The 46,164-nt window shown below is 39.3% G+C and carries 39 protein-coding genes and 2 pseudogenes; 17 read left to right on the forward strand and 24 right to left on the reverse strand.

What is annotated here, in order from left to right:
• Window positions 1–31 precede the first annotated feature (31 nt).
• Together MKL51_RS21080 and MKL51_RS21085 are read right to left on the reverse strand one after the other, a co-directional pair.
• Window positions 32–901, reverse strand: a complete 870-nt coding sequence (locus MKL51_RS21080) for an IS3 family transposase (protein ID WP_106405999.1) — start codon at window positions 899–901, stop codon at window positions 32–34.
• A 5-nt stretch (window positions 902–906) separates the two neighbouring features.
• Window positions 907–1,416: a helix-turn-helix domain-containing protein gene (locus tag MKL51_RS21085; protein ID WP_002120495.1), complete on the reverse strand. Its 510-nt coding sequence runs from the start codon at window positions 1,414–1,416 to the stop codon at window positions 907–909.
• A gap of 415 nt (window positions 1,417–1,831) precedes the next feature.
• Here MKL51_RS21085 and MKL51_RS20140 point away from each other — a divergent pair.
• The 4 genes and pseudogenes from MKL51_RS20140 (at window position 1,832) to MKL51_RS20155 (ending at window position 4,302) form a co-directional block, all read left to right on the forward strand.
• A pseudogene (locus MKL51_RS20140) lies at window positions 1,832–2,418 on the forward strand (TetR/AcrR family transcriptional regulator).
• Window positions 2,419–2,567: 149 nt separating this feature from the next.
• Window positions 2,568–3,239, forward strand: a complete 672-nt coding sequence (locus MKL51_RS20145) for a CsgG/HfaB family protein (RefSeq protein WP_002120578.1) — start codon at window positions 2,568–2,570, stop codon at window positions 3,237–3,239.
• 17 nt (window positions 3,240–3,256) lie between these two features.
• Complete coding sequence (locus MKL51_RS20150; protein ID WP_002120559.1) at window positions 3,257–3,625, forward strand: DUF4810 domain-containing protein; 369 nt, start codon at window positions 3,257–3,259, stop codon at window positions 3,623–3,625.
• Window positions 3,622–4,302: a DUF799 domain-containing protein gene (locus MKL51_RS20155; RefSeq protein ID WP_002120567.1), complete on the forward strand. Its 681-nt coding sequence runs from the start codon at window positions 3,622–3,624 to the stop codon at window positions 4,300–4,302. The genes MKL51_RS20150 and MKL51_RS20155 overlap by 4 nt, the downstream gene beginning before the upstream one ends.
• 157 nt (window positions 4,303–4,459) lie before the next feature.
• Here the strand turns inward: MKL51_RS20155 and MKL51_RS20160 are convergent, their stop codons facing one another.
• The 9 genes from MKL51_RS20160 to MKL51_RS20200 all read right to left on the reverse strand — a co-directional run bounded on the left by MKL51_RS20160 (window position 4,460) and on the right by MKL51_RS20200 (window position 14,214).
• A complete protein-coding gene (locus MKL51_RS20160; RefSeq protein ID WP_002120526.1) occupies window positions 4,460–4,819 on the reverse strand; it encodes a hypothetical protein in 360 nt (119 codons plus the stop codon).
• 377 nt (window positions 4,820–5,196) lie between these two features.
• On the reverse strand, window positions 5,197–6,555 hold the full coding sequence (locus MKL51_RS20165) for an amino acid permease (protein WP_005802857.1): 1,359 nt from the start codon (window positions 6,553–6,555) through the stop codon (window positions 5,197–5,199).
• A 148-nt stretch (window positions 6,556–6,703) separates the two neighbouring features.
• The gene (locus tag MKL51_RS20170) at window positions 6,704–8,149 is read right to left on the reverse strand and encodes an NAD(P)/FAD-dependent oxidoreductase (RefSeq protein ID WP_002120500.1); all 1,446 of its coding nucleotides are present in this window, start codon (window positions 8,147–8,149) and stop codon (window positions 6,704–6,706) included.
• Window positions 8,150–8,167: 18 nt separating this feature from the next.
• On the reverse strand, window positions 8,168–9,499 hold the full coding sequence (locus MKL51_RS20175; protein ID WP_002120563.1) for an APC family permease: 1,332 nt from the start codon (window positions 9,497–9,499) through the stop codon (window positions 8,168–8,170).
• A gap of 186 nt (window positions 9,500–9,685) precedes the next feature.
• A complete protein-coding gene (locus MKL51_RS20180; protein ID WP_000191916.1) occupies window positions 9,686–10,393 on the reverse strand; it encodes a cache domain-containing protein in 708 nt (235 codons plus the stop codon).
• Between the two features lie 65 nt (window positions 10,394–10,458).
• Window positions 10,459–11,178 (reverse strand): FadR/GntR family transcriptional regulator, encoded by a 720-nt coding sequence (locus MKL51_RS20185; RefSeq protein WP_002120532.1) that lies wholly within the window; start codon window positions 11,176–11,178, stop codon window positions 10,459–10,461.
• A 55-nt stretch (window positions 11,179–11,233) separates the two neighbouring features.
• A complete protein-coding gene (locus MKL51_RS20190) occupies window positions 11,234–12,004 on the reverse strand; it encodes a nuclear transport factor 2 family protein (protein WP_002120573.1) in 771 nt (256 codons plus the stop codon).
• Between the two features lie 28 nt (window positions 12,005–12,032).
• The gene (locus MKL51_RS20195) at window positions 12,033–13,463 is read right to left on the reverse strand and encodes a gamma-aminobutyraldehyde dehydrogenase (RefSeq protein WP_002120548.1); all 1,431 of its coding nucleotides are present in this window, start codon (window positions 13,461–13,463) and stop codon (window positions 12,033–12,035) included.
• A gap of 328 nt (window positions 13,464–13,791) precedes the next feature.
• Window positions 13,792–14,214, reverse strand: coding sequence for an Lrp/AsnC family transcriptional regulator (locus tag MKL51_RS20200; RefSeq protein WP_002120489.1), 423 nt, complete (start codon window positions 14,212–14,214; stop codon window positions 13,792–13,794).
• 135 nt (window positions 14,215–14,349) lie between these two features.
• On the opposite strand from MKL51_RS20200, the gene MKL51_RS20205 reads away from it, so the two are divergent.
• From MKL51_RS20205 to MKL51_RS20225, 5 genes and pseudogenes are all read left to right on the forward strand, one after another.
• Window positions 14,350–15,585, forward strand: a complete 1,236-nt coding sequence (locus tag MKL51_RS20205; protein ID WP_002120524.1) for an aspartate aminotransferase family protein — start codon at window positions 14,350–14,352, stop codon at window positions 15,583–15,585.
• A complete protein-coding gene (gene astA, locus MKL51_RS20210; protein ID WP_002120521.1) occupies window positions 15,582–16,676 on the forward strand; it encodes an arginine N-succinyltransferase in 1,095 nt (364 codons plus the stop codon). The genes MKL51_RS20205 and astA overlap by 4 nt, the downstream gene beginning before the upstream one ends.
• Window positions 16,677–17,075: 399 nt before the next feature.
• On the forward strand, window positions 17,076–18,539 hold the full coding sequence (locus MKL51_RS20215; RefSeq protein ID WP_017481360.1) for an amino acid permease: 1,464 nt from the start codon (window positions 17,076–17,078) through the stop codon (window positions 18,537–18,539).
• A gap of 123 nt (window positions 18,540–18,662) precedes the next feature.
• Window positions 18,663–18,758 (forward strand): annotated as a pseudogene (locus MKL51_RS20220) (imm11 family protein); the annotation flags it as partial.
• Entirely contained in the window at window positions 18,747–19,283 is a 537-nt protein-coding gene (locus tag MKL51_RS20225; protein WP_225247874.1) for an imm11 family protein, read from the forward strand. The pseudogene MKL51_RS20220 and the gene MKL51_RS20225, both read left to right, overlap by 12 nt.
• Window positions 19,284–19,437: 154 nt before the next feature.
• Here the strand turns inward: MKL51_RS20225 and MKL51_RS20230 are convergent, their stop codons facing one another.
• Entirely contained in the window at window positions 19,438–20,898 is a 1,461-nt protein-coding gene (locus tag MKL51_RS20230; RefSeq protein ID WP_002120537.1) for a coniferyl aldehyde dehydrogenase, read from the reverse strand.
• 129 nt (window positions 20,899–21,027) lie between these two features.
• On the opposite strand from MKL51_RS20230, the gene MKL51_RS20235 reads away from it, so the two are divergent.
• The gene (locus MKL51_RS20235) at window positions 21,028–22,098 is read left to right on the forward strand and encodes an AraC family transcriptional regulator (protein WP_002120545.1); all 1,071 of its coding nucleotides are present in this window, start codon (window positions 21,028–21,030) and stop codon (window positions 22,096–22,098) included.
• A 15-nt stretch (window positions 22,099–22,113) separates the two neighbouring features.
• Here the strand turns inward: MKL51_RS20235 and MKL51_RS20240 are convergent, their stop codons facing one another.
• The 3 genes from MKL51_RS20240 to MKL51_RS20250 form a co-directional block, all read right to left on the reverse strand.
• A complete protein-coding gene (locus MKL51_RS20240; RefSeq protein ID WP_001181015.1) occupies window positions 22,114–23,010 on the reverse strand; it encodes a DMT family transporter in 897 nt (298 codons plus the stop codon).
• A gap of 125 nt (window positions 23,011–23,135) precedes the next feature.
• Complete coding sequence (garD, locus tag MKL51_RS20245; protein WP_002120551.1) at window positions 23,136–24,683, reverse strand: galactarate dehydratase; 1,548 nt, start codon at window positions 24,681–24,683, stop codon at window positions 23,136–23,138.
• A 70-nt stretch (window positions 24,684–24,753) separates the two neighbouring features.
• A complete protein-coding gene (locus MKL51_RS20250) occupies window positions 24,754–26,112 on the reverse strand; it encodes an MFS transporter (RefSeq protein WP_002120540.1) in 1,359 nt (452 codons plus the stop codon).
• A gap of 285 nt (window positions 26,113–26,397) precedes the next feature.
• Here MKL51_RS20250 and gudD point away from each other — a divergent pair, with 285 nt between their 5' ends.
• The 4 genes from gudD to MKL51_RS20270 all read left to right on the forward strand — a co-directional run bounded on the left by gudD (window position 26,398) and on the right by MKL51_RS20270 (window position 31,482).
• Window positions 26,398–27,732 carry a glucarate dehydratase gene (gene gudD / locus MKL51_RS20255; RefSeq protein ID WP_270904392.1) on the forward strand — a complete coding sequence of 445 codons (1,335 nt, stop codon included), beginning with the start codon at window positions 26,398–26,400 and terminating at the stop codon, window positions 27,730–27,732.
• Between the two features lie 266 nt (window positions 27,733–27,998).
• A complete protein-coding gene (kdgD, locus tag MKL51_RS20260; protein WP_002120561.1) occupies window positions 27,999–28,910 on the forward strand; it encodes a 5-dehydro-4-deoxyglucarate dehydratase in 912 nt (303 codons plus the stop codon).
• A 30-nt stretch (window positions 28,911–28,940) separates the two neighbouring features.
• Entirely contained in the window at window positions 28,941–30,527 is a 1,587-nt protein-coding gene (locus tag MKL51_RS20265) for an aldehyde dehydrogenase (NADP(+)) (protein ID WP_002120529.1), read from the forward strand.
• A 241-nt stretch (window positions 30,528–30,768) separates the two neighbouring features.
• Window positions 30,769–31,482: a FadR/GntR family transcriptional regulator gene (locus MKL51_RS20270; protein ID WP_002120549.1), complete on the forward strand. Its 714-nt coding sequence runs from the start codon at window positions 30,769–30,771 to the stop codon at window positions 31,480–31,482.
• Between the two features lie 72 nt (window positions 31,483–31,554).
• On the opposite strand, the gene MKL51_RS20275 is transcribed toward MKL51_RS20270, so the two are convergent.
• The 8 genes from MKL51_RS20275 to MKL51_RS20310 form a co-directional block, all read right to left on the reverse strand.
• Complete coding sequence (locus tag MKL51_RS20275) at window positions 31,555–33,306, reverse strand: tannase/feruloyl esterase family alpha/beta hydrolase (protein WP_002120498.1); 1,752 nt, start codon at window positions 33,304–33,306, stop codon at window positions 31,555–31,557.
• Window positions 33,307–33,339: 33 nt separating this feature from the next.
• A complete protein-coding gene (locus tag MKL51_RS20280) occupies window positions 33,340–33,729 on the reverse strand; it encodes a PaaI family thioesterase (protein ID WP_002120534.1) in 390 nt (129 codons plus the stop codon).
• A gap of 40 nt (window positions 33,730–33,769) precedes the next feature.
• On the reverse strand, window positions 33,770–34,306 hold the full coding sequence (locus MKL51_RS20285) for a DUF3237 domain-containing protein (protein ID WP_002120536.1): 537 nt from the start codon (window positions 34,304–34,306) through the stop codon (window positions 33,770–33,772).
• 57 nt (window positions 34,307–34,363) lie between these two features.
• Window positions 34,364–35,614: an OprD family porin gene (locus MKL51_RS20290; RefSeq protein WP_005802839.1), complete on the reverse strand. Its 1,251-nt coding sequence runs from the start codon at window positions 35,612–35,614 to the stop codon at window positions 34,364–34,366.
• 81 nt (window positions 35,615–35,695) lie between these two features.
• Complete coding sequence (locus MKL51_RS20295; RefSeq protein WP_002120514.1) at window positions 35,696–36,835, reverse strand: acyl-CoA dehydrogenase family protein; 1,140 nt, start codon at window positions 36,833–36,835, stop codon at window positions 35,696–35,698.
• A 73-nt stretch (window positions 36,836–36,908) separates the two neighbouring features.
• Window positions 36,909–38,795 (reverse strand): feruloyl-CoA synthase, encoded by a 1,887-nt coding sequence (locus tag MKL51_RS20300; protein ID WP_170825831.1) that lies wholly within the window; start codon window positions 38,793–38,795, stop codon window positions 36,909–36,911.
• Between the two features lie 81 nt (window positions 38,796–38,876).
• Window positions 38,877–40,328: an aldehyde dehydrogenase gene (locus MKL51_RS20305; RefSeq protein WP_002120481.1), complete on the reverse strand. Its 1,452-nt coding sequence runs from the start codon at window positions 40,326–40,328 to the stop codon at window positions 38,877–38,879.
• A 37-nt stretch (window positions 40,329–40,365) separates the two neighbouring features.
• A complete protein-coding gene (locus MKL51_RS20310; protein ID WP_170825830.1) occupies window positions 40,366–41,205 on the reverse strand; it encodes a p-hydroxycinnamoyl CoA hydratase/lyase in 840 nt (279 codons plus the stop codon).
• Window positions 41,206–41,454: 249 nt separating this feature from the next.
• Here MKL51_RS20310 and mhpT point away from each other — a divergent pair, with 249 nt between their 5' ends.
• Complete coding sequence (gene mhpT, locus MKL51_RS20315) at window positions 41,455–42,687, forward strand: 3-(3-hydroxy-phenyl)propionate transporter MhpT (RefSeq protein WP_002120512.1); 1,233 nt, start codon at window positions 41,455–41,457, stop codon at window positions 42,685–42,687.
• A 69-nt stretch (window positions 42,688–42,756) separates the two neighbouring features.
• A complete protein-coding gene (locus tag MKL51_RS20320) occupies window positions 42,757–43,215 on the forward strand; it encodes a MarR family winged helix-turn-helix transcriptional regulator (protein ID WP_002120484.1) in 459 nt (152 codons plus the stop codon).
• Between the two features lie 95 nt (window positions 43,216–43,310).
• Here the strand turns inward: MKL51_RS20320 and MKL51_RS20325 are convergent, their stop codons facing one another.
• Entirely contained in the window at window positions 43,311–44,882 is a 1,572-nt protein-coding gene (locus tag MKL51_RS20325; RefSeq protein WP_002120570.1) for a carboxypeptidase regulatory-like domain protein, read from the reverse strand.
• A 344-nt stretch (window positions 44,883–45,226) separates the two neighbouring features.
• Here MKL51_RS20325 and MKL51_RS20330 point away from each other — a divergent pair.
• Window positions 45,227–46,164 (forward strand): IS30-like element ISAba125 family transposase (locus tag MKL51_RS20330; RefSeq protein ID WP_079396101.1); only part of this gene is annotated, 938 nt, incomplete at its 3' end.

Genomic DNA, 46,164 nt, shown 5'->3' on the forward strand with positions numbered 1-46,164 from the left:
ATGATCTGACCCCATAAAGTTGGACAGTTAGTTAAGCAGTTTTTAAAAACTGGTTTCTATATTGTACAGGGGATAAACCTTGTAGCTTCACCTTGATTCTCTCATGATTATAATAATGAATGTACTCTCGTATAGTTTTCTCTAACTCATCAGTTGATTGAAATTTTTCACCATGAAAGCACTCCGATTTTAATATTCCAAAGAAGCTTTCTATTACAGCATTATCTAAGCAATTTCCTTTACGAGACATACTTTGAATTAAACCATGTTGCTTTAATTGCTGTTGATAATGAGCCATTTGATATTGCCATCCTTGATCTGAATGGAGAATTGGTTTCTCATGTCGCTTAAGTTTAGCTAAAGCATGAATGAGCATATCTTTCACTAACTCATAATTGAGTTTACGTTGGATCCGGAAGGTAATAATTTCCCCATTAAATAAATCTATAATTGGTGATAGATAAAGTTTTTCACCGTTAACATTAAATTCCGTCACATCAGTTGCCCATTTCTGGTTGGGACGGTTCGCTTTAAATTGCCGTTGCATAATGTTATCGGCCACCATCCCGACACAACCACTTTTATATGAGCGATATTTTAGTGCTCTGATACGTGATTTAAGTCCCATAGTTTTCATAAGACGATATACACATTTATGGTTGATTATTATTCCTGTACTTTTCAGAGCAAGAGTAATTCTACGATAGCCATAGCATCCCTTATGCTTGTGATATATGGACTTGATCTGCTGTTTTAACTCAGTATATTTATCCTTAGAGCGTACAGCTTTCATGTGATAGAAATAAGTACTACGAGCGATCTTGGCAATACTGAGTAAGAGCTTTAATGGATAAATTTGCCTTAATTCTGAAATAACTTGAACACTGTCTGCAGTAGAAATTGAATTTAGGTACGTTGCTTCAGTTTTAAGGCTTTTAGCTTTTTTAAAAAGGCAACCTCTGCTCGTAAAGCGGTCACTTCATCAATGAGCTCCTGCTGAGATTTATCTTTGTCATCTTTTACAGACTTGGTTATTTTAGTTTTATCTTGTTTAAGCATATTGGTATAAATCCTCGTGGTATTAAACCCAGCAATCCCTTCTTTATGATACTGAGCTAGCCACCTTCTTAAAATTGACGTCCCGCTCAGATTTAACCGTCTTCTAACTTCTCTTACCGGTATCTTATCAAGAAGCATTTGTACAGCCTTGATTTTAAATTCGGAAGAGTAGTAGGTTTTTTTAGTTTTAACATTCAGGCCATCTTCACCTTGTGCCTTATAGTTTTCAATCCATAAGCGGATGGTTTGGAGATCTACATTAAATTCTTGTGAAAGGATTTTATATCCTTTACTTCCCTCTAAATAAGCTTGAATGACTTTTAATTTTAACTCTTTTGAATGCTTCGGAATTGGCATAGAGCACACCTCATAAGTTTTAAAAGTCTAACTTATGGGGTGCAGTTCAGAACGGGAGGGGGACACCCACGGGTGTGCTGGATCTATGACCAGTCTGCGAACCCCCTTTCGTTCTGCCACCATAATTTTAATGATTTGGCAGAACTCCCAATAAAAAAAGGAGTTGGCTTTGCACATTCATTATTTCTTGGCAGCCTTTGCCAAAGTCTATATCGACACAACTTAAAAATTTACAGCAGCTTGAACGCCATAAGGTTTTCAGGCTTTAAGTCATTTTTACTTAAAACTTAGTAACTACAAAACTTGAGATGTGCCAAGCACCGTCTTACGGCTTTGCTGTGCCTTTTTTTCTCCCAGAAACGGCACAGGCTTTTTATCTCATTTAGAAACAACAAGAATTTATAACGGTAAAACTATGCCAACTTTAGAAATATCTTCCAAAAAATTACAGGTGGTTCAAACCGCTATCCAACTTTTTACCACGTATGGATTTCATAATGCAGGCGTAGACCTGATTATTAAAAAATCCAAAATTCAAAAAGCGACGTTTTATAACTACTTTCACTCGAAAGAACGGCTTGTTGAAATGTGCCTAATCTTTCAAAACAGCCGACTCAAAGAAGAAGTTCTGGCAATTGTCTATTCACATCGCTACCAAACGTAGCCGATAAACTCAAAGAAATTGCCCGCTTACATGTCGATATAAATAGTCTTTACCATCTTTTGTTTAAAGCCATTTTTGAATTAAAACTGCTTTATCCTCGAGCTTACCGCATGGCGATTGAATATAGAAAATGGCTACTTAAAGAACTTTTTGATTTGATATTTAGTCTAGAAAGTCGTGGCTTAAAAGCTGATGCAAACATGATTTTATTTATGATTGATGGCGCAATCATCCAACTTTTAGATCCAAATAAAGCTAGTGAAAGGGAGCAATTGTTGGATTATTTTTTAAATGCTGTGGACAGCCAGGCATATTGCACTTTAAACAAACTCGAATAACTCCTATCAAAATAGGAACTTTTTATTATTTAAATATCCATAAAATAAAAAATAGTATTTTTTACTCAATGGTTAAATTGTTAGACTATTTGATAGTCTTTTTGTATATAATATGTATTCTTTATATTTTGTAATCATTATAGAGTAACATGAAAAAAATATTAATCATTACTACTTTGAGTTCTTTCGGTTTAATTGCTTGTTCAACTACTGAAACTTCAAGAACGATACAAAGCCCGCAAGTAACTGTAGCTACATCACAAATTAAATATACGGGAGTAAAGGCTCCTGTTTCTATCGGTAAGTTTGATAACCGCTCTAGTTATATGAGAGGTGTTTTCTCTGACAATGTAGACCGTCTAGGCGGACAGGCGAAAACTATTCTTGAGACACATTTACAGCAAACTGGTTATTTTACAGTTTTAAATCGAGACAATTTATCTGAGATTAAACAAGAAGTTGGGTATAGTAATACAAGCCAATCTATTAAAGGTGCTCGTTATGTTCTCACAGGTGACGTATCTGAGTTTGGTCGCAAAGAAGTAGGTGATCAGCAATTATTTGGTATTTTAGGTCGCGGTAAACAGCAAGTTGCTTATGCAAAAGTTAATCTAAATGTCGTTGATGTAAAAACATCTGAAGTCGTGCATTCCGTACAAGGTGCGGGTGAATATGCCTTAGGTGCTCGTGAAGTATTAGGTTTTGGCTCTACAGCTTCTTATGATTCGACTTTAAATGGCAAAGTACTTGATTTAGCTGTTCGTGAAGCAGTTAATAATCTTGTAACAGATATTCAAAATAACCGTTGGTCAATTCAATAATTTTGGATATGTGTTAAATGAAAAAAATTCTTTTAAGCAGTTTTCTTGCTATGGGATTGGTTGGGTGTGCCGCTGGTCCTCAACCTTTATATAATTGGGGAACTTATACTCATCAAACCTATTTGATGTATAACTCACCTGAGAAAGCGACACCAAGTACGCAAATCACAAAATTAGAAGCTGAAATTGAGAAAACTAAAGGCAAGGGCTTAGCCGTTCCGCCAGGTTTATATGCACATTTAGGATTATTGTATTTACAAGAGAATAATTCTCAAAAAGCAATTGAGAATTTCCAGCTTGAACGACAAGTATATCCAGAATCTACAGTTTTAATGGATCGCTTATTGCAAAAAATGAATGCTAATGGTGGGAATGCAAAATCATGATGAAGAAATTTCTAATTGCTGGTTTGGTTATCTCTAGCCTTGCATTTACTGGATGTGCCGTTACTCCACAACCTAATAAAGATATTACAGCTTATAAAGCTCATATGCCAAAATCGATTTTGGTATTGCCTCCAGTCAATGATTCGCCTGATGTAAAAGCGACTTATAGTTATTGGCCTACTGTGGTGGCACCTGTGGCAGAAGCTGGTTATTACGTTTTCCCAATCTCTGTCGTAGACAATATGTTTAAAGAGAATGGGGTTACTAATGGTAGTGATGCTCAGTCTATTGCACCCCAGAAATTACAAGAGATTTTTGGTGCAGACGCAGCTTTATATATTCGAATTAAAGAATATGGTTCTAAATACCAAGTGATTCAGAGTGTCGCGACAGTAAGTGCTGATGCAAAGCTTGTTGATTTAAAAACTGGAGATGTGATTTGGACAGGTGAGAAAAAACTTGTTCAAGCAAGTAATGATGGTAATGCGGGTTTAATCGGAATGGTCGTCGGTGCTTTAGTTGAACAGATTGCTGGCAGCTTTACTGATCGGGCTTATCCATTAGCGAGTATGGTAAATACTCAACTTTTTACCCCGACGACTTATAATCCGGGTATGGGGTTGTTATATGGTCCACGTTCACCAAAATATCAACAAGATGGAGTAGTAGCTAAGTAAATTAAAGTCTTAACTAAAGTTTTACTTTATTAAAAATAGGCTGCTATCTAGATTAATTATATGAAATGCTAGATAAAAATTTATTATTCCAGATAGTTTATAAATTTTTTGATTAGGTAGGAGAGCTAGAGCAACTAGTTCTCCTATTTAATTTAAATTACTTCTTTTGCTTAAAGCGGTATTTACATTTTAAACAGCGATAATCTTGAAAAATATTCTTGTCGATTATTACGCCAGCTTTCTTACCAAAAATATTACCAACTACACCGCCAGTAATTCCTGCACTAATGGCACCAACAAAAGTCCCTACAGTTCCGCCAACAATTACACCTAAAGGACCAGCAACAGTACCAATAGCTGCTCCAACAGTAGCACCGGTCGCAGCGCCACCTACAGTGCCTGCCGTTGTACCGGCAGCTGTGAGTAAAACACCGCCAGTTGTTCTAAGTAATTTGTCATGGTCACGTGCTTCAATTTCTGTAGAACCACACTTAGGACATTGCAGAGCTTTTTCCATAAAATTTCCTGTCTTTCATCATTGAGTGACACAGTTGACGGCTAAATCAGTGCAGTGGGTAAAGAACCTATCTTGCGATGCAGTATCTTTTGCCTATTGAGTGATCGTAACGATAAACTGGTCTGTTTTGATTTTAGCTGAACATTGACACAAATATTTATAGATCATGTAAACACTTGTACTTTAATAATTATCTCATTAAATACCAATGTTTAGAATGACTAAGGCTTACATATCCATGTGTCTAGTAGAGAACAATTTAATAATGATGAATAGAATGTGAATGGTTTTTTGAATAGATTTTCTGAAGTTGCTTAGGGTGACAAGCTGATAAATGATAAAAGGCTTATCCAGTTTGAATAAGCCTTTTTTGAATATTAGAGTGCTTTTTTCCAACTCAGAAATTTATATAATCCAAACATGAATGTAATCCAGATTGGAATTAAAATCACCGATTTTTCAAATCCTTGAGTCCACATGATATATAAAATCATGCCAATGAAAATCAAAACAATATAGTTACTTAAAGGTGAAATTAATGCAGGGAACTTGGCAACTTTATTTTCAAGTTTCATAGCGCGTTTAAACTTTAAATGCGTAAAGCTAATAATTGCCCAGTTTAAAACTAGTGCAGCCACGGCCATGTACATGAGATAGCTTAAAGCTTCTTCTGGGATAAAATAATTCAGTAATACACAACCAAAAATTAGGATAGAAGAAAAGATAACAGCAGGTGTTGGAACCCCTTGTTTACTGACTTTTGTAAAAATTTTGGATGCATGGCCTTGTACTGCTAGGCCATATAACATACGGCTGTTTGCGTACATGCCGCTGTTATAAACAGACAGTGCGGCTGTTAAAATAATAAAGTTAAGCAAATGCGCTGCCCAACCAATACCAAGCTGGCTAAAAATCATCACAAATGGACTTTTATCTAAACCACCGAGGTCAAGCTGATTCCACGGAATGAGTGACATGATGATAGCAAGCGAAGCCACATAGAAAACCAAGATTCGAAAGATGACTTGGTTAATGGCTTGTGGAATGCTTTTTTCTGGATTTTCGGCTTCAGCGGCAGTCATTCCAATCAGTTCAATACCGCCAAAAGCAAACATTAAAAAGGCGAGCATATAAAATAGGCCCGAGAACCCATGCGGGAAAAATCCGCCATGCTGCCATAAGTTTGAGAAGCTAGCGATAGAGTCATTACCCGCGGTAAGCAATAAATATAAGCCAAACACGATCATGGCAATGACCGCCGCAACTTTAATAATAGCTAACCAAAACTCAGATTCGCCATAAAATTTAACGTTGCCTAAGTTCAAACATGTGACCAAAACAAAGAAAAATAAGGCTGATATCCAAGCAGGAATATGGGGCCACCAGTAATGCACATATTTAGCAACTGCTGTCAGTTCGGTCATCGCGACCAGAATATAAACAACCCAATAGTTCCAGCCCGATAAAAAACCGGGGAATTTCCCCCAATATTTTTGTGCAAAGTAACTAAAGGAACCGACCACAGGTTCTTCTACGATCATTTCACCCATTTGGCGCATAATTAAAAATGCGACCAAACCGACAATGGCATAACCTAAAATAATAGAAGGACCAGCAGACTGGATGACTTGTGCAGAGCCTAAAAATAAACCTGTCCCGACAGCACCACCCATAGCGATTAACTGGATATGGCGATTTTTAAGTCCGCGTTTTAATTGGGAAGATGAATTGCTCAAAATATATGCGCTGAATAAAAAAGCTGGCGCTATTGTAATAGATTGGTTAGGGATAACCTAGTTTGAAAAGGATTTTACTCAGCTAAATAAAAAGGATCCGTACAAAGCTATACGAATCCTTTTTTTGAAAATTAGTTATTTTAATAAATTAGAAAGACACCATTTTGCCCGGATTAATCATTGCACCAATACCATACATGCTTTTAGCGAGTGGAATAACAACGGGTGCAAGGGTACGACCAAAGATAATATTTTGATGGTCAATTTTAGATAACATTTCAAAGTCGTTAGATTGCCCAACAAAGTCATTTGCAATGGCTTTACCAATACGTACCGTCTGAGCAACGCCGTGACCGCTCCAGCCGTGAACAGCATAAATTGGGAATTTATTGCCAAATTTACGGCTATCGACTGCACCATTTACGGTTAAATCAGTGGTGCCACTCCAGACAAAATCCATCTCTAGATTTTTAATTTGAGGGAAAACAGTGTGAATTCGATGTTCTAAATAATTTAATGTTTTTTCTGGTCCCCAGCATGTTCCTGTACCTTGACCACCAAATAATAAGCGGTTGTTAAACACGGGACGGTAGTAATCAATTTGGAACTGTGTGTCATATACTGGATGTCCAAATGGTAAAAGTTCTTTTGTATCAAGCTCTAGCGGGGCAGTCGTCGCAACATAAGTGTAAAACGGAATAGTAGTATTGTTTTGCTCTGATAAAAGTTTAAACGAAGCATGGTGCACAGCTAACACTACAGACTTTTTAGCTTTTACAACAGCATTTGCAGTTTGAACATAAATACCATCTGCTTTTTCTTCTATTGAAAGGACTTCTGTTTGCTCATAAACAGTACCGCCATTTTGGCAAAAGCCATAAATTAAGCCACGGTTTAAAGCTAAAGGATGAATTTGTCCACCCAACTCATCAATTAAACCACCTGTGTAATAATCAGACTTAATATAGTCCATGAGTTCATGTTTACCCACAATGCGGGTATGGTCTTCACCTAAATATTTTCGTGCATCGGCGCCTTGTGTTAAACCGACTAAATGCCCTTCATGAACAGCGGCAGTAATGTGGCCGTATTTGCGGTCAAAGTTGAGTTGGTATTTTTCCGAGATGTCATCAATGAGTTGCATCGCTTCTGTAGAGGTAAAATGCCAGAGTTTTTTGGCATCTTCATAACTCAAGCGATCGGCCATTTCTTGAGCTTCCCAGCGAGCTAAACCAGGGGTAAGTTGTCCGCCATTGCGTCCAGAAGCTGCGCTACCAATGCGATTTTTTTCTAATAAAACAGTCTCTACGCCTTGTTCAGCTAAATGTAAGGCTGTAGATGAACCTAATAAACCACCACCAATAACCACGACATCACATTCAATATCAGCTTTTAAACTGTCAAAAGTATGCCAATCAGAAATTGAGCTTTCATAGTAGTTCGCTGGGTTATCTACCGATGTGCCTTCTATAGTGGTAGCCTCAAATTTTGCATGTTTCGGATTTAACCAGCTCCACTCTTTGCCTACCTGTAGAGATTTACTTGGTTTATATTCCACGTCTTTTAAAAGTTGAGGTTTAGAAATAATTTTCATGACAAATTTCCTTAAATATTAATAAGCATTACTAATAGCAATGCTTTGTTTTTTAATCGTTTTATAGATAAATAGGAGAATACCCAAAGCTAACCAGAAACATCCAAAAATCAGTGAAGATGAGTCAAGATTAAGCCAGAGGCAAATAATGCTGATTACAGAGATAAGCGGTAAAAATAGGTTTAGAAATTTGTTTTTAAAACCTGCGCGCTGTTTATCTTTAATATAAAACTTCATAAAAACAGAGAAATTTACGGCTGTAAAAGCGACTAGGGCACCAAAGCTGATGAGGCTTACGACTTGGGCTAAATCTAGAAAAACCGCGGACATTGAAATAAGACCAACAAACAAAACCGAAAAAAATGGTGTACCTAATGAGATATGAATTGTCCCAAAATACTTTTTAGGGAAAATATTATCGGTACCCATTATATACAGTAAACGTGAAGCACTGGCATGAGAGGCAAGGCCAGAGGCGACTGTGTTCATAATTTGTCCGCATAAGAATACGGATTGGAAAAAAGCACCACCCACGTAAAGCACAATTTCAGGTAATGCTTCTGAAGGATGTTGAAAGCGTAGATTATTTGGAAAATATAGCTGAATAAACCAAGCGGCTGTGAAAAAAATAAGCCCGCCAGCGAGAGTTGTTAACATGACTGCACGAGGAATATTTTTGGTGGGTTGTTTGGTTTCATTAGAAAGCGTGGTAACCGCATCAAAGCCCAAAAATGAAAAGCACAAAACTGAGGCACCCGCAACGAGTGGGAGTAAAGATTGGTGCTCATGCCAGAGTGGCGCCAAAGTAAGCACATGCTCATAACCTTGAGTCGAGCCAATACCCTTAATCACTAAATAAACAAAAATGACCATGAGTATGATCGGTGCAAACACAAACAACAGGCTTAAATTGGCGAGTAATCGAATGCGGAAACAATTCACTAAAGTGACTAGGCTTGCCGATACAAGCACCCAGAACCAGTAAGGCAGGCTTGGGATAAGGGCTGTGAGATAAATCGCAGCTAGCAAAACATTAATGAGGGGTAATAACAAATAGTCGAGTAGTGAACACCAACCGACAAAAAAACCACTTTTAGGCCCTAAACTTTCAGCAGTATAGCTATATGCCGAGCCTGATTTTTCTGAATTTTGACTAAATCTTGCATAGCTCCAAGCGGTAAGTAACATGGCACCAAGTGCGAGCAAATATGCCAGTGGCACATGTCCATTGGTAATGCCAGAGACAATACCGAAAGTGTCAAACACCGTCATAGGGGTCATGTAGGCAATACCAATAATCGTGACTTGCCAAAGAGACAGTTTTTTTAAGGAAGACGTTTTATTTTCCATGTCATTTCAACCTCAAATTCGTTGTTTTGCTTTTCATCCGGAAAAGCGATGCTATTTTTGAGCCAAAACTTCCCCTAGACTTGAATAAACACGTCTATTTGGAGAAAGTTTGTACAAAAGTGGGTGGCTGTTTCGCCTTGGTGATGCCCTAAAGCAAGATCAAATACTTATATCTTTGATATAACTCTAGATCACGACCAGTTGAAAAGATTGACACGGTCGTGACAGAAACTGCTCGGGGCTTTGGCCTTTAAATAATGTGCCTGTTCTGATGGTGATATCATTTGAAGTAATCACTCTAGAAGAGTCGTTAATCACAATTGCTTTTTGTTTAATGTTTTTAAGCTTCGGCATAAGAATTTTTTCGAGTGCGGAAACTAAAATATCGGTAGCAATCACACCGATAAATTGATCACGAATCATGACCGGATGGGCAAGGGTGATGGTGTATGCGCCATTGCAAATGTAGTCAACATAAGGCCCATGGATGCACGGACTTTTATTTTGAGCAGGTTTATGGAACCATTCAAAAGAGCGAAAGTCTAGAAATCGCTGAGCATTTTGATAGTTTTCAAGTTTAGCTTGTTGTAACTGATCTTCTTTTTTATACCACCATTCGAGTGTCCAATAATCTTGCTCTTCTTGCGTTGCAGGGCTATAACTTGCAAAACCAATACCTTGACTGTAATGGCTTTCCTGTAAGGCCTTTTTAATTTCCTTTTGCAAAGCTGAACGCTCTGAACCTGAAAGCTTAACGTCTTTGGTTTTTTCAGGTTCATGTTTTGAAAGAATTTTGCTCGCTTTGGTCGCCAGCTTTTCTGTAATGGCTGTCGTTTCCTCAACCACCGTCTTTAACAAATTTTGAAGCTCTTCTATATCTAAATGTTGGGTCATTCCTATAACTCCTAAAATTCCGTATTTCTCACTTGATACTTTATAAGCGCTCTACTTTATTGTTTTTATTCGATAGATAACTTATATCGAAGCATTTGGTCTGTTAGCATCGAAATGATTTTTCGCGCTTGAATAACAGCATCATCTTCATTGCCTTGAACAAAAGATGATAAAAGTTGATGGTATTGAGCGACGACCGATTGATGAAACTGATCATCTTGGTAAAGCACAGCAATGAGCGGTGCCCATTCGGCTTGTATGGTTAACTCTTGATTTGCCAGGCGAGCTGATTGAGCAAAAGAGGTGAGTGTTAATAAGCAACGTAAATCAAGTTGAGCACGTGTGTCTGCTTCAACGGCCTGTTCAAATTGATCAATAAGCTCTTTAATTTTGCCTAATTCATATTCAGTGGTTCTCTGTGCTGCCAAATATGCACCATGGCTTAAAATTGCACTGTGAAATTCGCCTAAATCAGCTAGATATTCATTGGACGCTTGGCGAAGAGGGTGCTTGTTTAAGAGTAAATCGGAAGGTAACTCACAAACAAAGCTTCCGCCGTTTCGCCCGCGTCGTGTATCAATCAGGCCTTTTACGCGTAAAGTATTTAACGCTTCACGGACCGTAATGGGTGACACTCCCATTAAGCGAGCTAGATCCGCCTCGTTAGGAAGCTGTTCATTGCTTTTGAGCAATCCAGAGATAATTGCATTTTCCAAGCGTTCCACAACTTGTTCCGATCGAGTTGCCTGAGCGATAGGTGCAAAAATTATCGTATATGCTGACATGGCGAATTCTCTAAAAGCTAAGTCAGAGACTTAGCTTAATGAAACGGATAAATGATTAAAACACGCCATATTGATGGACGGCCTGTTCATCTTCAGGCACAGCTGGTATTGCATCCCAAAGTTCAACAATTTTGCCATTATCTACACGCCATAATTCAAAATAGGCATGTCGATTTCCGGCAATACTTCCTTCGGAATGTGTCAAGACAAATTGACCATCAGCAATGGAGCGATGCGTTTTGGAGTATACCAAACCTTGTCCTTCATTACGGATATTGTTCAAAAAATCAATGACTGCTTTAACACCATCGCCAATGTCTGGACTATGTTGAATGAACTGATCGTTGTGAGTGTATTCTTTAAATGCTTCGTAATTGCCATCAATTAATGACTTCTTAAAGAAAGAGGTCACAATCTCACGATTTTCCTCTGGGTCATGGTGAGTGACGATTTCAGTCGGACCATCTAGTTGGGTTCTACCACTCACATTGGGTGCAGCTTCTGCTACCAGTCCATCCCAATGTTCCACAATTTTGCCATCTTTCACTCGGTAAATATCAAAGCCAACTAACGGGTTTTCATCTAATCCTTGAAAGCGGCCATGAATTGCAACCAAGTCACCATCTGCTAGTACACGTACAGCTTCGTGTTGCATATCGGGACAATCTTCTACCAATTGACGAAGACCTGAAATACCATTTGCAACGAGTGGTGAGTGCTCTATAAAGTCTTCAGAAAAATAACGGTCTAAAGCAGTGGTGTCGTGCAAATTAAAAAGCTCGTGATGGGCTTTAGTCACCAAGTCTTTCATTTCTTGCTTATTCATTTTGATCTCCTTTCAAAACGCATTGTTATTATTCGTTTGAACTCATCACATGTTTAACACGGGTATATTCTTCAAATCCGTAACCAGATAAATCTTTACCATATCCTGACTTTTTGAAGCCGCCGTGTGGCATTTCTGCGGTTAAAGGAATATGGGTATTAATCCAAACTGTACCGAAATCGAGTTCACGAGAAAGACGAGTGGCGCGGGCATGATCTTTAGTCCAAACACTTGAAGCTAAGCCATATTCAACATCGTTGGCTTTTTCAATCGCATCATTTTCATCGGTAAATTTTTGAACGGTAATCACTGGTCCAAAAATTTCATTTTGAATGGCTTCATCGTGTTGTTTTAAACCACTAATAACAGTTGGTTCAAAATAGAAGCCCGGACGGTCTGCTTGTTTTCCACCTGTTTCAACTTTGGCGTGAGCAGGTAAGTTGTCGATAAAGGCTTTAACATTTTTCAATTGGTTGGCATTGTTAAGTGGGCCATAAAGTGCGTCTTGATCATCGGGTTCACCAAAACGGGTATTTTTTGCAGCTTCAACCAACTTGCTTAAAAATTCATCATGAACAGATTCAGCCACAATGACACGTGTTGCTGCAGTACAGTCTTGGCCTGCGTTGAAATAGCCTGTTAAAGCAATCATTTCAACTGCTTTGTCTAGGTCAGCATCTTCAAAAACCACTACAGGTGCTTTACCACCAAGCTCAAGATGCGCTTTCGCTAGATTTGCTGCGGCAGAAGCTGCAACTTGTAATCCCGCACGAACTGAGCCTGTAATCGAAACAAGTGCAGGGGTTTTATGTGATACAACTTTTGAACCCACCTGAGCTTGACCTAACACTACGTTAAATGCACCTTTAGGGAAAAATGGTGCAGCAATTTCTGCCAGTAAAAGCGTACTTTCAGGCGTAGTATCACTTGGTTTAAGTACTACTGTGTTACCTGCGGCTAAAGCTGGAGCAATTTTCCAAACAGCCATCATGAGTGGATAGTTCCAAGGTGTAACTTGTCCAACTACACCGACAGGTTCGCGGCGAATAGAAGAGGTTAAACCTTCTAAATATTCACCTGAAGCAGTGCCATTGAGTAGGCGAGCAGCACCTGCAAAGAAACGAACCTGATCTGCTGATGCACCTACTTCCTCAGATGCGATTAAATGTTTTAACTGACCCGTATTACGACTTTGCGCTTCAATCAAACGATCAGCATTTGCTTCAATAGCATCTGCTAAATTCAGTAATGCTTTTTGACGAGTCGAAGGTGTACTGCGTCCCCAAATTTTAAATGCTTCTTTTGCAGCGGCATAAGCTGCATCAACTTCTGCCTCGGTTGCATTCGGTGATTGTGCATAAACTTCACCAGTTACTGGGCTTACCAAGTCGAAATAATCATTTCCTTTGCTAGCAACATATTCGCCGTTAATGAAGTGTTGTAGTTGAGTTTTAGCCATTTTTTATACCTTTTCCTTAGGTTTTAACATATAACATATAATACTATATGTATTATGTTTTAAATTTTCTGTCAAATGCTTTGATGAGGGGATTGAGTGAAAAAAGTTGGAATTTAAATCAAATTGGATTTTAAGTTTTTGATTTGATTATTTAAAAAATATTAAAAATTTATTGACGATTTTTAGGAGAAGTTGATTGTCGTACTAGTTCAGTAGATTTGATGAAAGACAATTGAAGAATTTTCTAATCGAGAGCAGCTTGATGAGCCAAACCTTATGCTTAGCCCATCAATTTTTCGTTCTTATTATTTGAAATTAAAGTGAATGATTAGGTCTTATGACTCGCAAGCAGAATGCTGGTTTCACTATTATAAATACCTGAAATGTTTCTGATTCTTTCTAAAACTTTATCGAAGTTTTCTAAAGTATCAGAGCGTAGCTCGACCAAAATGTCCCATTTGCCATTCGTTTTATGTAGACATTCCACGGCACTTTCTAGGCGTAATTCTTTAATCACAGACTGCGCTTTGGTCCCTTCAACCATAATGCTCATCCATGCACGGATGACGTTCCGTTCTGCATTGGGTTTAAACCGTACTGTATATCCGGTAATGATGCCTGAAGACTCTAAATACTCGATTCTCTTTTTTACCGTTGCTCTTGAAACATGAACTTTTTCGGCTAACTCAGTAACAGACATCCGTGCGTTATCTTTAAGCAAACCTAAAATAATTTGATCAATGTTATCCATATTGTAATTGTCAATTATCAGATTGGTAAAAATTAATTCATTTTTGACTGAATTACAAATTTTGTGAATCAATTTGATTTTGAATAATAGGGGCATCGGTTAAGCCTAATAATTCAATTTAATGGACTAGATAAGATGAATAATTTTGCAGTTTCTCGTAATGACTTTAACGACTGGATGGTTCCAGTTTTTGCACCGGCAAATTTCATTCCGGTACGTGGCGAAGGTTCACGTATTTGGGATCAAGAAAATAAAGAATATATCGATTTTGCAGGCGGGATTGCAGTAAATGCATTAGGTCATGCGCATCCAGTGGCAGTCAATGCGTTAACAGAACAAGCAAAAAAACTTTGGCACGTCGGTAATGGTTATACCAATGAACCCGTACTACGCCTTGCAAAACAACTCACTGAAAATACATTTGCAAACAAGGTTTTCTTCTGTAACTCAGGTGCAGAAGCGAATGAAGCAGCTTTAAAACTTGCGCGTAAAGTTGGGCTAGACAGTGGTATAGCTGGTAAAAGCGGTATCGTTGCATTTAACAATGCGTTCCACGGCCGTACCTTATTTACCGTTTCAGCGGGTGGCCAACCTAAATATTCACAAGACTTCGCACCACTTCCAAACGGTATTAGCCATGTTGCTTATAATGATTTAGAAGCGGCTAAAGCAGTCATTAATGAGCAAACTTGTGCAGTTATTGTTGAGCCGATCCAAGGTGAAGGCGGCGTTATTCCTGCTGACATCGAATTTTTAAAAGGCTTAAGAGCACTATGTGATCAGTTCGGTGCCTTACTTATTTTTGATGAAGTGCAAACGGGTGTAGGCCGTACAGGTGCACTTTATGCCTATATGAACTCTGGTGTTATTCCAGATGTGTTAACGACTGCAAAAGCACTAGGTGGCGGTTTCCCAGTCGGTGCAATGTTAACAACCGATAAGTTTGCTCCGCATTTTTCTGTCGGTACACATGGTACGACTTATGGTGGTAACCCGCTAGCAAGTGCGGTTGCTGGTGCAGTATTTGAGTTTATTAATACACCTGAAGTTCTGAAAGGCATTAAAGAGCGTCATGATTATTATAAAAAAGCTTTAAATCAATTAAATGAAAAGTATGAAATCTTTGAGACGATTCGCGGTGAAGGTTTATTGATTGGTTGTGCTTTAAAAGACAAATTTGCTGGTAAAGCAAAAGATATTAATAACCTTGCGGGCGAAGAAGGTTTACTGAGTCTTATTGCTGGTCCAAATGTTGTACGTTTTACGCCATCTTTAATTATTCCATTTGCTGATATTGATGAAGGTCTAAAACGCTTTGAACGTGCGCTTGCTCGCTTTGTAGAAATTCAAAAGGATGAACAAGCAGCATGATGATTATCCGTTACATCGAACCTAAAGATGTTAATGACCTTTACCTGTTGGCTCAAAAAGCGGGTTTTGGTTTGACATCTTTGCAGCCAAATATGGAAAAACTTGCTGCTCGTATTGAACGGGCGTGTAAGACAGTCGCAGGCGAACTTCCAAAGGCAGATCAGGTTTACTTATTTGTTTTAGAAGATACTGAACTCAATAAAATTGTCGGTGTTTGCGGTATTGAAGTCGCACTTGGCTTAAAAGAGCCTTGGTATAACTTCCATGTAGGAACACAAGTTCATGCATCTGAACCCTTAAGTGTTTATAACGCTTTACCTACTTTATATTTGAGTAATGACCATACCAACTGTAGTGAGCTTTGTACTTTATTTTTAGATCCTGACTATCGCTTAAATAAAAATGGCAAATTTTTATCTAAAGTCCGTTTCTTATTTCTCTCAGCATTCCGTCAATATTTTGAAGAAACGATTGTTGCTGAAATGCGTGGATACTCTGATGCAAATGGACAGTCACCATTTTGGAATGCGGTAGGTCACAAGTTTTTTAATATCGAATTTACCAAGGCCGATTATTTAAGTGGTGTAGGGCAGAAGGCTTTTATTGCTGAGCTGATGCCAAGACATCCCCTCTATGTCGATATGTTACCTGACGATGCTAAAGCTGCGATTGGCATTGTGCACCCAAATACTCGACCAGCCTACAACCTCTTGCTTGAAGAGGGGCTACGCTATAAAGGCTATATCGATATTTTTGATGGTGGTGCAACGCTGCAAGCGGATATCGAAAATTTACGGGCGATTAAAGAAAGCCAGTCTGTAACGGTTCAAATCGAACAGCCTCAAAATATCGCTGTAGGGGATGAGTCTTACATTGTGGCCAATGATGATTATGAAAATTATCGCGCCATTCTTGTGTATAGCCAGCCTCATCAGAACATATTGCAGTTAACAAAAGAACAGGCAAAACAATTGAATGTCGAAAATGGCTCTTTAGTTCGCGTGCTAAGTGTTCATGTTAAACAAGTTTCGAGTCCAGAAGTGGTCAATAAACTCAAAGCCACTGAATATTTGCGAATGGCTGTTAATTAAGCGGAAATTACTATACATTTCACCAAATTTAAGAAGGAATAATATATTATCGCTAGCGCAAGATGGGTATATGGATAAATACAATCTTGCTCGCTGAGCTGGAATTAATTAGCCTGTTTTCCTATATAAAAGGTAAATCAATAAAATATTTAATTAGTTTATATATTTTAAAGGTTTATTGAAATTATATTTTGGAGAGCAGGTTAATATAATAATGAAGGAAAGGATTTATGATTAATTTTTATTGTTATAGGTGATAGCTTTTAAAAAGGAATTTATAAGGTCTTAAGTGATTTAATAATATTTTTAGAATGGTTTAATGGACTAAATTAATAATCATATAATTTGTTTATTATTAAAGCATTTACGACGGTTGCTATAAATTGGAGTAAATATTACATGAGTAAGAATAACGGAAAGCAGTTCCTGGAAGGAGATCTTCTTGGTAGTCAACATATGACTGAGCAAGAAGAAGAGAAATTGCAGCGCTCATTGACAAATCGTCATATTCAAATGATCGCAATTGGTGGTGCAATTGGTACTGGGTTATTTATGGGTTCCGGGAAAACATTAAGTGTTTCGGGTACTTCAATTGTTTTAACCTATTTAATTATTGGTTTCTTCTTTTTCTTCGTGATGCGGGCAATGGGTGAATTGTTGCTTGCGAACACTAATTTTAAAACGTTCGCCGATTTTGCAACGGCTTATCTTGGTCCGTGGGCGGGGTTTTTCCTTGGTTGGTCCTACTGGTGTAACTGGATTATTACTGCGATTGCAGATGTGATTGTAATCGGGGGGTACATGCAGTTTTGGTATCCTGATTTACCCGTTTGGATTCCTGCATTTACTTCATTGGCCGTCTTAACCATACTCAACTTTGTGGCCGTTCGATTGTTCGGTGAACTTGAGTTTTGGTTCTCACTCATCAAAATTACTGCAATTATTCTATTTATTCTGGCTGGTATTTATTTAATAGGTACTGGGTTCACTTCTCCAAATGGGGTTAAGGCCTCAATGAGCCATTTGTTTGAAACAGAGTCGATGTTTCCTTATGGCGTAACTGGTTTCTTGGCAGGTTTTCAAATTGCCATATTTGCGTTTGTGGGTATTGAGCTTGTCGGGACGACTGCTGCTGAAACTAAAGATCCGCATAAATCACTTCCGAAAGCAATTAATTCTATTCCTTTACGCATTTTATTATTCTACGTCGGCGCGTTGGTTTGTATTATTGCGGTCACATCTTGGGCAAAGGTTTCACCAGAAAAGAGCCCATTTGTAGAAATGTTTACTTTGGTTGGATTACCAATTGCGGCAGGTTTAATCAACTTTGTTGTTGCGACTTCAGCTTTATCTTCTGCAAATAGTGGGATCTTTGCGACTAGCCGTATGTTATACGGTTTAGCTTTAGACAACGACGCACCTAAAAGCTTTAGTAAACTCTCAAAAAGAAAAGTTCCAATTAGAGGACTCGTATTTTCAATGGCGTGTGTAACGGTTGGAACATCTATTTTATTTATTGTTCCAAATGTCATGACAGCATTTACGATTATCTCAGCGCTGACTTCAATTTTATGTATTTTTACGTTTATGTTGATTGTGCTTTCTTATATTTATTATCGTAAGAAAAGTCCTGAGCTACATATCCAGTCAAAATATAAAATGCCGGGTGGGTTATTTATGGCTTGGATGACCATGTTGTTTTTAGTGTTTACTATCGTAATTTTGGCTTTAGACCATGATACTTTAATTGCACTTGAGTGTTCACCAATCTGGTTTATTGGTTTATTTATTGCCTATAAATATAAAAAGAAAAAGATGTTGCAGCTTGATATCTTGAAAGCTCAAAAGGTTGATTATATTTAATCTAGAAGATGAAATGCTTTTAAAGCTAGGCGTGTGTCTAGCTTTTTTTATGCTCTTAAATATTGAGATATATATTGTGTTTATGTAAAATAATGTGATTATACGTACAATTCTGTATATGAGATGTTAACTAAGAACTTTATAACTTCTTCTATTATTCTTTTTGCGGGTTTCCACCAATATGTCTATGCCATCGAAGACGTTTCTTTGCCCAGTCAGGAGATTGTAGGATTCGATAATCCTAGAGCTCAGATAGATTGGGATGAGTTTTTGTTAGAAAATAGTGTCAATAAGGGAAAGAAATATATTGCTATTATTGATAGTGGAAACCAAGAGGTCGATTTTACTACAACCTTTTATGGTTTTTGTGTCATTAGCCATAGATTCAAGCTTTTATTAGAGGAATATAGGCTTACTGATTGTATGGTTGTTCCATTAGAGTTTAATAAGCAATTATCTCAGCAGTTTTATCTCTTAATAGATCCCTTGCGATATGATTGTGTAGATGAAACTAATTCTGATTTCCAAAAGTTTATTGAAAACGATCCTGTAAGGCCCGATCTTGCGGGGCACTATAGGGCATTCTTTAAGTTAATTATTGATGCCGAAAAAACTGAGAATGCTGATTTTTTTCGAATTGATAAAGAAAATGCTACTATCATTGTAAGTCAGAATATAAAGGATATTTATGAGACAAATCATCTTACAGGGGCATGTTTTACTAAGGTGACTGTAGGCCAGTAATTTTAGATAGTAAATTTTTATTATTTTTTAGAATAAATTAGTTCAATATATGAATGACTTGATATATAAATAGTGTGATAAATATTTATATTAATTGTTGATCAATGAAAATCTACTAAAAAAAGCCTCATTACGAGGCTTTCTTTTATATTCTTTATTTAATACTTGGATCGCCTTTTTTCAAGAAAAAGCGAATCGCTAATTTTTGAAGGAATGTTCCATAAGGAGGGTGGAAAAGCTGAGTCGGGAAAAACCGATGACGAATAAAAACTGTTTTAGCATGTGAAAGTTCGCGGAAACCTTCCTCACCATGATATGACCCCATGCCTGAGTTGCCGATACCACCGAAAGGAGCATCATGGTTAACTACATGCCAACCCCAATCATTGATGGTCACACCACCCGAATGAGTCTCACGCAAAATACGATCACGTTCTATTGAACTATGCGTAAAGCAATAAAGGGCTAAAGGCCGTTCGTCCGATTTCACATAGGTAATCGCATCATCTAAAGAATCATAAGCCACCACAGGTAAAATAGGGCCAAAGAGTTCTTCTTTCATAATCCGCATGTCTGGCGTGCAATTCAGCACAATGTGCACAGGCATCCTGCGACCTTGTTGGTCAAAGCTATAAGTATCGCAAGGAATAATAAGGGCACCTTTTTCTTGCGCATCGGTCAAAATATCTTGAATACGTTTTAAATGGCGGCCGTTCACAATGGATGTGTAATTCTCATTATTTTCAATGTTTTGACCAAACATTTTTATAAAGCTTGATTTCGCAGCTTCAACAAATTCATCAATACTTTCTTTGGGAACCAACGCGTAGTCAGGCGCTACACAGATTTGACCACTATTAGTTGCTTTGCCATGGGTAATACGTTTTGCCGCATCGGCAAGTGGGTAATTACGGCTCACAATGGCCGGTGATTTGCCACCTAACTCAAGTGTAACAGGTGTTAGATTTTCAGCAGCAGCTCGCATGACGACTTTGCCAATGGCAGGAGAACCTGTAAATACAATATGGTTAAATGGCAAAGAGGTAAATCTTGCTGGGTCTGTAATTTCTTCACCAAACACGGCTACTTCATCTTCGTTAAAGACTTCGGCAAGCATGCGTCTTAGCATGGCATTGGTATTTGGTGTAATTTCAGGGAGTTTAATCATGACTCGGTTGCCTGCAGCTAATGCGGCAATGAGTGGGCCAAGTGCTAAATAAACTGGGAAATTCCAAGGTACAATCACACCAACCACGCCTTTAGGTTGGTATTGCACACTTAAACGGTTTGATAAAAATAAAAGCTCGGTACGGCGTTTACTTGGACGCATCCAGCGGCGTAAATGATGAATCGCATGATCAGCCTCTAACACAGAACCAAGCAAATCTAGTAGTTTAGATTCATCTACCGATCTAGAACTAAAATCGGAATTAATCGCAGCAGCTAAAGCATCTTGATAACGGATAATTTGTTTTTTAAGTTGATGCAGTTTTGTGCGGCGTGCTTCAAGACTTGGATAGGGGTCTGCCTCAAAATTGGCATGTTGTTTGGAAAAAATAAGTTCCATATGTTCAGTGGCAGAGCCGCTATATTCTTTTAAAGTGGAGCTTTCCATTATTGTTCCTTCCATACTTTTGCTTATCATACTTTATGCTTGAAGTGTCGTATGGTCGATGTTAAATTGAGACAACAAGAGGTAGTTTAGTGCCATTATGCACGTCACTCTAGGGATGGTGTGATTTAAATGCCTAAAAATCTTTATAAAAATGCGAATAGTGTTATCGAAGGAAATTATGATAATACACTCTTAGGTGCCAATACATATTTGCTGGGTTTAACCAGTTTATTTGATGAAGTGGGGTCGCAAGGCCATTCAATATCCGATGTTTTATCTGGCACAAATATTTCGCCAGATGCTATGAATCAATCCTCTTTATATATTTCCCAAGTCCAAAAAATTCAGCTATTTCAAAATATTCAAAAACTATCTCACGATCCTTTAATTGGACTACGCGCAGGACAAAAGCAGCGGTTGTCAGATTTTGGGGTGTATGGCTACGCACTATATTCTTCGCGTAATTTTAGACAAGCGGTAGAGCTTGGTATTCGACACATTAAGCTTGCAGGGCCTATTTTAAAGAAGTCATTTTATATTCGAGATGATGTTGCCGTTTTTGAAGGGCAGGACATTATTGCACTTGGTAAGCTTTTACCTTTAGTGTGCGAGTTTTGGTTTAGCTCTATGCAAACTTTAATTGAACGAGTGCTTGAAGGACCATTTCAAGCGAAGAAGCTTTTATTACCATACCCAGCGCCTGACTATGCAGAAGAATATGAAAAAGTTTTTCATTGTCCCGTTCAGTTTAATGCTGGGGTGATGCAATGGCACTTTGATTTAAAGTGGCTCGATGTACCTTGCCCAAATGCCAACCCGATTACCGCTGATATGTGTAAATCGTTTTGTGAGCGGATGCTAGGTGCTGCTGAACTTGAGGAGCCTGAGTTGGTGAAAACAATCCGTCTAATATTATTGGATGGAACAGGGCTTTTTCCATCGGCTCAAGAAATGGCCGAACGCTTACATATGTCAAAGAGGACCTTACATCGACGCTTGGCAGGGTTTAATTTGACTTACCAAGAGTTGTTAGATGAGACTCGGCGCCGTCTTGCGGATGAATATTTGCGAGAAACAACTTTAACCGTAGATGAAATTGCCGAAAGAATTGGCTTTTCAGATACTTCTAATTTTAGAAAAGCCTATCGCCATTGGACAGGCATTTCACCAAATGAGTATCGAATACAGTACCTAAATTAGGTTAAAGTTTGTCTGTTATTTAAATCGAGAAAGTAGCTTTTTCTGCAAAAATGGATTACAGAGCAAAATCGCAAATAAAATAATAAATATGCCGATAATACTGAATAGATCCGGTAATTCATGCCAAAAAACAAATCCCCAAATTCCTGCAAAAATAATAGCAATGTAATTCATTGGGCCAATTTGTCCTGCCGGCGCTAAGCTGTAGGCATAAGACATAAACAGTTGACTAATATTAGCTAAAAGTCCTGCGGCAATGAGTAATGCTAATTCATGCCAAGTGAAAATACGCCAATGCCAAAACATCGGAATAGAGGAAATTAAACTACCAAAAACACAGAAGTAAAAAACGATACGTTCAGGTGGCTCTGTACTGGTTAAAGCTCTTACGGTGACAAAGGCCATTGCTGATAAAAAGCATGCACCCAAGCCAATAAAAGATAATGCGTTAAATAGACCTTGATCGGGTTTAGCGACAAATAAAACTCCAATGAGCCCAATCACAGCGGCAAAAATCATAGACTTGGTAATTTTTTCTTTTAAGAAAAGCCATGCAATCAGTGGAATAAAGATAGGAGATGAATAACTAAAAACCATGGCGTTCGATAGTTTTAAGTTCGCAATGGCATAGAAAAAACCATACATAGCGGCTAGCCCGACAATGCTTCGCCAAGTATGCATCCAGAGTTTATCGGTTTTAATAAAATCTAGCCCCTGTTTAAAGAGCATCGGAATAAAAATAAATAAACCTACTGCATTTCTAAAAAACACGACGGTCGCATTGTCCACCGTTTGTGAAGCAAAACGAATGCACACTCCCATAATGGAAAACAATAATGCCGACGTCATAAGACAAAGCAGTGCTTTTCCAAGTTGTGTAGAGGGGAGGTTTGAAGCAGTTTGATTTTGCATAGAGAAATACAGTTCTTAATTTTCGATGTTATTTTAGCAGCGCTGTTAAGTTTTAGTGAAATGTGTCGTAATTAATAGGGGAAATAAGAAAGATGAGGTGATATAACCTCATCTTCTAAACCTTATTAGGTCACTGGTGCAGGGTTAAATACAGCGAGTGAGTTATGAATACCCCAACGGTCCGACCACGTTTGCTGCTCACCACTAGCCACGCGTAAAATCATTTCAAAAAGTTCCCAGCCCACTCCTTCAATAGTTTTCTTCCCAATCGCAATATCGCCAGCACTGATATCAATTAGGTCATACCAACGGTTTGCAATATTGTTTCGGCTTGCCATTTTAATGACAGGTACGGCTGCCAACCCATAGGGTGTACCGCGGCCTGTGGTAAATACTTGAACGGTAATACCCGATGCCATTTGCTGCGTACCACAGATAAAGTCACTTGATGGCGTTGCCGCAAAAATTAATCCTTTTTTAGTTGGTCTTTGACCCGGTGCGAGAACTTCTACAATAGGTGAGCGGCCCGATTTGGCGATCGATCCCATCGCTTTTTCTACAATGTTATTCAGTCCACCTTTTTTATTGCCGGGTGTGGTATTGGCACTTCGGTCCACTTGGCCTGCTGCTAAGTAGTCATCGTACCATTTCATTTCTCGAATTAAATCTTTGGCAACTTGTTCATTTGCTGCACGTGGAGTAAGTAGGTGAATGCCATCGCGGACTTCTGTAACTTCCGAAAACATGACTGTACCGCCACATTGCACAATCAGGTCAGCTGCGAAACCAACGGCAGGGTTAGAGGTAACTCCCGAAAATGCATCACTCCCACCACATTGCATGCCTACAACTAAATGAGAAGCTGGGACTTCTTCTCGAGTACGTTGATTAAGCTTTTCAAGGTGTTGTTCCGCCACGGATAAAATATGGTTGACCATACTTTCAAAACCGTTGTGGCGTTCATCTTGCAATTGAATAATATCTTCGTTTGCTAGGGGAATATATTTGTTTTCTTTAGGAATGTTTAGAAGACGTTCGGGTTGCATTTTTTCACAGCCCAGACTCACAACCATAATTTCTCCACCAAAATTAGGGTTGAGTGCAAGATTATGAATTGTACGAATAGGAACAATTGCAGCGGGTGCATCGATTGCCACGCCACAACCATATAAATGATTTAATCCGACTACACCATCTACATTTGAATATTTAGGAAGTAAATCACGTTCAATAATTTTAATGACATAATCGACAATACCTTCAACACAGTTAACACTGGTTGTAATACCTAAAATATTCTTTGTGCCGACACTGCCATCTTTATTTTTATAACCTTTAAATGTATATCCGCTCAAGGTTGGAAGCTTTGGATCAGGACGAGTTGCTAACTCAAGATCATCTAGCTCAGGTGCCTTAGGCATTTGGGTAACGGCTTCATTTACCCATGAACCTGCGGATAAATCTTTATTTGCATAACCAATAATTTCCCCATAACGAACAATTGCTTCACCTTGCTTTAATGACTTTAATAAAACTTTATGTCCCTGCGGCACATGATCAACCAAGGTGAGTTGGTATTCTTCAATATGTGTAGAAGGTGGTAAACCGCCGTCATTCACTACAATGGCTACATTATCAAGAGGACTAATTCTTATGAGGAGAGGCTTCAGCATGATCATTCCTTGTATACATTTGAAGAGAGGTCATAACGCTTAAGTTAGTTAAGCGTTATGACTTAAAGTTTTAAGAGGTAGGTTTTAACTCGAAGCGCTGGATTTTGCCGACAATAGCGGTATAGCAAATCACTGCTGCAATCGCATGCACACCGACATAAGTCAATGCAAGGTTGAAAGAACCAGTACTTGCTAAGATATAGCCGATCACAATTGGGGTCACGATTCCTGCCGTATTACCAAACGCATTCATCATTCCTCCTGATAAGCCCACCATTTCTTTTGGTGCAACATCAGACATGACTGCCCAACCTAAAGAGCCGATGCCTTTCCCAAAGAAAGATAAGGACATAAAGAATACAATTGCTGCTTGAGAGTCGACGTAATTACACATAATGATTGAGGTTGAAACCAAGAATCCGACTACGATAGGTAGCTTTCTTGAAAAGCTTAAGCTGTAATTCATTCGAATTAACTTATCTGAAATCAAGCCACCTAAAATTCCACCTACAAAGCCGCAGAGTGCAGGTGCAACTGCTGCAAAACCAGCCTCTAAAATGCTGAGATGTCTTTCTTTGACAAGGTAAACAGGGAACCAAGTCAAGAAAAAATAGGTCAGTGTATTTACACAATATTGCCCAATAAAAATACCGAGCATCATACGTGAAGCAAGCAATTGTTTAACTTTACTCCAAGTAATTTTCTCTTTTTTACTATTTTGGCTATTTTCACCCATGTCGAGTAAAGCACCTTCTGAAGCAATATATTTTACTTCTTCGGGATTTACTGTTGGATGATTGGTTGGGCTATAAATGACCTTAAGCCAGATAAAGGAAAGAATGATTCCAAGACCACCCATGACCCAGAAAATAGACTGCCAGTGGACGGTTGCAACAAGCCAACCCATTAGGGGAGCAAAAAGTACGGTTGAGAAATAAGAGGATGAGTTAAAAATGGCAGCGGCAGTTCCACGTTCTTTGGTTGGAAACCATGCGGCAGCAATTTTACTGTTACCCGGAAAAGCAGGCGACTCAGACAAACCAACTAAAAATCTGAGTACAAAGAGTGAAGTAATGATGGTCGCAGTATCACCTAAAATGTCGGTAAAACCGATTAAAACCGTGAATAAAGACCATAAAAACAGACTCCAGAAATATACACGGCGAGCACCAAACTTATCGAGTAGCCAACCACCTGGAATTTGACCAATTACATAGGCCCATGCAAAGGCCGAGAAAATATAACCCATGGTGACTGAGTCGATTCCCAGCTCATGAGACATTGGCGTTGCAGCCATTGAAAGGGTTGCACGATCACCGTAATTAAAAGCCGTGACCAAAAAAATCATCGCAAGAATGTAGTAGCGAGTTTTTGTATGTTTGGCTCTTTGCTGAGTCACTACAGCAATATTTGTTTGCAGATTATCCATATACAAACTCTTTTTAATAATCGACCTATTTGCATATCCGTGAAATAGGTGACGTCATGTCAAATTCATCGATAGAATAGATGAGAAAACGGAATTTTGTATCTACTCTATAGTCCTAGTTCTAAAACCGCGTCTTTAGATGTATGACATCATATGAATAAAAATATTATTTTGGCAAGTAGGGTCGAAAAATAATTTTTATGCGGGTTTATATTGACAAGTTGTCTGATGTCTTATAAGTTTTGGTAATGAAAAAATAGTATCAGAATGCCAAGGAGTATTTTAATGGCGACCTCTACACCTATCGTTAAATCAATTCGAGTAATTCCTGTTGCTGGACATGACAGCATGCTGCTCAATTTGAGTGGTGCTCATGGACCTTATTTCACTCGTAACATACTTATTATCGAAGATAACTCTGGAAATATTGGTGTAGGTGAAATTCCGGGTGGAGAAAAAATTTTAGCGACATTAAATGATGCTAAAGCCTTGGTAGAAGGGCAGCCGATTGGCGAATATAAAAATCTACTTAAAAAAATTCAGCAAACTTTTGCTGATCGTGACAGTGGTGGTCGAGGCAATCAAACCTTTGATTTACGTACCACAATTCATGTTGTAACGGCTTATGAGTCAGCATTACTGGATTTGCTTGGCAAGCATTTAAATGTGAATGTCGCAAGCTTACTAGGTGAAGGCCAGCAACGTAGTGAAGTTGAAGTTTTAGGATATTTATTCTTTATCGGTGACCGAAAACAGACTTCATTAGACTATGCGACTACACCTAAGCATAACCATGACTGGTATAAAGTCCGTCATGAAAAAGCGTTAACACCCGAGGCAGTACAGCGTTTAGCAGAAGCATCTTATGACCGTTATGGTTTTAAAGACATTAAGTTAAAAGGTGGTGTATTACAGGGCGAACAAGAAGCTGAAGCTGTTACAGCAATCGCGCGCCGTTTCCCGGATGCGCGTGTGACACTTGATCCAAACGGAGCATGGTTTTTAGATGAAGCAATTGCTTTAGGTAAACATTTAAAAGGTGTGCTGGCCTATGCGGAAGACCCGTGTGGTGCAGAACAAGGTTATTCAAGCCGTGAAATTATGGCCGAGTTTAAACGTGCAACAGGCTTACCCACTGCGACCAATATGATTGCTACGGACTGGCGAGAAATGTCGCATAGTATTCAATTGCAAGCTGTTGATATTCCTTTGGCTGATCCACATTTTTGGACATTGGAAGGTTCGGTTCGAGTTTCACAGCTCTGCAATATGTATAACTTAACGTGGGGTTCGCATTCTAATAATCACTTTGATATTTCACTTGCCATGTTTACCCATGTTGCTGCCGCTGCGGTAGGTAAGGTAACGGCAATTGATACGCACTGGATTTGGCAAGAAGGTACAGATCAGCTCACTAAAGCACCGCTTGAAATTAAAGACGGTAAAATTCAGGTGCCAACAGCACCGGGACTTGGGGTTGAGCTGGACTGGGATAGAATTAATCAAGCCCATGAACTGTATAAATTAAAAGGTTTAGGGGCTCGTAATGATGCCGATGCGATGCAATTTTTAATACCAAATTGGTCATTTAATAATAAAAAGCCGTGTTTGGTTCGTTAATGTTTTACCGATATCTTTGAAAAATTCGCTTTTTGAGTTTTCTTAATGCTTTGCTGTCCATATGGGCAGCTTTTTTTATGTCTAACGATTAGTCCTAATATTGAGAGTTTTTAAAGATGTTTTATAAAACAATAGGTTAAATTATTTTAGATAATGAACTTTGATCTTTTTAAAAAATTTAATTTTTCAGAGGAAAAATATATTGATTAAAATAAAATTTATGATGTAAGATGTCTGACAACATAAACATGTATGGATATTTTCTAATGGATGCTCTTGAGTTAAAAAACATTGTTTCTGATGGCCTTCTTTCTTTTCCGGTTACTGACTTTGACCAAAATGGGGACTTTAACAAATCTTCTTATGCAAAACGTCTTGAATGGTTAGCGCCTTATGGTGCAAATGCATTATTTGCTGCGGGTGGTACAGGCGAGTTTTTCTCGTTAACTGGAAGTGAATACTCTGACGTGATTAAAACAGCTGTCGATACTTGTAAAGGTAGTGTACCGATTATTGCTGGGGCAGGTGGTCCGACACGTCAGGCGATTGAACAGGCAAAAGAAGCAGAGCGCTTAGGTGCACACGGTATTTTGTTAATGCCGCATTACTTAACTGAAGCAAGCCAGGAAGGTTTGATCGAACATGTCAAACAAGTATGTAACTCAGTAGATTTTGGCGTAATTTTTTATAATCGTAGCGTTTCAAGATTAAATCTCGATTCAATCCAAAAATTAGCCGAGATGTGCCCGAACTTAATCGGATTTAAAGACAGCTCTGGTCAAATCGATATGATGACAGCAGTGACTCAGACTATGGGTGATCGTTTGTCATATTTAGGTGGTTTACCAACAGCAGAAGTTTTTGCAGCGCCATATAAAGCCTTAGGTTGTCCAGTTTATTCATCAGCTGTATTTAACTTTATTCCAAAGACTGCAATGGAGTTTTATAACGCGCTTCGCAGTAATGACTTTGAAACAACTAATCGTTTAATTAAAGATTTCTTCTTGCCATTGATAAAAATTCGCGACCGTAAATCTGGTTATGCTGTAAGCATGATTAAAGCAGGTGCCAAAATTGTTGGGCACGACGCAGGTCCTGTGCGTCCACCATTAAGTGATTTAACTCAAGCAGACTATGAAGATTTGGCTGCTCTCATTGTGACACTTGGTCCGCAATAATTCTAACTGTTTAGGTATTGGAGCTTTAAAATGAGTAAAAATAACGGTCGGCAGTTTATTAATGGCGAACGCGTTGCTGCAAATGCACCAGCTTTAGAAAGTATAGCTGCAAAAGACTATCAGCCAACAGGTTATGTATTTAGTCAGGCAACACTTGAAGAAGTAGATCAGGCTGCTCAAGCTGCGCATAACGCTTTTTTAGTTTATAGCCAAACGACTCAAGAACAACGTGCATCTTTTCTTGAAGAAATTGCTCGCCAAATTGAAGCATTGGGTGCGAACTTGCAAGAGGTTGCTTCACTTGAAACAGGTTTGCCACTTGCTCGTCTTCAAGGGGAGACAGGGCGGGTTACTGGCCAGCTAAGACTATTTGCTGAACTTTTACGCCGCGGCGATTTTTATGGTGCCCGTATTGATGTGGCATTGCCAGAACGTAAGCCTTTACCGCGTGTCGATCTACGTCAGTATAAAGTTGGGGTAGGGCCAGTTGCCGTGTTTGGCGCGAGTAATTTCCCACTTGCATTTTCAACTGCAGGCGGTGATACCGTAGCTGCTTTAGCAGCAGGGTGTCCGGTTGTCTTTAAAGCACACTCTGGCCATATGGCAACTGCTGAGCTTGTTGCAGAAGCCATTGAAAAAGCAATTGAAGTTTGCGATATGCCTAAAGGCACATTCAATATGATTTTTGGTGGCCGTATTGGCGCAAACTTGGTAGAACATCCACTGATTCAGGCAGCTGGTTTTACGGGTTCTCTTGAAGGCGGAATGGCACTTTATAACCTTGCGCAGAGCCGTCCTCAGCCAATTCCTTTCTTTGCTGAAATGTCGAGTGTGAACCCTGTGGTGGTTTTACCTGAAGCACTTCATTCACGTGGTGAACAAATTGCTCAGGATACGGTTGCCTCATTCAATATGGGATGTGGTCAGTTCTGTACAAAGCCAGGTCTAATTTTAGGTGTAAAAGGCCCCGAGTTTGATCGCTTTATTACGGCTTTAGTTGAAAGCACGCAAAAAGCTGTGCCTCAGGTTATGTTGAATGAAGGTACTTTAAAAAGCTATCGAACTGGTATTGATGCATTAATAAATGAAGCTGGTTTTGAAGTTATTGCGACAGGACAAGAGGCCGAGCTAGTTTCTCAAGCAAAAGCACATCTGTTTAAAGCGGACCAATCTGTTTTATTGTCAGGCAATCCGAAGCTTCAACATGAAGTTTTCGGGCCAATGTCGATTGTGATTGCAGTCGAAGATGAAGCCACTCTGTTGAAGGGGATTGAAGCTTTAGGTGGACAGCTTACAGCAACCATTATTGGTGATGAAAACGAGTTGTCTAAGGCAGGCGAGCTTCTTGATTTGTTAACCCGTAAAGCTGGCCGTGTATTGTTTAATGGTTTCCCAACAGGGGTTGAAGTGTCTGATGCGATGGTGCATGGGGGGCCTTTCCCTGCAACAAGTGATGCACGCGGAACTTCGGTAGGTACGGGAGCAATTGAGCGCTTCTTGCGTCCGGTATGTTTCCAAAATACGCCACAAGTTTTATTACCCGATGTATTAAAAGATAGTAATCCACTACAGATTACTCGTCTGGTCAATGGACAGTTAACTCAGGCTCAAATTTAAAAGTTGTGCAGCTCAATTAAAGCTATTGGGCTGCATATTTTTTAACTTATTCAACGTATTATTAAATATCATCAGAAGCATAAGTTGCTTACTTTTTAAATATGTGTGAGGGTTTGATAAGAGAGATAAAATATTTTGATTTTAATAACTTAGAGGTATAAAAACCGAATATGACTATCGTCTAAGTTTATAGTAAAATGAATTTTCTAATTTTTTCAACATTTCATGAGTTCTTCAAATTATGTCTAGTGCAATTAAACCTAGATCAACAAAAAAACTAAGCCAGATTATTGTAGAACAACTGATCGAAAAAATTCAGTCTGGAGACTTCCAAGTCGGAGAGAAAATTCCGACCGAACTTGAATTAATTGAAACTTTTGAAGTAAGCCGTTCTGTTATTCGCGAAGCAATTACTGAGTTGCGTTCATTAGGGTTTGTCGAGACTCATCACGGGATTGGTACTTTTGTAAAAGAACAGACAGTTGAGCAAAATTTTTTGCTGTCTAATGCCAGTTTAGAAACCATTAACGATATTGTTTCTTTACTTGAGCTTAGGATTAGTCTTGAGTCGGAAGCTGTCTTTTTAGCATCTGAGCGCCGTAAGCAAATCCATATTGATAAAATGAAAGCTGCGCTTCAAGACTTTGAGCGTCATATTTCATCAGATGCCAATGATGGTACGGTAAAAGCTGACTATGATTTCCATATTGCCATTGCTGAAGCTTCTGAAAACCAATATTTCGTTGATTTTCTAAAGTATCTTGGCGAAAAAATTATTCCACGTGCACGTTTAAAATCTATTGAGCAAAGTCCTGAAAACCGCGAAGAATATTTAAAAGCGGTTCACCATGATCATGTCAATATTTATAACGCAATTGTCGATCAGGATGGTTTATTGGCCCGACAAATGATGCGAGCTCATTTGTCTAAAAGTATTAAAAAGTTTAAGCAGTGAGCTTGAGCTAAGATTGGGCAGAGTAAGATAAAAAGAGAGCTTAAGTAAGCTCTCTTTTTATCTTATTGGATGTTATTTACAGCTAAAGTTTTCAGCTTTTTCGCTATCACCTTGACCATTGTAACGGGCGATCAGTGGGTAAGGGCAAAGTGGACGGGTGCGGTCTGGCGCCCAGTCTTGTGGAAGCTCAGTATTGATTTGACCACTTGGGTTACCTGCGCCGCGTGCGGTTGCAATGATTTTGTCAGGTGCTTGTCCATATTCCACCCAGTTAACTAAAGCAGTCAATGCATCAAACTGGTCGGTCGCAATACCATCACGGGTATGGTTCATACCCGGAACTCTAAAGAAACGCGCAAATTCAGGCGCTGTACCTTTCGCATCATTTTTATAGTGTTGTAGCAGTTGATCGTACCAATTTTGGGTGTCATCTACAGAGAAAACGCCATCTGCTGTGCCTTGTACCACAATCATTTTTCCACCGTGATTACGGAGTTTATCTAGATTAAGTTCATCAGGTGGCATCATGAAAGACATCGAACTTTCAGTATAAACATCATTGGTTGCCGAGAGTTTTGGATAGTCGGTATCGAAGTTAAAATTAAAGGCAAATTGTCTAGAATTTTGAGTCACAGTTGGGTCTGGTGGAACCTGAAAAAGAATTCCAACTGCAACGGGGTCACGTGCTGTTCCCACAGAAGATTCAAATTTCCAGCTTGCCCAGTTACTACCGACTAAACCGGGGTCGAAAGGTTGGGTTGCATAGAGGGCTTGTCCAGCAGAGTTTACAGGACCACGGTAAATGTTGGCTAATACATCAATTTGTTCGGTGCTTAAACAAGTCCCATCTCTTGTGCTTGAGCAAACGGGTACATGCTTATGAATATCAAAAGCTGTACGGCAAGCTTCGACATCTTGAACCAGCCCATCTGCAACACCGTCTAAGGCATCGCATCGATCTAAAATAGCTTTTGCTAATACTTTGCGCTCTGGAAGAGTTAGAGCAGTACTTAGGTCATTTTCATCTGTTGCGACACGACGAAGCTGTTGTGCTGTGTAGAGTTGAGCCGCGGCTGCACGAGGTAAGTGAAAACCCGGTGTGCTTGCCAAAATTCCATCATATTGATCGCCCAAACGGGTTGCGGCAATCATGGCATGACGTCCGCCGTTCGATGTGCCGCCTGCATAGGAGCGGTCTGGCAATTTACCATATGCGGCTTTAATTAGGTTTTTTGCCATAGGCGTGAGTTTGGTAATCGCACCGTAGCCGTAGTTAATTCTGGCTTGAGGGTCTAAACCGAACATTGGATTTTGTGAGGCATTATGTCCAGCATCGGAAGAAATGACCGCAAAACCATCATGCAGGGCATTGGTCAGCGGGCCACCACTGCCGACCTGACCTGTTGCAGGGACTAAATTACCATCGGTTCCGCCATTGCCTTGATAGAGGAAACGACCATTCCAGTCTATTGGTAAGCGCATTTCAAAACCAATTTGATAAGTTTGTCCATCGATCGGGCTTACACGTTGGTCCATATAACCTTTGATCAAACAATGAGCGCCAATCGGTTTGTTGGCGACAGTCAAGGTGCCTGCTTCTTGAAGGGTAGCTGAGCTAATGACTGTATTGTTGTATTGAAATCCGAATAAGTCCGTACAGCTTCCTGTCATTTTTACGCCCACAGCAGGAGACAACTGCGGTGGTTTGGTTGTTGAGGGAATCGTTGTGTCATCATTATCACTTCCACAGCCTGCCAAAGAACCAAGCATGGCAAGCACTAAAGCGGAGTGGGTTAAAATTCGTTTATTTTTGGTGTAATTCATTTATTCATATCCTTATTGAATGCATGGTTGTAATTAATCTAAAACCAGAAAATTAGCTGTGCTCCGTGCAATCATTTTGTTGTTTTGCCAAGCTTCACTTTCGAGATTTAGTACAGTTTTACCTTGTTTAATGAATCGGCATTTTGTAATGACTTCACCTACAGCACAGGGCTTTAAAAAATCCATTGTTAAGTTGATGGTGGTAGCGGGTTTATGGTTATTGGCGAGATATGCAAAAAGTCCCATCACGTCGTCAAGCATGGCGCAGATCATGCCGCCTTCAACGGTGCCGCGTGGATTGGTAAAGCTTTCTAGGGCTGTGTAGTGGATATTAAGTTCAGTGTTTTGATCATTCCAATGAATATTATGTCCGCCCAAATGGTGATGGATGGGCGGTAAGTGTTCTAAAGTTTTTTGATCCATAATGAGGGCTCCATCCTTTTTGTAGGTGTTATAAAAATTATTATTTCAAGGTGTAGGCATCATAAATAACAGCTTTACCCAAACGCATTGCACTACCTACCGCAACGGTCTGGTTAAGCCATGAATATTTAGGTGAGCTGGTTTCAAACTGCATGGTAATTTTGAAATAGTAATTTTTCGGGTCGACATCTTTGCCTTGGGCAAGCTGTTTTAGTGTTTCTGCCGAGCCATGTCGGTAACCTTTGGTTTGAAGGTAAATAAGCGCACCATCATTGGTTTCTAATAGATATCGCGTATCAATAATGGCTAGCCCTTTACTGTCGACAATTTGCCAATCTGCGCCATTATTTAAAATGCGGCCCTTAAGTGATTTCCCTTCAAATGTCCCACCTGTAATGGGAATAATTCGGCGTTTACCTGCGTCACTGGTTGTGCCTAATTCCCAAACAGGCGCATTTAAATCAACACTGAATTTTGCTAAAGGTTCAAGCTGAATAGGTGGCGGGCTATATTGTGTTTCGGCATGAGTCAGGCTAATGAGACAAATTCCGCAGAGTAGCGTTACAACTTTCTTCATGATGAATTTCCCGAAATAAAAAGAGGTTCTATGTGTGACAGAACCTCTCGTTTTGAATTATTTAAATTTCCATGTGTAGTCAATGTTGATACGGGTTTCATTTACAGGTTTGATGTTGGCTGTAGAGAGCATGTTGTTGTCATAAATGGCGTAGCGCGCACGTAGCCCTAGATTTTTTAACCAGCCACTTTGAACGGTGTAGCCTAAATCAAAGTCGGTTTCGCGTTCTTTTAAATTGGTGCCACCTAAGTTAGGTGCATAAATATTGTGGCCTGTGGTGTAACGAGTCATGAAACGTAAACCCGGCACATAATCTTTAAAGTCATATTCATAGCGGAAGCTATAGGCTTTTTCTCTTGGGTTTAAAAACTCACCCGGCCATGTGTCAATGAGAAGCCCAGTTTCACCTCCAGTCAAATACGGAAAGGCGGTGTCGCCGTGATGCTGGAAAGTTCCAAAAATAAATTTATGGTTTTGATGTTTGAGTTCGAAATGCGCATGATAGAGGTCATTATCGACTAAGCCTGCTTTTGCTTGCCCGTCATCTCGGCTGCGGTAGTAACGTAATTGTGAGCTAAAGTTAGTGGTGTCATTAATTTTGTGTTGATGTAAAGCACCGACCATGGTTTGGTTATAAAGATCATCAACATCCATGTAGAAAGCGGTGAGTTTGAGTGCAGGATTAAACTGATAGTTTCCACCTAAATAATAGAGTCCATCCGTTTCAGCACTTTTAAAGCGTCCATTTACGCCTGAAATTTTAATTTTCTCATAGTTGGTCGAATCACGATGATTCACTTTATCGAGGTAGGCCGCTTGTAAGTCGAAGTCTTTAATATCTTTACTGGTGAGTGAAATTCCTCGATAGGTTTGAGGAAGTAAACGAGCAGGTGAAGCCACTAAAACTGGGTTCATCGGCATTAGCGTACCAATGCGTAGTTCAGTCTGACTCATTTTGGCTTTTGCTGTGACCCCAATTTCGCCATAAGAGTCAGCAGGTTCATTGGTACGCGTGTCTCTAGGTAAGTTTCCTGTACCGCCATGCTCTGCGTCGGCATCGAGTTTAAAACCCGCCGTCGCAAGTACATCCAGCCCAAAACCGACAGTCCCTTCGGTATAACCTGAATTGGCTTTAAGAATAAACCCTTGTGTCCAGTCCTTAGCAGCAGGGTAAGCAGATTGCTCTTGATAGTCGCGGTCAAAATAGAAATTTCGCGTGGTGAGTTCTACTGAGCTGTTGTCAATAAAATTGCCAGCCCACACTGAACCAGAGAGCATAAGGGTAGAGTACATCCATAATTTCGACATAGCATTTCTTCCTGAAATAACATTTTTTTGTTTTAAACAAGGCATAGTTGTTGTGTCTGCCTTGTTTGGTTTTAAATCGAATTATTTTCCGAGCAGTTCTCGGGCCACGATTTCTTTCATAATTTCATTGGTTCCCCCATAAATTTTTTGTACCCGCGCATCGACAAAAAAGCGTGAAATCGGGTATTCCTGCATGTAACCGTAGCCACCAAAAAGCTGAAGTAATTGATCAATCACTTCACATTGGACATCGGTAATAAAGCACTTCAGTGCGGCAACTTGAGTGACGCTTAACTGGTGTTGTTGATACAGCGCTGCACATTGGTCTACAAAAGCTTGAGCGGCTTTGGCTTTGATTTGAGCGTTTGCGAGTACAAAGCGCGTGTTTTGCATTTGGCTTAAAGGTTGTCCGAAAGCTTTACGTTCTAGTACATAGTCTTTGGTGATTTCGATGGCGCCTAAAATTGACCCCAAAGCCATCATGGAAATACTCAAACGTTCACGAGGTAACTCTTGCATTAAATAAGCAAAGCCTTGTCCTTCTTCACCCAAACGCTGAGTTGCAGGCACACAAACATCATCAAAAAATAGTTCGGCTGTATCTTGGGCATGCAGCCCGATTTTTTGTAAAGAGCGACCTTTTTTAACGCCGTCTAAAGCAGCATCAACTAATAATATTGAAATGCCTTTTGCTTTAGCTTGAGGGTCAGTTTTTGCAACCAGAACAATCAGGTCGGCATGCAAACCATTTGAAATAAACGTTTTTGAACCATTCACGCGGTAGTGGTCATTTTCTAAAATGGCTTGAGTGCGTATAGCCTGTAAGTCTGAACCAGCATTGGCCTCTGTCATAGCAATTGCAGTGACGACTTCACCTGTCACCATTTTCGGTAGCCAATAATGTTTTTGCTCTTCGGAACCGATATTTTGTAGATAAGGAGAAACCAGCTCACTTTGCCCACCAATGGCAACTGCCAAAGATGCAAAGCCCGCTTGAGCAGTTTCTTGAACCAGCATGAGCGAGTAATGAACTGGAGCGCCATAACCGCCATATTCCTCAGGCACATCAACACACAAAAAACCATTTTCCCCAAGACGAAGCCATAGATCACGTGGGATAAGACCATCGTGTTCCCATTGTTCGTAGTAGGGAGCAACCTGTTCTTTTAAGAACCTGCGATAGCTATCCCGAAATAGTTCAAATTCTGTATCATGTGGCATGTTGAACCTTTTTTGGCAAAAGTGAGGCTAAGGCCCAAACCGAAGTTTGAGCTTCCTTTTTTATTTCAATTGCTTATTGTTTTAAGGTGGGCACCCGAATAATCAGCGGGTTATCAGTCTGCTTTTGATAAAGCTCATCAATTAAAGCGGCACGACGTTTCGTAATACTGCTTTGATTGAGGTTGCCTTTATCGGTCACTTCGCCGGCATCGAGTTGAGGTGGCTCGGTCATTAAATAAAGCATGGAGACTGTATTTGAACTGCCAGTCGCATCTTTATTAAAGGTCGTTAAAAATTGGCGGAACCATTGTTGGACTTTAGGATGCTGTAATATCTCTGCTGCAGAATGTTCACCCAGCTTAAGACCTGCATATTGAGCACAAGCATCTAGTTTTGGAAAAATCAAAAAGCCAACCGCATTTAGGTTTGAACCTGTAATGCAGACATCTTGAATCAGTAAATTACCTTGAATCAGCACTTTGTTGCGTAATGTGCCCACATTCACAAAAGTACCCGTATTGAGTTTAAAGTCTTCGGCAATTCGTCCGTCGTACATTAGGCCTTTAGTTGGATCATTGACATCGACTAAACGAACAGCATCGCCCGTATGGAAAAAGCCTTCATCATCAAACACAGTGCTTTGCTGGTCTGCCTTTAAACGCCAATAGCCTTTCATGACATGTTTGCCACGAACGCAAAACTCAAGTTTGTCACCACATGGCACTAGCTTAATTTCGCATCCCGGAGCAGGGTAACCAATAAAACCAGCCATTACGCGTGGGCCAGTTGTAAAAGCACAAGAGGGAGCAGTTTCGGTCATGCCCAATCCGCTCATAATGCGGATTTTTTCTCCGCAATGTTGCTGGGCAATTTTATCGAGTCTGTTCCAGCCCGCTTCTGAAAGTGCAGCACCTGCAAAGAATAGAATTTTAACTTTGGCAAAAAAGCGATCTCTTAATTCTTCATCTTTTTCTAACGCTTCGGTGAGTTCTTCCCAACCTTTTGGCACATTTAAATAAACAGTTGGAGAAATTTCTTTGAGGTTACGAATGGTTTCGTCAAATTTTCCTGCAACGGGTTTGCCATCATCAATGTAAATCGTACCGCCGTTATAGAGTGCGATGCCGACATTATGACTGCCGCCAAATGTGTGGTGCCAAGATAGCCAGTCGAGTAGGACAGGCGGTGTTTCTTCAAACTCAGGGAAAGTTTGTAATAACATTTGCTGATTAACACACAACATTAAATGCGTGGTCGGCACAGCTTTAGGCAATTTGGTTGAACCTGACGTAAATAAGAATTTGGCAATCTGGTTTTCATCAAGGGTTTGGTAAAACTCTTGAACATTTGAAACTGGTGTATCTAATAGCGACTGAAAAGATGTGCAAATTTGATCGCCCACTATTCCTTTATTGGTCACCACTTCAATGTCAGGTGTAATACATGCTTGAATGGCTTTGGCAAAGGCTTGTCCATCGCTGGCATAGACCATACCAGGTGTGAGCACTTCAAACACATGTTTGAGTTTGCCAAAGTCTTGAGAAATCAGAGAGTAGGCAGGTGAAATAGCCGAAAAAGGCACACCTGCCAGCATAGCACCCATAGAGAGTGTTAAATGTTCGAGATCATTGCCACTTAAAATAACGAGTGGTCGTTCTTGGCTTAAATTACGGTTATGTAAGGCTTGAGCAATGTGCCATGCACGTTGTAAAACTTCTGCATAACTCAGTTTGACCCATTCGCCTTGAGCATTGCGTTTTGCTGCAAAAATATGGTCTGGTTTGGTTTGTGCAAAATGAATTAACCGATCTGTCAGTTTTTGTGGATACGGTTTTAATTGCTCTTTTGGGCTGATATAGAGCGTGTCATCTTTGTGGTGATAATGAATATCATGTTGCCCTAATTTTACGAACCGTTCGCGGTCTTGTGATTGAGTGGCATTCATTTGCATTTCTTTCACTCCATGGAAAGCGCATCACTGCGCTTTATTTTTTGCATCATGCAATTTTTATTTAATATGTTATTGTCCGCATTAGCCTGACTAAATCGGGTAATGACGTGATTGGGTTTGAATGGTAATCCAGCGTAGTTCGGTAAATTCGGCAACAGAGACTTTACTACCAAAACGACCGTAACCACTCGATTTTGTTCCGCCAAATGGCATTTGCGCTTCGTCATGTACGGTTGCGCCGTTAATATGACAAATACCCGAATCAATCTGTTGAGCGACTTCTAATGCCTGCGAAATATTTTGGCTAAACACTGCCGAAGAAAGACCGAACTCGCTGTCATTTGCCAGTGCTACGCCTTCTTCAATGCTTGAAAAGCGTTGAACTGTGCATACAGGTCCAAATGATTCTTCGCGGTAAAGCAGCATGTCAGGTTTAATATTGAGTACTAGCGTCGGTTGCATGGTGGTGTCTTCAATATGAATGCCTAAAGGTAAGTCAGCACCTTTGTTTTGAGCATCTTCCAGCAAATGCTGAATACGGTTTGCAGCACGTCGACTTTCTAAAACACCGAGTACATTGTCTTTTGAGGTTGGATTACCTGCCCGAATAGAACGGGTTTTCTCAATCAACTTTTCAATAAATTGATCGGCAATATTGTCTTGAACCAAAACACGTTCGGTCGACATACAAATTTGCCCCTGATTAAAGAATGCTCCAAAAGCAACTGCATTTACGGCTTCATTAATGTCAGCTTCATTTAAAACCACGACAGGCGCCTTACCACCCAATTCAAGTAAAACAGGTTTTAAAAATTTGGCAGCAGTCTCAGCAATAATTTTGCCGACCTTAGTTGAACCGGTAAAATTAATGCGTTTCACAGCTGGATGAGACACTAAGCGCTCCACGATTTGTGGTGCATCTTCGGCGGCATGCGTAATCACATTCACGACACCTTCACCCAGACCCGCTTCATGTAACACTTCACCAATTAAACGATGTGTTGCTGGGCAGGCTTCCGATGCTTTTAACACAACCGTGTTACCACAAGCCAAAGGCATAGCAAGCGCACGCGTTGCCAAGATGACAGGTGCATTCCAAGGTGCAATTCCTACAATCACACCGCAAGGAACTCGTACACCCATCGCAAGATTGCCTGGCACATCTGATGGAATCAGACTTCCGTCAATTTGTGTAGTCATGGCTGCTGCTTCACGTAACATGTTGGCAGCAAGGTGAACGTTAAACCCATACCATGTTGCAGTTGAACCTGTTTCTTGCATTCCAGTTTGAATGAATTGCTCGGTTTTTTGGTCCATTAAATCGGCTGCTTTTAATAAACGTAAGCGACGTTCGGTAGGCGAGAGTTTCGACCATACTTTAAAAGCTTGTTGTGCCGATTCGATTGCACGGTCAACATCTTCCAGTGTTGCAGCAGCAGCTTTACTGGCTACTGATCCATCAATTGGGCTAATACGCTCAAAAGTTGCCTGATTTGATGCATCAACAGATCGACCGTGAATAAGTAACTGTACATTTTGCATGGGTTGCGTCCTTACATTGCCATTAAAGTATCAAAAGTTAACCAGTACGTTTATAACTCTGTAAACCCGGTTTAATTGATTTTTCATCTAAGAATTGTTTCAAACCTTCTTGGCGGCCATTTTCTGTATCGCGGTGGATACATTGATCAAGTTTGGCATATAAGTAGTCTTCGTTTTGGTCCCATGTCAGTTCACGGCAACGCTTAAAGCCATTTTTTGCGGTACGAAGAACTACTGGATTTTTCTCAAGTAGGCAATTTGCAAGTTCAGTCACTTCTGCTTTTAATTGGGCAAGCGGTACGCTTTTATTCACAAGGCCCATGGTTTCAGCTTCTTTACCACTAAAGGTTTTACCCGTCATGATGTAGTACAAAGATGCACGGTGACCTACGGTATCTGCCATTGCTTTGCTTACAAGGTTACCCGGTGGGATCCCCCAGTTAATTTCAGATAAACCGAAAGTTGCTTCATCTGCTGCAATTGCTAGGTCACAAGCCACTAAAGGTGAGAAACCGCCTCCAAAGCACCAGCCGTTGACCATAGCAATGGTTGGTTTTGAATACATACGAAGAAGTTGCCACTGCCAGCGACAAGAGTCACGGCGAATACGTTCTTGGAAAATTTCAGGTTGAGTGTCGACTTCACGGAAATATTCCTTCAAATCCATACCCGCTGTCCAAGAGTCACCAGCACCCGTCAAAACTAAAACACGCGCATCTTGATCAAGCTCAAGAGTTTCGAGCACATCAATCATTTCGCGATTGAGTGTTGGGCTCATGGCATTTTTCTTTTCAGGGCGGTTTAGGGTGACCCATGCAATTCCTTCTTCAACTTTAACATCTACTGTTTCCCAGCGGTTTTCATAACTCATCTTCATACTCCTTGAATGATTTTTTTGCTGTTCTGGGATTTAATCTAATATCAGTTAAACTTACATTCAAGTCTTTTTTATAAAATTTCATAAATATTTTTTAATTCATTGTATTTTAAGTGTTAATTATTTTCTATATTAATTTAATATAAAAATATGTTGATTTTTTAGTAAGTTTAACTGATATTTTTGGTGTGTTTAAACAACAATACACAAAGGGCTAAATGGAACGACTAGACAATAAAGGACAACACAATGGAAAAAATATCAGGACAGCCTTCAAGGGCAAAAATCACGTTGCTACTGTGCTTTGCCATAGCAATTTTTGAAGGGTTTGATCTTCAATCAATGGGGGTAGCCGCTCCACGAATGCGGGCTGAGTTTATGTTAGACAATGCCCAGATGGCGTGGGCGTTTAGTGCTGCAATTTTAGGGACGTTACCAGGTGCGATATTAGGTGGTCGGTTTGCTGATATTGTCGGGCGTAAGAAAATTCTGATTTTTAGTATTTTACTTTTTGGAATTATGTCTTTGCTAACGGCTTATGCTGCTAATTTCAGTTTGCTATTACTCATTCGTTTTTGTACAGGTTTAGGAATGGGTGGGGCACTTCCGATGATGATTACACTTGCCTCTGAAGCTGTACCTGACCAGCACAAAGGCACCGCAGTGAGCATTATGTATAGCGGCATTCCTTTTGGTGGATTACTCACTTCTGTGGTTGCGATGTCGTTGGCAGGCGATGCAGAGTGGCGTCATATTTTTTATATTGGTGGGATTGCACCTATTTTACTAATCCCACTGATTATGCGCTTTTTACCAGAGTCAAATGACTACCTGCAACGTAAAGTTCAAGCACAGCAAACCACGCCATTCTTTGAAGTTTTATTTGCCAAAGAGCGTCGTATGTCGACCATTCAGCTTTGGATAAGTTTTTTCTGCACATTGGTGGTGTTGTACTTCTTGTTAAACTGGCTGCCGTTGCTGATGGGCGCGCAAGGCCTATCAAAACTACAGGCAAACTATGTACAGATGGGCTACAACGTTGGCGGAATTTTAGGTTCAATCCTCATGGGTGTATTGCTTGATAAATTACGCATGAGCTTTGTGATTAAGCTGATTTATCTCGGCATTTTATTCTCACTGTGCTGTTTAGCAATTTCTCCGACAGTGGCTTTACTTGCACTTTCGGCAGTGGGTTGTGGCCTATTCATTGTGGGAGGGCAATCAGCGCTGTATGGTCTGGCTGCCATGTATTATCCAACCGAAATGCGTGGAACAGGTGTAGGTTCAGCGGTTGCGATCGGGCGTATTGGTTCTTTTGCAGGGCCTTTAATGGCTGGTTTTTTACTCTCGCTTGGACAAAGCTCGACCATCGTGATTGGTTCAAGTATTCCTGTGATTTTAATTGCAGCGATCTCTGCATTACTTCTTGTCAAAAAACCTAAACAGCCTGTACATTTAGTACAAAGCTCAGGTGCTCGCTAAGTTTTAACGAAAGTATGGGGTAGATCCTCGTACTTTCACTACAGATTTTCTTATGATGATTGAAAGGTTATGGTACGTTCGAATTTAGTTCCAAAAAAAGTAGAAGATGAGCCTAAGTTAAGTTACATGATTGCTCGTGTTGACCGAATTATTAGTAAACATTTAACAGAACATTTAAAAGAGCTTGAAATTACCTTGCCGCAATTTACTGCACTTTCTGTTTTAGCTTCAAAAAGTAATTTATCCAATGCCAAGCTTGCTGAGCGCTCTTTCATTAAGCCGCAATCAGCCAACAAAATTTTGCAAGATTTACTGGTCAATGGCTGGATTGAGAAAAAACCAGACCCAACACATGGCCGCCGTATTCTAATTACGCTGACCGACAGTGGTATTGATAAGCTAAATAAATGTAATGAAGTGGTTTTAAAAGTTGAAGAAAAAATGCTTGAAGGCATTGATATTAACTTGGCTTATTTAATTCGTAATAATCTCGATATTATGGTCAATAATCTTAAGAATTTTAAATAATTTAGATTAAGATTTTCTAAAATTAGTAAATTATAGTAATAATTTAAGGAACAGCGATCTAAAGATTATTTAAATCGCTGTATATAATACTAAATTTATTTAGAGCAATATTTTATTGCAGATGGAGAGACTGTTGGTTCTGAATTTAGCCATTGTTTTGTTGGGGTCACTGTAATATCACAATTTTCAGCAACTTTAATTTTAAATGCGCTCCAATAGAAGCTTTCTCCAGTATTTGAAGTAGGGGTAAAAATTTGAGTACCTTTCATTGTATTTAATTCAACTTTTATTGGTGAGCCAAAAATACCGGGATTCGATGTGCCTGAATAGTTGTGAACAAAATAATGGTAATCACCTACCATCAATTTACTTAATGTGATCACTTCAGGGCCATAGCTGGTCGTATCATCAACATCTAAATTTATAAAAGGATGTTGCAGTAATGCTCCTTGGGCACTGTATGAAACATGACTGCCATCCGGGGCTAGCATATGCGAGTCAATATCATCGGGGTTTTGGCCCCAAGTCAACCTAACCGTAATATTTTGGCTTGGCTCTGTTAAAACTAAGCAATCATTTAAAGTGCTATTTGATGCTAATACAGTATGTTCAACGGTATTACTGCGTAAACTATTTGCTTGACCATTAATTAATACAATAGAGTCTTGTTTTGCTGCGGCTGAGAACTCACCATTATTGTTGGTATTGGTAATGGTGTAGCCAGAGTAGTCTTTACCCTCAAGCAAAATTTGAGCATTAGCAATTCGTTTTCCACTTGAATCTGCTAAGCAGCCAGCAACATTTGTTGTCTGATAAGGAATATCTGCATTTACAACATTTAATGTACTTGAGTTACCTGTGTAGAAACGATTTCCGTTATTATCCATCTGTAAGGTGAGTGTTTGGTTACCATCCTGAAGCCAATAACCACGAGTAGGGTCAAAATAATAAAGTGGAATGGTAGCAGGGGCAATTCCTCTCGCCATTAAAGGAATACGAATATTAGCCAATTGGTTAGCTATCAGTTCAACTTTTGCACCAGTGCTATCTCTCAAATCAACAACCATGGCTCCAAAACTTTCTAACGGCGCTCTTGTATTGTTCACTTGGGTTGCTAGGTCGCCTGGCATATTGCGCACTTCTTGTGCAGTGTTAATGAGGGCAAAACTCACATTTACATTACCTTGAATAGGCTGTCCATCTACACGTTTTAGACTATTTGGAGCAATAATAACTTGAGCTGTACTGTTTGCTAAGTTTACCGTTCCACCAGTGATGGCAGAAACAGACCCTCCTAAATTTAAAGGTATGAGTTGAACAATAATACCTGAGAGTTCTTGCTTATCCACTAAATCGACAGTAACAAATTGATCTGCATAACCAGTTTTACTAATTTTAATGACAGATCGACCAACAGCAATTTTTTGTAGTTGTGCTTTACCTTCTATATCAGTATTTAATGATACTGTTTTATTTACTATGCTAACTTGAGCATTATTAATTTGACTACCTGTAGTATTATCAAACACTTGTAAGGCAACACTTGCGGAAGGAGTCGTAACAGGTGAAGTTTCATTTGGATCATTATCGCTATCATTACAAGCCATTAAGCCCATACTTAATGCAATAATTAGTGGTAATTTTTTAAAAAATAATAAATTTCTCATTGATAAATCTCTAATCTGATAAGTATAAATAATTTTTAAAATTATCGTTTTAAAGCTGTGTTATTAATTTTAAAACGAGAATGAAGTCATCCTTTTTAATGAGTGATTTGAAAGTAAATATTTAATAAAAAGTAATTAAATACCTATCATCTAAAATAAATGAGTTTAAAATATATTATAAATTTATTTTTTATTAAAGAGGTTGTTGTGAAGATTTATTATAGAATAATCTTTAAATTATTCTTAATAATCAATATTTTTATTTATATTATTTAATGAATTTATGACTAGGCAGAGTAAAACTTGAAGTGCGACATAAACCACCTAATTAATTTAAAGGGTTTATGGAGTATATAAAATTGTCATACCATCATCTTAACTTTGAAGATCGTACTGCATTAATGCTTGAGTCAAGAAAAGAAGGCTTTTCAGCCAGAAAATTTGCTGAACTCATTAAAAGACATCCTAGTACGATCTATCGTGAGCTTAAAAGAAATAGCATCAATGACGTTTATCAAGCTCGATATGCTTCTGATAACACCTTCGCTAGACGTAGACGTGGTCACAGAAAACTCAAAATCGATTCAATCCTCTGGAAATTTATTGTTGAAGCGATCCGTTGTTTATGGTCTCCTCAGCAAATAGCAAAGCGTTTAAAGACATTTCCTGATTTGGATCAAACAATGAATGTAAGCCATACAACGATTTATTCAACGATACGAGCATTACCCAAGGGTGAGTTGAAAAAAGACTTATTATCCTGTCTGCGTCATGAAAATAAAAAGCGAAAAGCTAACGGTGAACCTAAAAAAGATTCTATATTACAGGATATTAAAACTATTCATGAGCGCCCAGCCGAAGTTCAAGAAAGAAAAATACCGGGTCATTGGGAAGCTGATTTAATTAAAGGTAAAGACAATAAAAGTTCGATAGCAACACTTATTGAACGAAATACACGGCTCTGTATCTTGGCAACATTACCTGATGCAAAGGCAGAATCAGTGCGCAAGGCTTTAACTGAAGCTCTGAAATATTTACCTGCAGAACTGCGTAAAACGTTGACCTATGACCGTGGACGCGAGATGTCAGAACATAAAATACTCGAAGAAGATTTAGGCATAGATGTATATTTCTGTGACCCACATTCACCTTGGCAAAAAGGCACATGCGAAAATATGAATGGTTTAATTAGGCAATATTTACCTAAAGGGATTGATTTAAATCAGGCAGATCAGCATTATTTAAATCAAGTTGCCATGTCACTGAATACTCGTCCTAGAAA

It is taken from the genome of Acinetobacter sp. AOR18_HL, assembly GCF_027855145.1.
Lineage (GTDB): Bacteria > Pseudomonadota > Gammaproteobacteria > Pseudomonadales > Moraxellaceae > Acinetobacter > Acinetobacter pittii.

Bases quoted from the DNA above. Each gene is read 5' to 3' on its own strand.
- MKL51_RS21085 (WP_002120495.1), bottom strand. From the start codon at position 1,416: ATGCCAATTCCGAAGCATTCAAAAGAGTTAAAATTAAAAGTCATTCAA.
- MKL51_RS20145 (WP_002120578.1), top strand. From the start codon at position 2,568: ATGAAAAAAATATTAATCATTACTACTTTGAGTTCTTTCGGTTTAATT.
- MKL51_RS20150 (WP_002120559.1), top strand. From the start codon at position 3,257: ATGAAAAAAATTCTTTTAAGCAGTTTTCTTGCTATGGGATTGGTTGGG.
- MKL51_RS20155 (WP_002120567.1), top strand. From the start codon at position 3,622: ATGATGAAGAAATTTCTAATTGCTGGTTTGGTTATCTCTAGCCTTGCA.
- MKL51_RS20160 (WP_002120526.1), bottom strand. From the start codon at position 4,819: ATGGAAAAAGCTCTGCAATGTCCTAAGTGTGGTTCTACAGAAATTGAA.
- MKL51_RS20170 (WP_002120500.1), bottom strand. From the start codon at position 8,149: ATGAAAATTATTTCTAAACCTCAACTTTTAAAAGACGTGGAATATAAA.
- MKL51_RS20175 (WP_002120563.1), bottom strand. From the start codon at position 9,499: ATGGAAAATAAAACGTCTTCCTTAAAAAAACTGTCTCTTTGGCAAGTC.
- MKL51_RS20180 (WP_000191916.1), bottom strand. From the start codon at position 10,393: ATGACCCAACATTTAGATATAGAAGAGCTTCAAAATTTGTTAAAGACG.
- MKL51_RS20185 (WP_002120532.1), bottom strand. From the start codon at position 11,178: ATGTCAGCATATACGATAATTTTTGCACCTATCGCTCAGGCAACTCGA.
- MKL51_RS20190 (WP_002120573.1), bottom strand. From the start codon at position 12,004: ATGAATAAGCAAGAAATGAAAGACTTGGTGACTAAAGCCCATCACGAG.
- MKL51_RS20195 (WP_002120548.1), bottom strand. From the start codon at position 13,463: ATGGCTAAAACTCAACTACAACACTTCATTAACGGCGAATATGTTGCT.
- MKL51_RS20200 (WP_002120489.1), bottom strand. From the start codon at position 14,214: ATGGATAACATTGATCAAATTATTTTAGGTTTGCTTAAAGATAACGCA.
- MKL51_RS20205 (WP_002120524.1), top strand. From the start codon at position 14,350: ATGAATAATTTTGCAGTTTCTCGTAATGACTTTAACGACTGGATGGTT.
- astA (WP_002120521.1), top strand. From the start codon at position 15,582: ATGATGATTATCCGTTACATCGAACCTAAAGATGTTAATGACCTTTAC.
- MKL51_RS20215 (WP_017481360.1), top strand. From the start codon at position 17,076: ATGAGTAAGAATAACGGAAAGCAGTTCCTGGAAGGAGATCTTCTTGGT.
- MKL51_RS20230 (WP_002120537.1), bottom strand. From the start codon at position 20,898: ATGGAAAGCTCCACTTTAAAAGAATATAGCGGCTCTGCCACTGAACAT.
- MKL51_RS20235 (WP_002120545.1), top strand. From the start codon at position 21,028: ATGCCTAAAAATCTTTATAAAAATGCGAATAGTGTTATCGAAGGAAAT.
- MKL51_RS20240 (WP_001181015.1), bottom strand. From the start codon at position 23,010: ATGCAAAATCAAACTGCTTCAAACCTCCCCTCTACACAACTTGGAAAA.
- garD (WP_002120551.1), bottom strand. From the start codon at position 24,683: ATGCTGAAGCCTCTCCTCATAAGAATTAGTCCTCTTGATAATGTAGCC.
- MKL51_RS20250 (WP_002120540.1), bottom strand. From the start codon at position 26,112: ATGGATAATCTGCAAACAAATATTGCTGTAGTGACTCAGCAAAGAGCC.
- gudD (WP_270904392.1), top strand. From the start codon at position 26,398: ATGGCGACCTCTACACCTATCGTTAAATCAATTCGAGTAATTCCTGTT.
- kdgD (WP_002120561.1), top strand. From the start codon at position 27,999: ATGGATGCTCTTGAGTTAAAAAACATTGTTTCTGATGGCCTTCTTTCT.
- MKL51_RS20265 (WP_002120529.1), top strand. From the start codon at position 28,941: ATGAGTAAAAATAACGGTCGGCAGTTTATTAATGGCGAACGCGTTGCT.
- MKL51_RS20270 (WP_002120549.1), top strand. From the start codon at position 30,769: ATGTCTAGTGCAATTAAACCTAGATCAACAAAAAAACTAAGCCAGATT.
- MKL51_RS20275 (WP_002120498.1), bottom strand. From the start codon at position 33,306: ATGAATTACACCAAAAATAAACGAATTTTAACCCACTCCGCTTTAGTG.
- MKL51_RS20280 (WP_002120534.1), bottom strand. From the start codon at position 33,729: ATGGATCAAAAAACTTTAGAACACTTACCGCCCATCCATCACCATTTG.
- MKL51_RS20285 (WP_002120536.1), bottom strand. From the start codon at position 34,306: ATGAAGAAAGTTGTAACGCTACTCTGCGGAATTTGTCTCATTAGCCTG.
- MKL51_RS20290 (WP_005802839.1), bottom strand. From the start codon at position 35,614: ATGTCGAAATTATGGATGTACTCTACCCTTATGCTCTCTGGTTCAGTG.
- MKL51_RS20295 (WP_002120514.1), bottom strand. From the start codon at position 36,835: ATGCCACATGATACAGAATTTGAACTATTTCGGGATAGCTATCGCAGG.
- MKL51_RS20305 (WP_002120481.1), bottom strand. From the start codon at position 40,328: ATGCAAAATGTACAGTTACTTATTCACGGTCGATCTGTTGATGCATCA.
- MKL51_RS20310 (WP_170825830.1), bottom strand. From the start codon at position 41,205: ATGAAGATGAGTTATGAAAACCGCTGGGAAACAGTAGATGTTAAAGTT.
- mhpT (WP_002120512.1), top strand. From the start codon at position 41,455: ATGGAAAAAATATCAGGACAGCCTTCAAGGGCAAAAATCACGTTGCTA.
- MKL51_RS20320 (WP_002120484.1), top strand. From the start codon at position 42,757: ATGGTACGTTCGAATTTAGTTCCAAAAAAAGTAGAAGATGAGCCTAAG.
- MKL51_RS20325 (WP_002120570.1), bottom strand. From the start codon at position 44,882: ATGAGAAATTTATTATTTTTTAAAAAATTACCACTAATTATTGCATTA.